This window comes from Streptomyces sp. NPDC090994 (genome assembly GCF_044768905.1).
Lineage (GTDB): Bacteria > Actinomycetota > Actinomycetes > Streptomycetales > Streptomycetaceae > Streptomyces.
The window spans coordinates 1-54696 of record NZ_JBIVWS010000023.1; the positions used below are offsets into that span (position 1 = coordinate 1).

52 protein-coding genes, 1 tRNA gene and 5 pseudogenes (1 of these 58 only partly in view) are annotated in these 54696 nt (G+C 71.8%); 25 read left to right on the top strand and 33 right to left on the bottom strand.

Annotated features, from left to right (window positions below):
- A partial coding sequence (locus ACIQR3_RS31700; protein ID WP_403544094.1) for a DUF475 domain-containing protein occupies positions 1 to 198 on the top strand: 198 nt, incomplete at its 5' end.
- A gap of 3 nt (positions 199 to 201) precedes the next feature.
- On the opposite strand, the gene ACIQR3_RS31705 is transcribed toward ACIQR3_RS31700, so the two are convergent.
- Entirely contained in the window at positions 202 to 618 is a 417-nt protein-coding gene (locus tag ACIQR3_RS31705; RefSeq protein ID WP_403544096.1) for a MarR family winged helix-turn-helix transcriptional regulator, read from the bottom strand.
- A gap of 114 nt (positions 619 to 732) precedes the next feature.
- Between ACIQR3_RS31705 and ACIQR3_RS31710 the strand changes: the two genes are divergently transcribed.
- Positions 733 to 1647, top strand: coding sequence for an alpha/beta hydrolase (locus tag ACIQR3_RS31710; protein ID WP_403544097.1), 915 nt, complete (start codon positions 733 to 735; stop codon positions 1645 to 1647).
- A gap of 18 nt (positions 1648 to 1665) precedes the next feature.
- On the opposite strand, the gene ACIQR3_RS31715 is transcribed toward ACIQR3_RS31710, so the two are convergent.
- The 3 genes from ACIQR3_RS31715 to ACIQR3_RS31725 all read right to left on the bottom strand — a co-directional run bounded on the left by ACIQR3_RS31715 (position 1666) and on the right by ACIQR3_RS31725 (position 6231).
- On the bottom strand, positions 1666 to 2454 hold the full coding sequence (locus ACIQR3_RS31715) for an OBAP family protein (protein ID WP_403544099.1): 789 nt from the start codon (positions 2452 to 2454) through the stop codon (positions 1666 to 1668).
- Between the two features lie 77 nt (positions 2455 to 2531).
- Positions 2532 to 4091, bottom strand: a complete 1560-nt coding sequence (locus tag ACIQR3_RS31720) for a glycosyl hydrolase 53 family protein (protein WP_403544261.1) — start codon at positions 4089 to 4091, stop codon at positions 2532 to 2534.
- Positions 4092 to 4209: 118 nt separating this feature from the next.
- Positions 4210 to 6231, bottom strand: coding sequence for a beta-galactosidase (locus ACIQR3_RS31725; protein WP_403544101.1), 2022 nt, complete (start codon positions 6229 to 6231; stop codon positions 4210 to 4212).
- Positions 6232 to 6415: 184 nt separating this feature from the next.
- Between ACIQR3_RS31725 and ACIQR3_RS31730 the strand changes: the two genes are divergently transcribed.
- From ACIQR3_RS31730 to ACIQR3_RS31745, 4 genes are read left to right on the top strand one after another with little or no spacing between them, the layout of a single operon-like run.
- Entirely contained in the window at positions 6416 to 7729 is a 1314-nt protein-coding gene (locus ACIQR3_RS31730; protein WP_403544103.1) for an ABC transporter substrate-binding protein, read from the top strand.
- The gene (locus tag ACIQR3_RS31735) at positions 7726 to 8652 is read left to right on the top strand and encodes a carbohydrate ABC transporter permease (protein ID WP_403544105.1); all 927 of its coding nucleotides are present in this window, start codon (positions 7726 to 7728) and stop codon (positions 8650 to 8652) included. The genes ACIQR3_RS31730 and ACIQR3_RS31735 overlap by 4 nt, the downstream gene beginning before the upstream one ends.
- On the top strand, positions 8649 to 9554 hold the full coding sequence (locus ACIQR3_RS31740) for a carbohydrate ABC transporter permease (protein ID WP_403544107.1): 906 nt from the start codon (positions 8649 to 8651) through the stop codon (positions 9552 to 9554). Before ACIQR3_RS31735 ends, ACIQR3_RS31740 begins: the two co-directional genes overlap by 4 nt.
- Complete coding sequence (locus ACIQR3_RS31745) at positions 9551 to 10582, top strand: LacI family DNA-binding transcriptional regulator (RefSeq protein WP_215166741.1); 1032 nt, start codon at positions 9551 to 9553, stop codon at positions 10580 to 10582. The genes ACIQR3_RS31740 and ACIQR3_RS31745 overlap by 4 nt, the downstream gene beginning before the upstream one ends.
- An 828-nt stretch (positions 10583 to 11410) precedes the next feature.
- Here the strand turns inward: ACIQR3_RS31745 and ACIQR3_RS31750 are convergent.
- The 3 genes from ACIQR3_RS31750 to ACIQR3_RS31760 form a co-directional block, all read right to left on the bottom strand.
- Complete coding sequence (locus tag ACIQR3_RS31750) at positions 11411 to 11803, bottom strand: VOC family protein (RefSeq protein WP_403544109.1); 393 nt, start codon at positions 11801 to 11803, stop codon at positions 11411 to 11413.
- Positions 11800 to 12135: an ArsR/SmtB family transcription factor gene (locus ACIQR3_RS31755; protein ID WP_403544263.1), complete on the bottom strand. Its 336-nt coding sequence runs from the start codon at positions 12133 to 12135 to the stop codon at positions 11800 to 11802. The genes ACIQR3_RS31750 and ACIQR3_RS31755 overlap by 4 nt, the downstream gene beginning before the upstream one ends.
- A 93-nt stretch (positions 12136 to 12228) precedes the next feature.
- Complete coding sequence (locus tag ACIQR3_RS31760; protein ID WP_403544111.1) at positions 12229 to 13176, bottom strand: SDR family NAD(P)-dependent oxidoreductase; 948 nt, start codon at positions 13174 to 13176, stop codon at positions 12229 to 12231.
- Between the two features lie 107 nt (positions 13177 to 13283).
- Between ACIQR3_RS31760 and ACIQR3_RS31765 the strand changes: the two genes are divergently transcribed.
- Complete coding sequence (locus ACIQR3_RS31765) at positions 13284 to 13949, top strand: TetR/AcrR family transcriptional regulator (protein WP_403544113.1); 666 nt, start codon at positions 13284 to 13286, stop codon at positions 13947 to 13949.
- A gap of 56 nt (positions 13950 to 14005) precedes the next feature.
- On the opposite strand, the gene ACIQR3_RS31770 is transcribed toward ACIQR3_RS31765, so the two are convergent.
- Entirely contained in the window at positions 14006 to 14755 is a 750-nt protein-coding gene (locus ACIQR3_RS31770; RefSeq protein WP_403544116.1) for an SDR family NAD(P)-dependent oxidoreductase, read from the bottom strand.
- Positions 14756 to 14896: 141 nt separating this feature from the next.
- On the opposite strand from ACIQR3_RS31770, the gene ACIQR3_RS31775 reads away from it, so the two are divergent.
- From ACIQR3_RS31775 to ACIQR3_RS31790, 4 genes are all read left to right on the top strand, one after another.
- Complete coding sequence (locus ACIQR3_RS31775) at positions 14897 to 15331, top strand: Rrf2 family transcriptional regulator (protein ID WP_403544118.1); 435 nt, start codon at positions 14897 to 14899, stop codon at positions 15329 to 15331.
- Positions 15332 to 15427: 96 nt separating this feature from the next.
- Positions 15428 to 16030: an XdhC family protein gene (locus tag ACIQR3_RS31780; RefSeq protein WP_403544120.1), complete on the top strand. Its 603-nt coding sequence runs from the start codon at positions 15428 to 15430 to the stop codon at positions 16028 to 16030.
- A gap of 94 nt (positions 16031 to 16124) precedes the next feature.
- On the top strand, positions 16125 to 16358 hold the full coding sequence (locus ACIQR3_RS31785) for an XdhC family protein (RefSeq protein ID WP_403544265.1): 234 nt from the start codon (positions 16125 to 16127) through the stop codon (positions 16356 to 16358).
- A gap of 261 nt (positions 16359 to 16619) precedes the next feature.
- Positions 16620 to 17201, top strand: a complete 582-nt coding sequence (locus tag ACIQR3_RS31790; RefSeq protein WP_403544122.1) for a phosphotransferase — start codon at positions 16620 to 16622, stop codon at positions 17199 to 17201.
- A gap of 169 nt (positions 17202 to 17370) precedes the next feature.
- Here ACIQR3_RS31790 and ACIQR3_RS31795 read toward each other — a convergent pair whose 3' ends face one another.
- The 4 genes and pseudogenes from ACIQR3_RS31795 to ACIQR3_RS31810 form a co-directional block, all read right to left on the bottom strand.
- Positions 17371 to 17532 carry a hypothetical protein gene (locus tag ACIQR3_RS31795; RefSeq protein WP_403544124.1) on the bottom strand — a complete coding sequence of 54 codons (162 nt, stop codon included), beginning with the start codon at positions 17530 to 17532 and terminating at the stop codon, positions 17371 to 17373.
- Positions 17533 to 17742: 210 nt separating this feature from the next.
- Entirely contained in the window at positions 17743 to 18633 is an 891-nt protein-coding gene (locus tag ACIQR3_RS31800; protein WP_403544126.1) for an NmrA/HSCARG family protein, read from the bottom strand.
- An 83-nt stretch (positions 18634 to 18716) separates the two neighbouring features.
- Entirely contained in the window at positions 18717 to 19157 is a 441-nt protein-coding gene (locus tag ACIQR3_RS31805) for a MarR family winged helix-turn-helix transcriptional regulator (RefSeq protein ID WP_403544128.1), read from the bottom strand.
- Positions 19158 to 19563: 406 nt separating this feature from the next.
- Positions 19564 to 19782: pseudogene (locus ACIQR3_RS31810) on the bottom strand (TrmO family methyltransferase); the annotation flags it as partial.
- A gap of 164 nt (positions 19783 to 19946) precedes the next feature.
- Between ACIQR3_RS31810 and ACIQR3_RS31815 the strand changes: the two are divergent.
- Positions 19947 to 20114: pseudogene (locus ACIQR3_RS31815) on the top strand (trehalase-like domain-containing protein); the annotation flags it as partial.
- 177 nt (positions 20115 to 20291) lie between these two features.
- Here the strand turns inward: ACIQR3_RS31815 and ACIQR3_RS31820 are convergent.
- Positions 20292 to 20453, bottom strand: a pseudogene (locus ACIQR3_RS31820) (LysR family transcriptional regulator); the annotation flags it as partial.
- A gap of 197 nt (positions 20454 to 20650) precedes the next feature.
- On the opposite strand from ACIQR3_RS31820, the gene ACIQR3_RS31825 reads away from it, so the two are divergent.
- The 3 genes from ACIQR3_RS31825 to ACIQR3_RS31835 are packed head-to-tail and all read left to right on the top strand — an operon-like array spanning position 20651 to position 23417.
- Positions 20651 to 21307, top strand: coding sequence for a UbiX family flavin prenyltransferase (locus ACIQR3_RS31825; protein WP_403544129.1), 657 nt, complete (start codon positions 20651 to 20653; stop codon positions 21305 to 21307).
- Positions 21304 to 21897 carry a non-oxidative hydroxyarylic acid decarboxylases subunit B gene (locus ACIQR3_RS31830; RefSeq protein ID WP_403544131.1) on the top strand — a complete coding sequence of 198 codons (594 nt, stop codon included), beginning with the start codon at positions 21304 to 21306 and terminating at the stop codon, positions 21895 to 21897. The genes ACIQR3_RS31825 and ACIQR3_RS31830 overlap by 4 nt, the downstream gene beginning before the upstream one ends.
- Before the next feature lie 35 nt (positions 21898 to 21932).
- Positions 21933 to 23417: a UbiD family decarboxylase gene (locus tag ACIQR3_RS31835; RefSeq protein ID WP_403544133.1), complete on the top strand. Its 1485-nt coding sequence runs from the start codon at positions 21933 to 21935 to the stop codon at positions 23415 to 23417.
- Between the two features lie 241 nt (positions 23418 to 23658).
- Here ACIQR3_RS31835 and ACIQR3_RS31840 read toward each other — a convergent pair whose 3' ends face one another.
- The 3 genes from ACIQR3_RS31840 to ACIQR3_RS31850 form a co-directional block, all read right to left on the bottom strand.
- The gene (locus ACIQR3_RS31840) at positions 23659 to 24333 is read right to left on the bottom strand and encodes an ROK family protein (RefSeq protein WP_403544135.1); all 675 of its coding nucleotides are present in this window, start codon (positions 24331 to 24333) and stop codon (positions 23659 to 23661) included.
- A 153-nt stretch (positions 24334 to 24486) separates the two neighbouring features.
- Positions 24487 to 25785, bottom strand: a complete 1299-nt coding sequence (locus ACIQR3_RS31845; RefSeq protein ID WP_403544137.1) for an MFS transporter — start codon at positions 25783 to 25785, stop codon at positions 24487 to 24489.
- A gap of 80 nt (positions 25786 to 25865) precedes the next feature.
- Entirely contained in the window at positions 25866 to 28601 is a 2736-nt protein-coding gene (locus ACIQR3_RS31850; RefSeq protein ID WP_403544139.1) for a family 78 glycoside hydrolase catalytic domain, read from the bottom strand.
- A 111-nt stretch (positions 28602 to 28712) separates the two neighbouring features.
- Here ACIQR3_RS31850 and ACIQR3_RS31855 point away from each other — a divergent pair, with 111 nt between their 5' ends.
- From ACIQR3_RS31855 to ACIQR3_RS31870, 4 genes and pseudogenes are all read left to right on the top strand, one after another.
- The gene (locus tag ACIQR3_RS31855; RefSeq protein WP_403544141.1) at positions 28713 to 29348 is read left to right on the top strand and encodes a TetR/AcrR family transcriptional regulator; all 636 of its coding nucleotides are present in this window, start codon (positions 28713 to 28715) and stop codon (positions 29346 to 29348) included.
- Between the two features lie 131 nt (positions 29349 to 29479).
- Positions 29480 to 29653: pseudogene (locus ACIQR3_RS31860) on the top strand (acyl-CoA dehydrogenase family protein); the annotation flags it as partial.
- A 27-nt stretch (positions 29654 to 29680) separates the two neighbouring features.
- Entirely contained in the window at positions 29681 to 30310 is a 630-nt protein-coding gene (locus ACIQR3_RS31865; RefSeq protein ID WP_403544142.1) for a cation:proton antiporter, read from the top strand.
- A gap of 8 nt (positions 30311 to 30318) precedes the next feature.
- Positions 30319 to 31005: a cation:proton antiporter gene (locus ACIQR3_RS31870; protein WP_403544144.1), complete on the top strand. Its 687-nt coding sequence runs from the start codon at positions 30319 to 30321 to the stop codon at positions 31003 to 31005.
- On the opposite strand, the gene ACIQR3_RS31875 is transcribed toward ACIQR3_RS31870, so the two are convergent.
- Positions 30919 to 32256, bottom strand: coding sequence for a PLP-dependent aminotransferase family protein (locus ACIQR3_RS31875; protein WP_403544145.1), 1338 nt, complete (start codon positions 32254 to 32256; stop codon positions 30919 to 30921). The two genes, ACIQR3_RS31870 and ACIQR3_RS31875, sit on opposite strands and share 87 nt — an antisense overlap.
- Before the next feature lie 177 nt (positions 32257 to 32433).
- Between ACIQR3_RS31875 and ACIQR3_RS31880 the strand changes: the two genes are divergently transcribed.
- From ACIQR3_RS31880 to ACIQR3_RS31890, 3 genes and pseudogenes are all read left to right on the top strand, one after another.
- Positions 32434 to 32895, top strand: a complete 462-nt coding sequence (locus ACIQR3_RS31880; protein ID WP_403544147.1) for a hypothetical protein — start codon at positions 32434 to 32436, stop codon at positions 32893 to 32895.
- A 111-nt stretch (positions 32896 to 33006) separates the two neighbouring features.
- Positions 33007 to 33606, top strand: a complete 600-nt coding sequence (locus tag ACIQR3_RS31885) for a LysE family translocator (protein WP_403544267.1) — start codon at positions 33007 to 33009, stop codon at positions 33604 to 33606.
- A gap of 265 nt (positions 33607 to 33871) precedes the next feature.
- Positions 33872 to 34289, top strand: a pseudogene (locus ACIQR3_RS31890) (SDR family NAD(P)-dependent oxidoreductase).
- A gap of 339 nt (positions 34290 to 34628) precedes the next feature.
- Here ACIQR3_RS31890 and ACIQR3_RS31895 read toward each other — a convergent pair.
- The 6 genes from ACIQR3_RS31895 to ACIQR3_RS31920 all read right to left on the bottom strand — a co-directional run bounded on the left by ACIQR3_RS31895 (position 34629) and on the right by ACIQR3_RS31920 (position 41321).
- Positions 34629 to 34702, bottom strand: a tRNA-Pro gene (locus tag ACIQR3_RS31895).
- 95 nt (positions 34703 to 34797) lie between these two features.
- Positions 34798 to 35877: an Ldh family oxidoreductase gene (locus ACIQR3_RS31900; protein WP_403544149.1), complete on the bottom strand. Its 1080-nt coding sequence runs from the start codon at positions 35875 to 35877 to the stop codon at positions 34798 to 34800.
- A 23-nt stretch (positions 35878 to 35900) separates the two neighbouring features.
- Positions 35901 to 37631 carry a thiamine pyrophosphate-dependent enzyme gene (locus ACIQR3_RS31905; protein WP_403544151.1) on the bottom strand — a complete coding sequence of 577 codons (1731 nt, stop codon included), beginning with the start codon at positions 37629 to 37631 and terminating at the stop codon, positions 35901 to 35903.
- Between the two features lie 13 nt (positions 37632 to 37644).
- Positions 37645 to 38505, bottom strand: coding sequence for an amidohydrolase family protein (locus ACIQR3_RS31910; RefSeq protein WP_403544153.1), 861 nt, complete (start codon positions 38503 to 38505; stop codon positions 37645 to 37647).
- A gap of 140 nt (positions 38506 to 38645) precedes the next feature.
- Positions 38646 to 39845: an L-2-hydroxyglutarate oxidase gene (gene lhgO / locus ACIQR3_RS31915; protein WP_403544155.1), complete on the bottom strand. Its 1200-nt coding sequence runs from the start codon at positions 39843 to 39845 to the stop codon at positions 38646 to 38648.
- Between the two features lie 27 nt (positions 39846 to 39872).
- Positions 39873 to 41321, bottom strand: a complete 1449-nt coding sequence (locus ACIQR3_RS31920; RefSeq protein ID WP_403544157.1) for an aldehyde dehydrogenase family protein — start codon at positions 41319 to 41321, stop codon at positions 39873 to 39875.
- 232 nt (positions 41322 to 41553) lie between these two features.
- Here ACIQR3_RS31920 and ACIQR3_RS31925 point away from each other — a divergent pair, with 232 nt between their 5' ends.
- The 3 genes from ACIQR3_RS31925 (at position 41554) to ACIQR3_RS31935 (ending at position 45768) form a co-directional block, all read left to right on the top strand.
- On the top strand, positions 41554 to 41841 hold the full coding sequence (locus ACIQR3_RS31925; RefSeq protein WP_403544159.1) for a putative quinol monooxygenase: 288 nt from the start codon (positions 41554 to 41556) through the stop codon (positions 41839 to 41841).
- A gap of 110 nt (positions 41842 to 41951) precedes the next feature.
- Positions 41952 to 44132: a hypothetical protein gene (locus ACIQR3_RS31930; RefSeq protein ID WP_403544160.1), complete on the top strand. Its 2181-nt coding sequence runs from the start codon at positions 41952 to 41954 to the stop codon at positions 44130 to 44132.
- A 1-nt stretch (position 44133) separates the two neighbouring features.
- Positions 44134 to 45768, top strand: coding sequence for an ABC transporter substrate-binding protein (locus ACIQR3_RS31935; RefSeq protein ID WP_403544162.1), 1635 nt, complete (start codon positions 44134 to 44136; stop codon positions 45766 to 45768).
- Positions 45769 to 45791: 23 nt separating this feature from the next.
- Here ACIQR3_RS31935 and ACIQR3_RS31940 read toward each other — a convergent pair whose 3' ends face one another.
- The 10 genes from ACIQR3_RS31940 to ACIQR3_RS31985 all read right to left on the bottom strand — a co-directional run.
- A complete protein-coding gene (locus ACIQR3_RS31940; protein WP_403544163.1) occupies positions 45792 to 46796 on the bottom strand; it encodes a methionine synthase II (cobalamin-independent)-like protein in 1005 nt (334 codons plus the stop codon).
- A gap of 3 nt (positions 46797 to 46799) precedes the next feature.
- Positions 46800 to 47264, bottom strand: coding sequence for a heme-binding protein (locus tag ACIQR3_RS31945; RefSeq protein WP_403544164.1), 465 nt, complete (start codon positions 47262 to 47264; stop codon positions 46800 to 46802).
- On the bottom strand, positions 47261 to 48049 hold the full coding sequence (locus ACIQR3_RS31950; RefSeq protein ID WP_403544166.1) for an alpha/beta fold hydrolase: 789 nt from the start codon (positions 48047 to 48049) through the stop codon (positions 47261 to 47263). The genes ACIQR3_RS31945 and ACIQR3_RS31950 overlap by 4 nt, the downstream gene beginning before the upstream one ends.
- 26 nt (positions 48050 to 48075) lie before the next feature.
- Positions 48076 to 48447, bottom strand: a complete 372-nt coding sequence (locus ACIQR3_RS31955; protein WP_403544168.1) for a VOC family protein — start codon at positions 48445 to 48447, stop codon at positions 48076 to 48078.
- The gene (locus ACIQR3_RS31960; RefSeq protein WP_403544170.1) at positions 48444 to 49217 is read right to left on the bottom strand and encodes a fumarylacetoacetate hydrolase family protein; all 774 of its coding nucleotides are present in this window, start codon (positions 49215 to 49217) and stop codon (positions 48444 to 48446) included. The genes ACIQR3_RS31955 and ACIQR3_RS31960 overlap by 4 nt, the downstream gene beginning before the upstream one ends.
- Positions 49214 to 50662, bottom strand: a complete 1449-nt coding sequence (locus ACIQR3_RS31965) for an NAD-dependent succinate-semialdehyde dehydrogenase (RefSeq protein WP_403544172.1) — start codon at positions 50660 to 50662, stop codon at positions 49214 to 49216. The genes ACIQR3_RS31960 and ACIQR3_RS31965 overlap by 4 nt, the downstream gene beginning before the upstream one ends.
- Before the next feature lie 25 nt (positions 50663 to 50687).
- Complete coding sequence (locus tag ACIQR3_RS31970; RefSeq protein ID WP_403544174.1) at positions 50688 to 51605, bottom strand: VOC family protein; 918 nt, start codon at positions 51603 to 51605, stop codon at positions 50688 to 50690.
- Between the two features lie 137 nt (positions 51606 to 51742).
- Complete coding sequence (locus ACIQR3_RS31975; protein WP_215171255.1) at positions 51743 to 52654, bottom strand: LysR family transcriptional regulator; 912 nt, start codon at positions 52652 to 52654, stop codon at positions 51743 to 51745.
- A 214-nt stretch (positions 52655 to 52868) separates the two neighbouring features.
- A complete protein-coding gene (locus tag ACIQR3_RS31980) occupies positions 52869 to 53828 on the bottom strand; it encodes a sugar ABC transporter substrate-binding protein (protein ID WP_403544175.1) in 960 nt (319 codons plus the stop codon).
- A gap of 248 nt (positions 53829 to 54076) precedes the next feature.
- Positions 54077 to 54696, bottom strand: the 3' portion of a protein-coding gene (locus ACIQR3_RS31985; protein WP_403544177.1) for an ABC transporter permease. Its footprint extends 400 nt past the window's final position; 620 of the gene's 1020 nt are visible here — the last part of the coding sequence; its start codon lies beyond the right edge, outside the window; it ends in the stop codon at positions 54077 to 54079.

A 54696-nucleotide genomic window follows, 5' to 3' on the forward strand; every position in this document is an offset into this window, starting at 1 on the left:
GCCCACTACGCCATCGGCGCCCTCGCCGTCATCCTGCTGATCACCATCCAGTACCAGATCAGCGAGCTGATCACCGGCCTCATCGGCGTGGTCCTAATCGGCGCCTCCTTCTGGTCCTCCGTACGCCGCAACAAGCGGCTCGCCGAGGCCGAGGGACCAGGAAACAGCGAGAAGGCGGAAGTCTCCTCCGCAGTGTGAGTCTCAGGCGGGCGGGGCGAGCAGGTCCTGGAGGATGCGCCGCAGCTCGGCGCGGTCCTGCGGAGTGATCCTCGCCAGCCTGCGGTCGTACTCCGCCGCGAGGGCGGCGAGCGCCCGGTCCCGTGCCTCGGCGCCCTCACCGGTCAGGACGAGCCGGTGACGCCGCAGGTCCTCGTCATCGATCTCGCGCCGGACGAACCCCTTGGCGACAAGGTTGCGGACATAGACCGTGACGCTCGCCTTGGGCAGCAGCAGTGCCGTGGCGATCTCGGCCGGGTACCGCGACGCTTCCACCTCGGCCAGCACGAAGAACTCCTTCGTCTCCAGCCCCAGTTCGGCCAGTTCCGGCGTGCAGGCGTCCATCACGACGCTCAGCAGCCGCTGGTTCAGCGTCCACAGCTGCGCCCCGTCGACCGGCATGCGGTCCCCCATCAAGAATCGAGGTGGTACGGTCTCGTACTAGTTCCGAACTGTACCAGTAGAGGTTCTGTACTGGACGACGACGGAACGACCACCTCACGAAGGGGGACCGCCATGCTCCAGCACCTCACGATCCCGCGAGGGCCGATCCACCTCGCGGCCGACCTCCACCTGCCCGACGACGCCGACAGCTCCACGCCGCTGCGCGCCGTGGTGCTTTCCACACCCGGCAGCAGCGTGAAGGAACAGATCGGCGCGAACTACGCCTCGCGCCTCGCCGCCCGCGGCATCGCGGCGCTCGTCTTCGACCCCGCCCACCAGGGGCAGAGCGGTGGCGAACCCCGCGACCTGGAAGACCCCTACCGCCGAGGCGAGGACATCTCCTACGCCCTCGACGCGCTGACCACGATCCCCGGTATCGACCCGCATCGCGTCGGCGTCCTCGGCATCTGCGCCGGCGGCGGCTACGCCGTGCACACCGCCCGCACCGACCACCGCATCAAGGCCGTCGGCACAGTCGTCCCCGCCGACATCGGCACCGCGTTCCGCGGTTTCCAGCCCGACGGCCCGGCCACCGCACTCGACGCCCTCGCCGACGCGCGCACGGAGGACATCCGCTCCGGCGAGCCGACCCGGGTGAACTGGCTGCCCGACACCCTGGAGGACGCCGCGGCGGCCGGGCTGACCGACATCGACACCACCCAGGCGATCACCTACTACCGCACCGAACGGGGCATCGCCGAGCACACCACCAACCGCCGCCTCGCGCGCGGCGACTCCCTCCTGCTGGGCTACGACGCGTTCCACCTGGTCGACCCACTCATGACCCAGCCACTGCAGGTCGTTCTCGCCGGACGCGTCGGCACCACCGGCTCCTACGACGCCGGCATGCGGCTGTGGAAGACGGCCCCCCATCCCGTCGACCTCATGGTGATCGACGGCGCCGGACACTACGAGATGTACGACGAGCCCGAGTACGTCGACGCCGCAGTCGAACGGCTCGCGCGCTTCTACGTCACCCACCTGTGAGGCGTCCGGCCGCGGCAGCTACCGCTTGACGTCCACCTCCTTGAGGCGGGTCCGTACGGTCCGGCCGCTCTCCCACGCGTTGGCGCCCGGTGCCACGTCCGGGACCGGGATGTCCGCCCGGCCGCGCCGCTTGCGGGACGTCGAGACGCCGAGCCGCTCGTCCCGGGCCCGGACCAGGTCCGGCGCGAGCTGCCCGTCCTCGGTGAAGCCCATCATCAGCTGCGGGATGCCGTAGGGGAAGTCGTCGCGGTCGTACTGCCAGGTGTGGAACGTCTTGCCGTAGGTCGTCACGAGGTCCTCGAAGTAGGCGTGCTCGGCCATGTCGGGGATGCCCGGGGCGGTGAGGGTGCCGGACTTCACCTCGTAGTGGTGGCTGTGCCACAGCCGTTTCTCGTCCTCGGGCAGGGCGCGGAACCGCTCCTCGCTGATGATGTACTCGATGCCGATCAGACGGGCGTCGGGCGCGTTGCGGTCGAAGATCACGCACTGGTGCAGGTCGTGCTGGAGATGGATGCAGAAGTGCGTGGCTTCCACCTGCCGGCCCATGTCGTCGGCGTACATGTGGAAGCCGTCGAGGTAGGTGCTCATCGCGTCGAGCGGGTGTTTCGGCTGCATGGCGCCGGCCGCGAGGTCCAGCGCGCGGTGCTTGAGCGGGTGTCCCTTGCCGGTCTTGCTGATCGTGGCGGCCTTGCGGCCGAACAGCAGACCGGCAGCAGCCGTCACACCCGCCGCGACACCGATGCCGATGCTCGCGGCCGGTCCCCGGCCGGAGCCGTGAGTGCGGGATGTGCCGTGTGTGAGTGCCATGGGCGGCGAGTACCCCCCGGACGCGGTGCGTCGCATCCGGTACGGAGAAATCCGCCGGGGACCGGGGGTGGGACGGGTCAGCGGTGGCTGAACCAGCTCATCGCCGGCAGGGCCCGGTCGTCGTAGCCGAAGAGGGCCTGGTTCTCCCAGCCGTTGCCTGAGGCGGGGTCGGCGGGGTCCCAGCCGTTGCCGGTGACGGCGGTCCAGGTGGCCTCCCAGTAGAAGACGCCCAGGCCGCGGCCGTTCGGTACGGCCTCCACGATGCTCGCGATGTCGTTCATCCACCTCGTCTGCCCGGCGGTGGTGGCCGGGTAGCCGGGGACGAGTTCCGCGTCGAGGTCGATGATGTTCTCTTGCGCGTCCTCGCTGTCGAGGCGGAAGGGGTAGGCCGTCTCGGCGACGAAGACCGGCTTGCCGTAGCGGGCGGCGGCGTCGTCCAGGGTGGTCTGGAAGTCGGCCAGCGCCCCGTGCCAGTACCCGTAGTACGACAGGCCGATGGCGTCGAACCGCACGCCGTTCGCCACGGCCGAGTCGAACCACCAGCGGGTGCCCTCCAGGTCACCGCCCTCGGCCAGGTGCAGCGCCACGGTCGTGGCGGGGCTGACCGCCTTGGCCGCGTCGTAGCCGGAGTCGAGCAGTCCGGCGAGCTGCGGCCAGTTGCCGGTGGAGCCCTCGTCCCACAGCATGCCGCCGTTGATCTCGTTGCCGATCTGGACCATGTCGGCGGTGGTGCCCTGGGCCTTCAGCGCGTTCAGCACGTCGTACGTGTGGCTGTACACGTCCGTCTTCAGCTGGGCGTAGGAGTGCGAGGCCCAGGCGGCCGGCTTGGTCTGCTTGCCGGGGTCGGCCCAGGAGTCCGAGTAGTGGAAGTCGACGAGGAGCTTCATGCCCTGGGCCTTGATCCGTTTGGCCAGGGCGAGGACGTGGGCCTTGTCGTTGTAGCCGTCGGCCGGGTCCACCCAGACCTTCAGGCGGGCGTAGTTCATGCCGGCCGACCGCAGGACGGTGAGCGGGTCGGCGGTGGCGCCGGAGGCGGTGCGGTAGGTCCCGCCCTCTGCCTCGCTCTTGGCGAGGGAGGAGATGTCGGCGCCGTGCACGGTGGTGCCGCCGGTGCCGGGGGCGAAGGTCAGGTCGTCGACGTTGATCCAGTTGCCCGCGTTGGCGTCGCTGTTGATGCTGACGGTGCACTGGCGGGTGGTGACGGTGACCGGCACGACGATCCGGATCCAGCCGCTCGCGGAGACCGGGAGGCCGGTGCGCTGTTCGGTGCCGCCGCAGTTCTTGAGCGCTATGTACGCGGAGTTCTGGCCGCCGCCGGAGCGGACCCAGGCGGTGAGCCGGTAGTCGCCGTTGGCGAGGCCGGACAGGTGCTGGTAGGTCTCGGCCTGGTAGGCGGTGGACGCCCAGTGGCTCAGCCGGTAGCCGCCGCCGTGGCCGCCCGCCTCGACGTAGGAGGCGCCGGCCGAGCCGTGCTCCGACCAGCCGGCGGGGGTGGCCGCGCCGGTGCCGTCGGCTTCGAAGCCGCCGTTGGTGAGGGTGCTCGCCGCCTGGGCGGCGGGCGCGGGTACCAGGGTGAGGGCGAGCCCCGCGGTGAGCGGAAGCAGCAGGGCTCTGAGCGTGCGTCCGGGATGGAACATCATCGTCCGTCGTCCCTTCGACGTAGGGGAAGGTACCGGGCGGAGGACGGCCGGCCCTCCGCCCGGGGGTGGTGCGGGCGGTCCCCGGCCCGCGGAACGTGCGCCGGGGACCGTTCGTTCAGCCGTCGAGCCGGACGACCCGTACGGCCCCCGCGGGGACCTCGATGCGGCCCGCGGCGCTCTCGCCCGTCAGCAGTTCGGTGCCGGGCGTGTCCAGGGGCACCTTGGCGTCGGTGCCGGTGTGGTTGATCGCGAAGAGGTAGCTGCCCGACTCGCCGGTGCGCCGCACCACCTCGACGTCGCGGGGGAGGTCGGGGCGGGCCGGGACGCGCGCGTCCTCGCCGGCCCGGGCCAGCACCGCGTCCAGGCCGTCGGCGCCGAGGCGGGTGGAGACGTACCAGGCGGTGCCCTCGCCGAGGCGGTGCCGGGTGACGGCGGGACGGCCGGCGGCCGGGCCGTCCGCGTACGTCCACACGGTCTCGGCGCCGCGCGGGACCACGAACTCGGTCCAGACGTCGGCGGCCAGGCCGGTGCCGTCGGGGCCGGTGACCCGGACCGTGCCGCCCTCCAGCAGCGGTGCGAACTCCTCGACGGTCAGGCCGAGCACGTCCCGCAGCGCGCCGGGGCAGGCGCCCTCGTGGACGGCGTCGTGCTGGTCGACGATGCCGCAGAAGTACGACACCAGCAGCGTGCCGCCGCCCTCCACGTACCGGGTGAGGTTGCGGCCGGCCGCCTCGGTCATCAGGTACAGCGCGGGCACCACGACCAGGGGGTAGGCCGACACGTCGGCCTCCGGGTGGGCGAAGTCGACCGTGAGGTGACGGTCGTAGAGCGCCTCGTAGAAGGCGTCGGCGCGTTCGCGGGCGTCATGGTCCTCGCTGGGCCGCCACTCCAGGTTCTGCGCCCACCAGGAGTGCCAGTCCCACAGGACGGCCACGTCGGCGACCGTGCGGGTGGAGCGGATCTCGCGCAGTGCGTCGAGTGACGCGCCGAGCCCGACCACCTCGCGCCAGACGCGGGTGTCGGTGCCGCCGTGCGGCAGCATCGCGGAGTGGAACTTCTCGGCGCCGCGCCGGGACTGCCGCCACTGGAAGAACATCGCGCCCTCGGAGCCGCGGGCCACGTGGGCGAGGGAGTTGCGGGCCATCTGTCCGGGGGTCTTGGCGGGGTTGCGCGGCTGCCAGTTGACGCCCGAGGTGGAGTGCTCCAGGAGCAGCCAGGGGGCGCCGCCCGCCACCGAGCGGGTCAGGTCGGCGGCCATGGCGAGGTTGACGTGGGTGCGGCGGCCGTCCGTGATCAGGTAGTGGTCGTTGGTGACCAGGTCGACCTCGCGGCCCCAGGCCCAGTAGTCGATCGAGTCGCACTGGCTGAGGGCGGTCATGAAGTTGGTGGTGACCGGGACGCCGGGTGAGAGGCGGTGCAGGATGTCGCGTTCCGCGCGGAAGTTCTCGCGGATGGTGGCGTCGGCGAACCGCTTGTAGTCCAGCGCCTGGGCCGGGTTGCCGACCGTGGGGGTCAGGCGCGGCGGGTTGATCTCGTCGAAGCCGCCGTAGCGCTGGCCCCAGAAGGCGGTGCCCCACGCCTCGTTGACCGCGTCGACCGTGCCGTACTCCGCCGCCAGCCAGCGGCGGAAGTGGGCGGCGCAGGAGTCGCAGTAGCAGGCGGAGACGGGGACGCCGTACTCGTTGTGCACGTGCCACAGGGCGAGCGCGGGGTGGTCGCCGTAGCGTTCGGCGAGCCGGGTGGTGATGTCCGCGGCGGCGGCCCGGTAGTCGGCGTTGCTGTGGCAGATGGCGCCGCGGGAGCCGAACTCGTAGCGCCTGCCGTCGGCGGTGACGGGCAGCGCCTCGGGGTGGGCCCGGAAGAACCAGACCGGGGGGACCACGGTGGGGGTGCCCAGGTCGACGCGGATGCCGTTCGCGTGCAGCAGGTCCAGCACCCGGTCGAGCCAGCCGAAGTCGTACGTCCCCGGCGCGGGTTCCAGCAGCGCCCAGGAGAAGATCCCCACGCTCACCATGGAGACGCCGGCCTCCCGCATCAGCCGGACGTCCTCGGTCCAGACGCTTTCCGGCCACTGCTCGGGGTTGTAGTCCCCGCCGAAGGCGAGCCCGGTGAGGCCCTTGGGGGTGGTCTCCGGCATGTAAGTCTCCCGGTCGATCGATCATTTGGGAACGTGCACACACATGGTGGGCGGTGCGGGCCCACCATAACCGCACAGCAACAACCATTGACAAGTGTCCGGGACGTTTCTCTACTGTGAACGCTCACAGACGCATGGCAGGTCCTCGTGACATGCGAGGACCCTGTTTTCAGGGGAGATATCCATGCCGCACACGAAGCACCGTCGCCTCGTGGCCACCGCCGTCGCCGTCGCGCTCGGCGCCACCGCGCTCGCCGCCTGCGGATCGGAGGACGACGAGGCCGGCTCGGGTCCCGTTTCGCTCACGTACTGGACCTGGACGCCCGGCATGGACAAGGTCGTCGACCTGTGGAACAAGGGGCCGGGCAAGAAGGAACGGATCAGCGTCACGGTGAAGAAGCAGGCGTCCGGCGACACGCTGGTCACCAAGATCCTCACCGCGCACAAGGCCGGCGAGGCCCCCGACCTGGTCCAGGCCGAGTACCAGGCGCTGCCCACGCTGGTCAGCAATGACGCGCTGGCCGACATATCCGGCGAGGTCGGCGACGCGGAGGCCGCGTTCGCCGAGGGCGTCTGGCAGCAGACCACGCTGGGCACCGACGCGGTCTACGCGGTGCCGCAGGACATCGGGCCGATGATGTTCTACTACCGCGCGGACCTGTTCGAGAAGTACGGCCTCGAAGTCCCCGCCACCTGGGACGAGTTCGCCGAGACCGCCCGGGCGCTGAAGAAGAAGGCCCCGGAGGTGGACCTCACCACCTTCTCCGCCAACGACTCCGGCCTCTTCGCCGGCCTCGCCCAGCAGGCCGGCGCCAAGTGGTGGACCACCGAGGGCGAGAAGTGGAAGGTCGGCATCGACGACGCGGCGACCAGGAAGGTCGCCGAGTTCTGGGGCGGACTCGTGAAGGAGGGCGCCATCGACAACCAGCCGATGTACACCCCGGCCTGGAACAAGGCGCTCAACACCGGCAAGCAGATCGCCTGGGTCAGCGCCGTGTGGGCCCCGGGCACCCTGACCACCGCCGCGCCCGACACCGCCGGCAAGTGGGCCATGGCGCCGCTCCCCCAGTGGTCCGGCGGCGAGAACGTCACCGGCAGCTGGGGCGGATCCTCCACCGGCGTCACCACGGACTCCGACGACAAGGAGGCCGCCGCGAAGTTCGCCACCTGGCTGAACACCGACGGCGAGGCCCTGAACGCGCTCGCCGAGGAGAGCGGCATCTACCCGGCCGCCACCGCCGCCCAGACCAGCGGCGCCTTCGCCGAGCCGCCGGAGTACTTCTCCGGCCAGGAGGACTTCTGGAGCGAGGCCGCCGAGATCGCGGGGACCACCGCGCCGTCCGCCTGGGGCCCGAACGTCAACGTCGCCTACACGACGTTCAAGGACGCCTTCGGCGCCGCCGCCAAGAACAAGTCGGACTTCACCGCCGCCCTCACCGCCATGCAGGACGCCACCGTCGCCGACCTGGAGAAGCAGGGCTTCGAGGTCGCCCGGTGACCAGCACGGCACGCCGCAGGCCGTACGGGGTGCGGACCGCCCCGTACGCCTTCCTCCTCCCCGCGACGCTCCTGTTCGCCCTGTTCTTCGCGTTGCCCATCGGCTACGCGGTCTGGCTCAGCTTCCGCAAGGTGCGGGTCTCCGGCCTCGGCCTGGGCTCGGGCGCCCGCACCGAGGTCTGGGCCGGCCTGGAGAACTACACCGCCGCCCTCACCGACAGCGAGCTGTTCGACGGCGCCCTGCGCGTGCTCGGCTACGGCGTGATCGTCGTCCCCGTGATGCTGGGCCTGGCGCTGCTGTTCGCGCTGATGCTCGACTCCGAGCGGGTACGGCTCGCCCCGTTCACCCGGCTTGCGATCTTCCTGCCGTACGCCGTCCCCGGTGTGGTCGCGGCGCTGCTGTGGGGCTTCCTGTACCTGCCGGACGTCAGCCCGTTCTACTTCGTGCTCGACGGACTGGGGCTGCCGCAGCCGGACCTGCTGGACGGCGGTCCGCTCTACCTCGCCCTGTCGAACATCGCGGTGTGGGGCGGCACCGGCTTCAACATGATCGTCATCTACACCTCGCTGCGGTCGATCCCGGCCGAGGTGTACGAGGCGGCGAAGCTGGACGGCGCCGGCCCGCTCCAGATCGCGCTGCGCATCAAGATCCCGATGGTGGCCCCCTCCCTGGTGCTGACCTTCTTCTTCTCGATCATCGCCACGCTCCAGGTGTTCAACGAGCCCACCACCCTCAAACCCCTCACCAACTCCGTGTCCACCACCTGGAGTCCGCTGATGAAGGTGTACCAGGACGCCTTCGGCAAGGGCGACATCTACGCCGCCGCGGCCCAGGCCACCCTCATCGCGCTGGTCACGCTGCTGCTGTCCTTCGGCTTCCTGCGGGCCGCGAACCGTCGTCAGAAGCAGGAGGCGGCCCGATGAGTTCCCTCGCCCTGCGCGAGTCCGCGCCCGCCGCGGGCACCACCCCCGACGCCGCCCAGAAGCCCCCGCGGCGCCGGCGGATCGCCCTGCTCCCGACCGTGACGCTGCTGCTCGGCGCGGTCTACTGCCTGCTGCCCGTGGCCTGGGTGGTGATCGCCTCCACCAAGTCGGGCAGCGAACTGTTCTCCACCTTCACCTTCCTGCCGGGCAGCGGGTTCACCGAGAACCTGTCCGACCTCAGCGCCTACCGCGACGGCGTGTACTGGCAGTGGATGGGCAACTCCGCCCTGTACGCCGTGGCCGGCGCCCTGCTCTCCGCGGCCGTGTCGGCGTGTGCCGGGTACGCGCTGGCGGTCTACCGCTTCCGCGGCCGGGAGGCGATGTTCAACGTGCTGCTGGCCGGGGTGCTGATGCCGCCGGTGATCCTCGCCGTCCCGCAGTACCTGCTGCTGGCCCAGGCCGACCTGACGGACTCCTACCTGTCCGTGCTGCTGCCGCAGATCCTCTCCCCGTACGGCGTCTACCTGGCCCGGGTCTACGCCGCCGCGGCCGTCCCGGCGGACGTGGTCGAGGCCGGACGGATGGACGGCGCGAGCGAGTGGCGGATCTTCACCCGGATCGCGCTGCCGATGATGGTGCCGGGCCTGGTGACGGTCTTCCTGTTCCAGTTCGTGGCGATCTGGAACAACTTCCTGCTGCCGTACATCATGCTCAGCGACGACGAGAAGTTCCCGATCACGCTCGGCCTGTACACGCTGCTGGAGCAGGGGGCGAACACCCCCGCCCTGTACACGCTGGTGGTCACCGGCGCCTTCCTCGCGGTGTTCCCGCTGGTGGCGCTGTTCCTGGTGGTCCAGCGGTTCTGGAGTCTGGACCTGCTGTCCGGGGCCGTAAAGTCATGACCATGAGCAAGGCAGGGGGCCGGCCCAGACCACCGACCATCCACGACGTGGCGCGCGAGGCGGGTGTCTCGCGCGGCACCGTCTCGCGCGTCCTCAACGGCGGGCACTACGTGAGCCCGGCGGCACAGGAGGCGGTCAACGCCGCGATCCGCAGGACCGGGTACGTGGTGAACCGGCACGCGCGCTCGCTGATCACCGGCCGGTCGGACTCGGTGGGCTTCCTGCTGACGGAACCCCAGGAACGCTTCTTCGAGGACCCCAACTTCAACGTCCTGCTGCGCGGCTGCACCCAGGCGCTGGCCGCACACGACATCCCGCTGCTGCTGATGCTGGCGGGAACGGACGACGAACGGCGGCGCATCACGCGGTACATCACCGCGGGGCACGTCGACGGAGTGCTCCTGGTCTCCAGCCACTCCGGCGATCCGGTGGCGCAGGAACTGCTGGAGGCGGGGGTGCCGCTGGTCGCCTGCGGCAAGCCGATCGGGCTGGGGTCCAAGGTGAGTTACGTGGCCGCGGACGACCGCGACGGCGCCCGCGACATGGTCCGGCATCTGCTCTCGCTCGGCCGCCGCCGCATCGGCATGGTCACCGGTCCGCTGGACACACCCGGCGGTGTGGAACGGCTCGCCGGCTACCAGGAGGAGCTGACCGGGGCGGGTCTTCCGGTCGACGACCGGCTCATCGCCTCCGGTGACTACAGCCGGGCCAGCGGCGAGGCGGGCGCCGAACTGCTGCTCGCCCGGGCGCCCGACCTGGACGCCGTGTTCGTCGCCTCGGACCTCATGGCGCAGGGCGTGCTCGCGGCGCTGCGGCGGGCCGGGCGGCGGGTGCCGCAGGACGTGTCCGTCGGCGGCTTCGACGACTCCCCCGCCGCGCCCGCGGCGAGCCCGGCGCTGACGACCATCCGGCAGCCGTGGGACCGGATCAGCTCGGAGATGGTACGGGTGCTGCTCGCCCAGGTCGGCGGCGAGGACCCGGCGGCGGTGATCCTGCCGACGGAGCTGGTGGTGCGGGAGTCCGCCTGAGCCGCTGTCCGGCCGGCCGCGGGCCGCCGGCCGACCTGCCCGGGACACCGGCCGGCTCGCCCGCGGGAAGGGTCTGAGCGGCCTTCCGCGGTCCGTGGTGGTCAGGCCGGTACACCGGCGCGCGGCGCGGGGCCATCAGGCGTAGCGTCGGGTACGGACCTCCGGGGGAGGCCGCCCGCACGCACGCGGCCTGGTGTGTCTTCCACACGCGCCCCACGGCGTACCGATGACCGGGCTTCCGGACGACGTGACGCCCACCGCTGCGCCCCTCCCTGTGCGCACGCGCGACCCGCCGGCTCCGTCCGCCTCCGCGGCCCGGCAGCGTCCCTGGAAGACGGCAGAACGTCATGACCACGAAGAGCGCCGTCACCCACGTCCGGACCGCGTTCGGCTGGGTCGATCCGACCTTCGACCACCTGGAGGTCTTCGCCTGCGGAACCGACGGCACCCTCCAGCACACCTGGCAGACGGCCCCGGGCGATGCCATGAACTGGGACGGGCGGCTGGTCCTCATGGGCTCCGACGGCCGGCTCGAAGCGTGCTGCCGGGGCAACTACAGCCCGGCGGGCTCCACCTACGACATGCTGCACGCCTACCAGCGTCCCCACGTCAACGGCTGGGGCACGCTGGAGACGACCAGTGACCCGGCGGTCGCCACGGACGCCGAAGGCCGTCTCCAGGTCTTCGCTCTCTTCGGGGAACACACCCTGCGAACACCTTGCGGTACATCCGGCAGAACGTGCCCGACGACCACACCGACTGGTCCCCCTGGCAGTCGCTGGGCGTCCCCCAGAGCTGACGTCACGGCTGCGGGTGAGCCCCGTCCGCCTACTGGGGCTGGGTCGCGATCTGGATCAGGTTGCCGCAGGTGTCGTCGAAGACGGCGGTGGTGACGGGGCCCGCTTCCAGGGGCTCCTGGGTGAAGCGGACGCCGAGGCCGCGCAGGCGCTCGTACTCCGCCGTCACATCGTCGACGGCGAACTGGGCGAGCGGGATGCCGTCCTCGACGAGCGCGTCGCGGTAGGGCCTGACGGCCGGGTGGCCGGAGGGCTCCAGGAGGAGTTCGATGCCGTCGGGCGCGTCGGGCGAGACGACGGTCAGCCACCGGTCCTCGCCGCCCAGCGGGACGTCGTGCTTCTTCACGAAGCCGAGGACCCGGGTGTAGAAGTCCAGGGCCTTGGCCTGGTCGTCGACGAAGATGCTGGTCAGCTGGATCTTCATGGCGTGCTTTCCTTCGGTGCGGAGGTGTCGGGCGCGGGCCATCGCTCGGCTATCTGCCGCAGCGGGGCCGTGTTCAGGTCGTGGAACTTGTAGCGGCCCTCCCGCCTGGTCTCGACGAGCCCGGCCGCCTCCAGCACGGCGAGGTGCTGGGAGACCGCCTGGCGCGAGATGTCGAGCCGGTGCCGCATGCTCAGCCGCGAGCAGATCTCGAACAGCGTCTGCCCGGACCTCTCCGCGACGACGTCGAGGATGGTGCGGCGGGTGGGGTCGGCCAAGGCTTTGAAGATGTCGTCGGCCCCCTCGACTTGATAGGCAAGTGATGACTTGCCTATCAAGTCGAGGGGGCACCCCGCGGAGAACACCGGGCCACGTCCCCGCGCGCCGAAGAGGACCGCCCCCGTGGTCCCGGCGCCGGCCGGCACGGGCTACCTGGCGGTGGCCGAGCCGGAGGGGAACAGGCCCTGCCGGGACTCGGCGAGAGGGAACCGCACCCCGGTGAGGTCTTCGGACACGGCCCACAGCCGCTGCTGCACGGCCGCCTCGTAGGACTGCGGGCTGGAGGCGACCGGCCGGGGGTGGCCCTTGACCTCGAAGCGTCCGCCGGGGCCGTAGTACTGGCCGCCGAGCACGGCGGGGTCGGTGGCGGCGCGCAGCGTCGGCAGCGCGCCCATCGCCGGCGTCTGGGTGATCAGCGGCGCGAGCCAGGTGACGGGCAGGCGGAGCGCGGCGGGGGTGTTGCGGATCAGCTCGGTGTTGGACACGCCGGGATGGGCGGCGACCGCGACGGTGGTGCCGTGCGCGGCGAGCCGGCGCTGCAGCTCGTACGTGAACATCAGGTTGGCCAGCTTGGACTGGCCGTAGGCGCCGGTCCGGCTGTACGACCGCTCCCAGTGCGGGTCGTCGAAGTGGATCGCGGCCCGGATGCGGTGGCCGGTGCTGCTGACCGTCACCACGCGCGAGCCGGGCACCGGCAGCATCAGGTCCAGCAGCAGCCCGGTGAGCGCGAAGTGGCCGAGGTGGTTGGTGCCGAACTGCATCTCGAAGCCGTCGGCGGTGGTCTGCTTCGGGGTGTACATCACGCCGGCGTTGTTGATCAGCAGGTCGAGCCGGTCGAGCCGGGACCGCAGCGCCGCCGCCGCGGTCCGGACGGAGTCGAGCGAGGACAGGTCCAGCGCCTGCACGGTCACGTCGCCGGACATGCGGGCCGCGGCGCGCTCGCCCTTCTCCACGTCGCGCACGGCGAGCACCACGGAGGCACCGCGCCCGGCGAGCGCCTTGGCGGTCTCGTACCCCAGGCCGGTGTTGGCGCCGGTCACCACGGCCACCCGTCCACGCTGGTCCGGGATGTCCGCCGTCGTCCACTTGCCACTCATGCCGAGCTCCCCACTGCTTAAGTACCGGAGGTATCTTGCGCGTCGACACTAAAGTACCCCCGGTACGCTGTCAACGTACCGGGGGTACTTAAGTTAGGATGGTGATCGTGACTTTTCAGCGGGCGCGCACCGAGGAGCAGCGGGAGATCCGCCGGCGGGCGATCCTCGACACGGCGTCGGCGATGCTCGACGAGATGCCTGTGGCCGAGGTCACCCTGAACGAGCTGAGCCGCCGCGTGGGACTGGCGAAGCCGAACGTGCTGCGCTACTTCGAGTCGCGCGAGGCGGTGCTGCTGGAGTTGCTGGACCGCCTCCTGCGGGAGTGGCTGACGGACCTGGCGGACGAGTTGGCCGCGGGCGTCGACGAGGACCTGCCCATGGCGGAGCGGGCGGCGGCGGTGGCCGACGTCCTCAGTCGCTCCCTCTCCGGCCGGGTGGTGCTGTGCGACCTCTTCGGCGCGCAGAGCAGCGTCCTGGAACGCAACGTCTCCGTCGAGGTCGTCACACGCTACAAGCGCGCTTCCCTGGACCGCCTGGCCACCATGACCGCCCTGCTCCTGAAGTACCTGCCGGAGCTGGGCGAGAACGCGACGCTGTTCAGCCTGCAGACCATGCTCACGGCCGGTGCGCTGCCGGCGTACGCCACACCCCCGCCCAGCCTGGAGGCGGCCTACCAGGCCGAGCCCGACCTGGCCCGCTTCCACCTGGAGCTGGAGGACGCCTTGAAGCTGGGCCTGACCGCCACCCTGCTGGGCGTGCTCCCCCGCACCTGATCCACGGCGCGCTGGAACCGGCCGCCTCCAGCGGGGTGCGCGGCAGGGATGCGGGGTCAGGCGTTGTAGCCGCCGTGGGCGTCCAGCACCGCGCCCGTGACGTACGACGCGGCGGGGCCCGCCAGGAAGGCGATCGCCGCGGCGATTTCGTCGGGGTGCCCCATACGCTGGAGGGACAGCGAGCCGAGCAGGGCCTTGAGGGTCTCGGGGTCCGGCGGCTGCATGCCGCCCTCCATCAGTCCGGCTTCCACGACGTTGGCCGTGATGTTCCGGGGCCCGAGGTCGCGTGCGACGCCCATGGTGTACCTCTCGATCCCGGACTTGGTCGCCGCGTAGTCGGCGAGACCGGGGGCGCCGACCCGGGAGCCGAGTCCGGAACTCACCGTGATGACGCGGCCGCCCGTGCGCAGCACTCGGGAGGCGGCCCGGATGACGGCGATCACGCCGAGGTAGTTGGTGGCGTGCATCCGGTCCAGTGCGGCGGTGTCGGCGTCCGGGTCGTCCACCGTGCCGGCCACGGAGATCGCCGCGTTGTTGACGAGGATGTCCAGGCCGCCGAAGTACGCGATCACGTCGTCGATCAGCGCCGGCGCCCGGCCCGTGTCCGCCTGGTCGGACTGGAAGGCGACGGCCTTGGCTCCCTTGCCGTGCACCTCGTGGACGACGGCCTGCGCCTGCTCCTCGGAGCTGACGTAGGTGAAGGCGACATCGGCGCCCTGCTCGGCCAGCAGCCGTACGGTCGCGGCCCCCAGTCCGCGCGATCCCCCGGTCACCAGGGCGACCTTGCCCATGAGTGGCTTGTTCATTCTTCTCACCTCGTTGATTGGCCCTTTCGGCAGTCGAAACACTAATTGTTACGACAGAAGGATGCAACCTTTGTTGTTACGACTACGCTGCCGCTGTCGCGCTGTCGTAACATGAAGCGTTGCGGCCGACAGGAGGAGTCCATGAGCGCCAACAGCAGGCTCACGATCGCCGCCCACGCGCTGGCCTGGATCGGCCTCTACCAGCGCCAGGGCCATGAGGTCGCCACCTCCGAGCAGATCGCGACCAGCGCGAACACCAACCCGGTGGTGATCAGACGGCTGCTCGGCGAGCTGCGCAGGGCCGGGCTCGTGGAGTCCCGGCGGGGCGTGGGCGCGGGCTGGTCGCTGGCACGTGAGCTGGAGTCCATCACCCTGCTCGACGTGTACGAGGCGGTGGAACCCGGCCCGCTGTTCGCCATGCACCGCGCCGCCCCGGACCAGGAATGCGTCGTGGGTCACGGCATCCAGCCGGCCATGCGGAACATCTACGAGGGCATCGAGCAGACCCTGAGGCGCGAGCTGGCCCGCGTCACGCTCGAGGACGTCCTCCGGGACGTACTCGCGGCACCTCGCTAGTGCTCTGACCGCATGCCCCCGCCGGAGTGAGCGTGCGCGTGGCGCCGACGCGGAAGGCGCCTCAGCGCGCGTGCTGTTCAGGGACACCAGCAGCGTGTGGTCCCCAAAGGGTCCCCAGAAAAGACAGCTGCCCCCGGCGTTTGGTCCGGCCCGGTCCACGGTTCATCGGCACGTTCCCGATGGGCACCACCGAGTTCGTCATCGCCGGACTGCTGCCCGAGAAGCCGCAACGGCAGATGTTGCCGCTCATCCACTCGGCGCTCCTCTGGCCCATGCCCGTGCCCCCTGCGGTGCACGCCGAATTGTCCGGCAGACAGCCGGTCAGACGCACCGCCTGCCGGATCACCGGGCCGCCACCCGTCCCCCGTCGAACGGCGGCGGCCCACCTACCCCGCCCGATCACCGCGATTCACCCACTGGTGCTGCGAACACCGCCCCTTCGCCCCGGCCGCGATCGTCAGCGTCACCGGTAGCGCGCCTCTGCCGGTCGGTAGCTCGCTCGCGGTCGACGAAGACGGCACCGCCGTGGGCAGCGTGTCCGGCAGATCCGCAAAGCATCCGCTTCTGAAGACCCCCCCCTCACAGAGGCAGCGAACGGCCGGACCGCCGCTGTGGCGCAGGTCGTGGACGGACCAGCGCACCTCCTCGGCGGCCTCCTCACCTTGGACGAGGACGGCCGCCTGTGCGGCACTGACCTGAGCGCAGACACGAGCCGCGCCGTCACGGGGCACACTCGGGCGCTCCTCCGGGCCGGACGAACGGCACGCAGCGTCCTCGGCGGTGACACCGCCACCTGCCCCGAGCAGCTGACCCTCCTGGTGCACGTGACCGCCACGAACGGACCACCGTCGACGCCCGCACCGTCAGCTGCGTCCTCACCCACGACGCCGGATTCGACATCCCCCTCCTGCACCTGGCCCTCACCCTGCCCGTCGGCTGCGTCGGCGTCATGGGCTCACGCCGCATCCACGACGAGCGCATGCACTACCTGGACGAGGCCGGACTCACAGAGTCTCCGCCAACCTGAAGACGCAGGTCTGCGGAGTAGATCATCTGACGGAGTTGTGCCGCGGGATCAAACGGCAGGACAAGTGAATGGCAGTTCGAGGTAACGATCGGGCAGGGTGGACGGATGCCTGAGTCGTCCTTGCCCGGAGGTTTCGTCAATGCGGTCGTGCGTGTCGGGGACACGGTGCGCCGTCCTGCCTCGGCTCGCACGAGGTTCGTAGGTGATCTGCTGAGGTTGCTTGAAGCCCGTGGCTGGAGTGGTGCTCCGCAGTATCTCGGTGTGGACGACGAGGGCCGTGAAGTTCTCAGTTACCTCGAGGGGCATGTGGCGTGGGAGCCGCGTCAGCCTGCTGCTGTCTCATCCGACGAGAGTCTCGCGACGGTCGCCCGGCTCGTGCGTGAGTTCCACGACCTGACGGCCGGCACCCCGCTGGCCGGCGACCAAGAGGTCGTGTGCCACAACGACCTGTCGCCCAAGAACACGGTCTATCAGCTGTCCGGTGGGGAGCTTCGACCAGCGGCATTCATCGACTGGGACCTCGCGGCGCCGGGCGCGCGGATCCATGACATCGCTCATGTCTGCTGGCAGTACCTCGGTCTGGGTCCTTCGGTCACCGATGTCGAGGAGGCTGCCCGGCGGTTGAGGCTGATTGTTGACAGCTACGAGTTGGGGGACCGGCAACATCTCGTGTCTACGATCTTGTGGTGGCAGGACCGGTGCCGGCGGGGCATCGAGTCCCAGGCTGATGCCGGTGATGTCGCCATGGCCCGGCTCCGTGACGCAGGGGCGGTTCGGCACGTCCGGGCGGCCTACCAGTGGGTTTCCGATCATCGGGGTGCACTGGAACGCTCAGTGCGGTGAGCACATGAGTAACGTTCGCGGTGGGTTCGCTGGTTCCTTCCCGTGGCGGTCGGACGACCTTCCACGATCCGACGCATGCTGGATTCGCCGAACGTGTCCTTGACCGGGTGAGTGAGCAGCTCGCCGAGGAGCGCGCCTCGGCCGCCCCGGCGCCGGGGCAGGTGGGCGGTCAAGCGGTGATGCTGATCCCGTACCGCACGCCGGATGCGGAGGAGACCGTGCTCCCGCCGGACTGCCGGCGCATCCTCGCCGCCGTGCGCCAGGCCGCCGGACCGGTCATGGCGCGCCAGATCGGCGAGGTGGTGGGGATGGATGTCAGCGTGCGCTCCAAGCTGGAACCGCTCCGTAGCAAGCTGGTCACCGCCGGACCACTGGCCAGGACAAGGTGGCCCGACCTTCTGGCAACCGCTCCGCCACCCGCACCCACGTCACACCCCAGAGCACGCCACCACGGCGGCGCCCGTTCTCGACGCGGAGCGACAAGTGATGTCAGCTTCCAGACGCACCACTCGTTGACACGCTGTCATCCGCGGCCGGAGGCTCAGGAACCAGCCACGTTCGTGGGCGCGGTCCAGCCGGTAGCTCGGATCCACTCGACCAGGTCCAGGGTGGCCGGCTCGATCGAGCGCACCACCGCGAGGTCCGAAGGGGGTTCCGCCGCTTCCGCGAACTGGCGGAACATCGCCTTGTCGAGGTCATTGGGAAGCACGCTCAACGGGAGGGCCTCGTACCGTGCCGGGAGCCCGGCGCGCGCGCCGAACGCCGCGGCGATCTGGGGGCCCGTCAGCTCGTCGCCGACGAGTTCGACGGTTCCGCCGGGCGCCTCCGCGGCGTCGAGCAGGAGCGCGGCGGCGACCCGGCCGATGTCCCTGACCGAGATCATCTTCAGGGCGACGTCCTCCGGCAGCGGCAGCCTCAGCACGATCTCCCCGTGCTCCAGGCTCGGCGCCATCACGCTCGCGAAGTTCTCCATGAAGGCGGTCGCGCGAACCATCGTGGCCCTCAGGCCGGACTTCCTCAGGTGCTCCTCGATCCAGTGCTTCGAGTCATGGTGCGGCACACCCGACTCCCGGTCCGCTCCGAAGACCGAGTTGAACACGACGTGCGGTACGCCCGCCTCGGCCGCCGCGTCGACGAGCGCGGTACCGACGCGGATCTCCGCCTCGACCTCTTCGAGGCTGTTCGCCTCCGGGGTCATGAAGTAGAACCCCTGGACCGTCGCCAGCGCGGCGGCCAGCGACGCCGGGTCGTCGGCCCGGATGGCCGCCAGTTCGACGCCGCGGGCGGCCAGCGCCTGAGCCCGGTCGGACTGCGGGTTGCGGACCAAAGCCCGCACCCGCGCCTTGTGGTCCAGCAGCGCGTCGACCACCGCCCCGCCCTGTTGCCCCGTCGCACCGAAGACTGCGATCGTGCCGGTCGTCTGTGTATTCATCGCTGCCACCCTTCACTAGTTCATGGCGTGAACGAAACTAGTTCACGGCATGAACTACGTCAAGGCGCGGGTGCAGCGGGACCTCACGGTGTGATGGGTTGGTTCGAGGTGGGCGAAGAGAGGTCCGAGGTGTCCACGATGGCGGTGGCCACGCGCTCGAAGTCGCGCTGGTCGTCGGCGTCGAGGTTCCTCGCGATCTCGGGCAGGCGCCTGGCGACCTCGTCGTAAACGGCCTCGGCGAGCACCTTCCCTGTGGGCGTCACACTGAGCATGACGACCCGTCGGTCCTGCGCCGAGCTCGCCCGGCCGACCAACTCACGTCGCGCGGTGCGATCGACCAGCTGGCTCAATGCGTTCTTGGTCATACCCAACGACGCTGCGAGGTCAGCCATCTGCCGCGGCTCGTCCCTGACTGCACAGAGCAGCGTGGCTTGCGAGGGGGTCAGGTCGAACTCTGCGCAGATCTGCGCGTACTTGCGTTGAATCACAACCGAGAGCCAGAAGAGCTTGTCGCCATAGTCCACGTCGGCCTCCTCCGTCCGATGACGAACGATCAGCCTACTCGTCGCGGGCCGGCACACCCCGCCACTCACCAGGAGATACACACCCCTGCGAAACCGGCCCGACACTCCTGCCCCAACCACTTTGATCGACCCACCTACGGCAGAGGGCCCGCCGGATTGCTCCGGCGGGCCCTCTGACCTGCGACTGTCTCCAGTCGGGACGACAGGCTGTGAACCTGCGCCCCCTTGACCCCCAGGAGTGAGAGCCACGGGAAATATCTGCGCATATCGGCCAGACAGAGGATGCAGGAGGTGCCTCCGCGCGCGTGCTGTTCAGGGTCCCGAGCACCGTGTGGGCTCCGTCGCCTCTCATCGACGAGCTCGGTGCCCGTGGTGCGCAGAACTGGTAGCGCTGTGCAATCGACCTGGCGAGCATCTCGCCCGGCCAGACCGGCTGACGAACGACTCCTCGGAGCCCCATCTGCTGAAAGTACGGGGCCAAGTCCACGACCGGCGCCCCCTCGACCGCGTCGAAATCTGTCACCAGGAGGACGCGGCCTTCCACGCTGACCAACTTCGGGTAGCCGACAGCCAGTTGATTGGGGCGCCGGTGATTCCGGTGAACGAAGGTTCCGGTCGCCGGCCAGTGTCAGATGGGAGAACTCCTCGATGGAGCGGCTTTCGTGCCGAGGCTTGAGCAGGCGTCCCTCGGCTTCGGTAGCTGCCGAGCGTCCCCTCACAGCCGTTCCCAGCCGCTGCAGTGACCCAGAAACTATCCCCGGATCCCGGGGACCTACGGAGACCCACACGATGAAGCGCCTTCCGCGTATCGAGCAGTACGGCCTGATCGGCGACATGCAGACCAGCGCTCACGTCTGCGATGTCGGTTCGATCGACTGGCTGTGCCTGCCTCGCTTCGACTCCCCCGCCGTCCTGGCCGGCCTGCTAGGCACGCAACAGCACGGCACTTGGCAGGTAGAACTCCTCACGAAATGCGGTGCGCGACAGTCGGGTGTGTCAGCGGTGACCGGATTTCTTGCGTGCCCGGCGCGCACGTCACAGCACCACAGTCCCAGGTCCAGAGCGCATGCATACGAGCCCGATCGCATAGGCCACGCCGCATCCCCCGCTGCTCATCGACCGTCCTCGCGATCTCTTACGGTACGCGGCCTGGAACAGGGCCGTCCCGAGATCACGCTCCAGGCCACGCACCGCCTGGGACCACGACGGCTGCGACGCGTACAGCGCCGACGCCGCCCGGTCGAAGCCGCCACGGTCGACGACCGCCAGGAAGTACTCCAACTGCCGGACGTCCATACCGCTCCGCTCTCACCCGTCACGCGTTCCTTCCCGCATACAGCCAGCACCCTGGTGCGACGCGCACGGCCGACAGGGCGGCACCCCTGTCCGGGATGCCGCTTTCGCCCGGTAACGGAATACTTCTGCGCGGTAGCGCAGTATTCGTGATCCCCGCACAGATGTTGTTCCCACACAGGGGAAGAAGAGAGGCTGACATGGCGGAGCAGCGCAGTATCACCCTGGCCGTCACCGGCGCCGGCGGTACCCGCATGGCCCGCTATGTGCTGGCCGCGCTGGAGCGCGACGAGCGGGTCGCCCACGTGGACCTGCTCGTCTCACCCAACGGTCGCAAGCTCGTCGCGCACGAGTTCGGCAGTGCCGAGGACGGTGACATGGCCCAGGTGCTGCTGGGCCGGACCTCGCCCAAGGTGTCGGCGTGGGACGCGGGCGGCTGGGACGGTCCGCACACCTCGGGCAGCTACCCCAGCTGGGGCATGATCGTCGTGCCGTGCTCACTCGGCACCGTCAGCCGGGTCGCGCAGGGGCAGTCGTCCTCGCTGATCGAAAGGGCCGCCGATGTCTGCCTGAAGGAGCGCCGCCCGCTGGTGCTGTGCGTGCGCGAGACCCCGTTCAACCTGGTCCACCTGCGCAACATGACGCAGGCCACCGAGGCCGGTGCGGTCGTCTACCCGATGATCCCGACGTACTACAACCTGCCAGGCACGGTGGGGGAGATGTTCGAGGAGTTCACCGCCCGGCTGCTGGGCTTCGCCGGCCTGGACCAGACCGACTATTACGCGTGGCAGGAGGGCGGCAGCCCGGCCGCCAATGAGCGGGCCGCCGCCCGTACGGCGACGGGGGCGGGCGCGTGACCGGGCGGCTCGTCGTCGGCATGACCGGGGCCAGCGGCGCGCCGGTCGGGGTCCGGCTGCTGGAGGTGCTGCGCGGCATCGACGGTGTGGAGACTCACCTGGTGCTGTCCCGCTGGGCCCGCACCACCATCGAGCTGGAGACCCCCTACAGCGCCCGGGAGGTCGCCAAGCTCGCCGATGTCGTGTACGGACCCGGTGACCAGGCGGCCGCGATCTCCTCCGGCTCGTTCCCGACCGACGGCATGGTGATCGCGCCGTGCAGCATGAAGACCGTCGCGGGCATCCGTACCGGGTACGCCGACGGGCTGATCGGACGGGCCGCGGACGTGACACTGAAGGAGCGGCGCCGACTGGTCCTCGTACCGCGTGAGACCCCGCTGAGCGAGGTCCACCTGGAGAACCTGCTCGCCCTGTCCCGGATGGGCGCGGTGGTGGTGCCGCCGGTGCCCGCCTTCTACAACCGGCCGACCGGCCTCGACGACATCGTCGACCACCTGGTGGCGCGGGTTCTGGACCAGCTGGGCATCGTCACCGACCACCCGGGCCGCTGGACCGGCCTGGCCGCGGCCCGCGAGCAACCGGGTCTCTGATCCCCCTCTGCTCCCGTCCCCTCTGGAGATCCGCCATGTCCGACCAGCCCGCCTCCGTCAACGATCTGCGTTCCGCGCTGGCCCTGCTCAAGGATCACCCGGGGCAGCTGCACACCACCGACCACCCCGTCGATCCGTACGGCGAACTGGCCGGTGTCTACAAGCGCGTCGGGGCCGGCGGCACCGTCCAGCGGCCGACCAGGGTGGGCCCGGCGATGCTGTTCGAGAAGGTCAAGGGCTACGACGGCGCCCGCATCCTGGTCGGACTGCTGGCCAGCCGCGACCGGGTCGGGCTGCTCATGGGCTGCTCCCCGCGCGAGCTGACCGGGCGGATGACCGACGCGGTGCGCAACCCCGTCGAGCCGGTCTTCGTCGGCGCCGACCAGGCCCCCTGCCAGGAGGTCGTGCACCGCGCCGACCAGGACGGCTTCGACCTGCGCACCCTGCTGCCCGCCCCGACCAACACCGACCAGGACGCCGGGCCGTACTTCTGCGAGGCCCTGGTCCTCGGCTCGGACCCCGACACCGGGCACACCGACGTCACCATCCACCGGCTGTGCGTCCAGAGCGCGGACGAGATCTCCATCTTCTTCGCGCCCGGCCGGCACATCGACGCCTTCCGCAAGAAGGCCGAGGAACGCGGCGAGGCACTGCCGGTCTCCATCAACATCGGCCTCGACCCGGCGGTCTACCTCGGCACCTCCTTCGAGGCGCCCACCACCCCGCTCGGCTTCGACGAGCTGACCATCGGCGGCGCGCTGCGCGGCGAAGGCGTCCAGCTCGTCGACTGTCTCACCGTGGACCAGAAGGCCATCGCCCGCGCCGAGATCGTCATCGAGGGCGAGATCCTCCCGAAGGTCCGGATCGCCGAGGACAAGAACACGAACACCGGGCACGCGATGCCCGAGTTCCCCGGCTACGACGGGCCCGCCGCCCCCGCACTGCCGGTGATCAAGGTCAAGGCCGTCACCACCCGCGAGAACGCCATCGTGCAGACCCTGGTCGGCCCCGGCGAGGAACACGTCTCCCTGGCCGGCATCCCCACCGAGGCCGCCGTGATGCGGATGTGTGAGGACGAGTATCCCGGCTTCGTCCAGCAGACGTACGCGCACCCCTCCGGCGGCGGCAAGTTCCTCCAGATCATCCAGGTCAAGAAGACCGCCGCGTTCGACGACGGCCGGGCCCGGCAGGTCGGCGTCGTCGCCCTGGGCGTCTACACCGAGCTGAAGCACGTCGTGCTGGTCGACGAGGACGTCGACCCGTTCGACACCGAGGACGTGCTGTGGGCCATGACCACCCGCTTCCAGGCCGACCGGGACCTGATCGTGCTCCCCGGTGTCGCCGGGCACGTCCTGGACCCCTCCCAGACCCCCCAGTACAACCCGGACCTCGGCACCAAGGGCATCACCGCCAAGATGATCTACGACGCCACCCGGCCCTACGACCTGCGGGACATGTTCACCCGCGCGCAGTTCCGCGACGTCGACCCCAGGCCCTGGTACCCCGACTACCAGGAGTGACGCCCTGCCCGGTCACACACAGCCCTCTCGCCGACAGCTTCTTGTGACCCACGGGGTCATGAACCGACCTGCGGAGACACCGGCACCGGTACGACGGTGGGCGCCGCCAGCACATGTTCCCTGCCTACGTGGACGACACCCCTGAGTGTGGCGTCAGGACCGAGGACACCGGTGGAGACCGCGAACCCCACGTACTCGATGGCGGTGTTCCGGCCGGCGAGCCGGGTGTCGATGCCCGGCGTCAACCACGGAGCCCAGTCGGCGAGATGGCCGCCGAGGATGGCCTCTCCCGCGTCGGTGACGCTGGCGACGGCCAGCAGGGCGGCGCCCAGGGCGTGTCCGGCGGTGTCGAGTGCCGCGCGGGCCCGCTGTCACCGGCGCGCAGCCGGCGGTCCAGCTCGGCCCGCGCCGCGGCGGGTCCCGGCCCTCCCGTCCCTTCGGGGATACCGGCGGCCCGGGTCAGTGCCCGCAGGTGAAGGCAGGTGTTCAGGCAGCCGCGTGCCCCGCAGCGGCAGGGCGGGCCGTCCAGGGACACCGGCACGTGTCCGATCTCCCCTGCCATGCCGTGGCTGCCCAGGTGGACACGTCCGCCGATGAGCAGGCAGCCGCCCACTCCGGCGTGGGCGGGCGTGTAGACGACGGTGCCGGGGTGCTCGACGCCCTGCGCGGCGAGCGCGTGGTACTCCGCGAGTGCAGTCGTGTTGGCCTCGTTCACGACCTCGACCGGGCAGTCGATGTGCGGCAGGTGCGCGGCGACCAAGGCCGCCAGGTCGGTCGTACGCCATCCCAGGCCGATCGCGTGGCCGATCTTGCCGTCGATCACCGCTCCCGGCACGGCGATGACCACGATGCCGAGATGCGCGCCACCGGCTCGTTCCGCCGTCTTCGCGACCACCTGGGCGATTCCGCCTGCCACGGGCTCCGGATCTCCGAAGGCAGCCGCGTGCCGTATGTCGTCGCCGTCGTACGACGAACCGGCCGCGACGCTGGTCCCCGAACGGGTGCCGGCCTTCCTCGACCGCGTCGGCCGGCCCGGCGGCGGCGCCCACCGCTGACCCGTGCCGCCGTGTCAGCGCACGCCGCGCAGAGGGACGACGGCCAGCGCGCCGATGACGGCGGCCGCCGCTCCGGTGCCGAACAGGACGGTGAAGTTCTGCGGGACGGCGGCCGTGGCGCCGACGGCGAGCAGGGTGGGGGCGATCGCCGGTACCACCGAGGACGGCAGGGACATGGCCAGGTTCATGATGCCGAGGTCCTTCGCGGTGTCATCCGGGTCGGGCAGCACCTCGGTGATCAGGGCGAAGTCCACCGCGAAGTACACGCTCTGGCCCAGCCCGGTGACGGCGACGGCGAGCAGGAAGCCGGTGAAGTCGGTGGCGAGCGCGGTCAGCACCAGGCCGGCCGCGAACAGCACCGCCGAGGCGATCACGAACGGCTTGCGCCGGCCCACCTTGTCGGACAGCTTCCCGGCGAGCGGGGAGAAGACGAGGGCCGTGCCGGTGCCCACCAGGGACGCGGTGAGCACGCTGGTGCCGACCGTCGCCGGGTCCACGTGCTGCACCGCGATCAAGTAGAACGCCTGGTAGGAGTTGACGCAGGAGACGCCGAAGAAGATGCAGAACCGGCTGATCCAGGCGAACCCGAACGCGGGGTGCCGGAGCGGGTTGACCCAGAAGGTGGACACGAAGGTGGAGAGGAAGGCGCGCGGGGACAGCGGGGGGCGGTCGGAGAGGCCGGTCGGCCGGTCGGTCACGAACACCGCGAGGAACAGGGCGCAGGCGACGCCCAGCGCGGTCGGGTAGAGGACCATCAGCCCGAGGTCGGGCTGGCCCAGCTGGGCCAGGAAGATACCGACCACGGCACCGATCGGGGCGCCCAGGCCGATGGCCGCCGAGGCCGGGCCGCGCCGGTCGGCGGGCAGCTGGTCGGGGACGATCGCGTTGCACGCCACCAGGGCTGAGACCGCGCCCACGGACAGGGTGACGTAGGCCAGCGCCAGGACCGCGGTCGAAGCGGCGGCCACCTCCAGCGCGCCGCCGGCCGCCATCACCACGGCCCCCGCGATCAGGTACGGCCGGCGGCGGCCCAGGCGCCCGGTGGTGCGGTCGCTGAGCTTGCCGATCAGCGGGTAGCAGACCAGCTGGGCCGCGCCGCCCGCCGTGACCACCACCGAGAGCACGGTGGTGGCGCGGGCGCTGTCGATGGCGGTGGCCGCGAGCGACAGGGTGAGGACCGCCGCGGCCAGGAGGACGCCGTTGAGGGAACCGACGGTGACCGCGAGGACGGGGACGAAACCGCGGCGCGGCCGCGGGTGCGGGCCCGGGTCCGCGGCGGCCGGGGTGCGCAGGGGAAGAGCTTTTGCGGTCATCGGGAACTCCCTTGTTCGAGGTATGACCGTGAAAGGGCCTCAGTGGCGGCGGATCAGTGGCGGCGGTCGGTGCCCGCGGATCAGCGGCGAGGGCTGTCGGGTTCGCGGGCCGGGCGCGGGACGCGCAGGTCGTGGGTGCCGGGGGCGAGGGCGGTGGAGCGGCCGGCCGCGACCAGGACGGCGTCCACGCCGTGCGGCACGTCGACGTGGACCACCGCCGTGCCGTCGGCCACGCTCCAGTCGACGCGCAGCGGACCGTACGGCGTCCCCACCTCGGCCGCGCACCGGTCGAGCGGACCGGCCAGGTCGGGTTCGACGGTGACCGACCGGTAGCCCGGCGCGGTCGGCCGGATGCCCGCGATCCGCCGGTAGAGGAAGTCGTCGACGCAGCCGAAGGCGTAGTGGTTGAAGGAGACCGCGCGGACCGTGCCGTCCGGCGCGATCGCGTCCCAGGACTCCCAGACGGTGGTCGCGCCGCGGTCCACCTCGTACAGCCAGGACGGGCACCGGTCCTGCCACAGCAGCCGCCGCGCCAGATCGGCGTGCCCGGCCTCCCAGAGCACGTCGAGCAGGTACGGCACGGAGAGGAAGCCGGTGTCCAGGCGGTCACCGCGCTCGGTGATCAGGCGGACGAGGTGGCCGACGAGCGCCGGGCGCAGCGCCGCCGGGACCATGTCGAAGGCGAGGGCCAGCACGTAGGGGCCCTGAAGGTCGACCGGCAGGCGTCCGTCGGGGCCGACGTACTCGGCGGTGAACGCGGCGCGCACCTCGGCCGCCTCGGCGCGCAGCCGCCCGGCGAGGGCGCTGTGGCCGAGGACGGCGGCGGAGCGGGCGGTGATCGTGAGCGTGCGGGCCTGGAACATCGGCGCGACCAGCTCGGCGGTCAGCCGCGGTGCGATGCCGATGGCTTCGTGCAGCGGTCGTCCCTCCAGGGTGCTGGGGGTGAGCCAGTCGCCGAAGTGCTCGCCCGCGTTGTACAGCAGCGCCTGCCGGCGCCGGCGTTCCGGGTCGAGCGGGATGTCCCGCAGCCGGTCGGGCAGGTCGGCGGCGCGGGCCCGTTGGTGGCCGATCCACCGCAGGGCGGCGTCCAGGTTGTCGCGCAGCACGCGCCGGTCGCCGTACCGCTCGTAGAGCGTCCAGGGCACCAGGGCGATGGCGTCGCTCCACCCGGCGCACGCCTTGATCGACGCGAACCCTTCGGCGGCTTCGGCGAGTTGGTCGTCGTAGGCCGAGCGCGGCGAGACGATGGGGACGCGGCCCTCGGCGTCCTGGTCGGTGCGCAGGTTGTCCAGCCAGCGGGTCAGGAAGGGGGCGACGAGGGCGTTGTTGGTGGCGGCGGGGGCGAAGACCTGGATGTCGCCGGTCCAGCCGGCCCGCTCGCGCTGCGGGCAGTCGGTGGGAACGGAGAGGAAGTTGGCCCGCTGGCTCCACACGACGTTGCGGTGCAGGCGGTCCAGACGCGGGTCGGACAGCCGTAGCGTGCCGGTCTGCCGCAGGTCGCTGGAGAGCACGACCGCCCGCAGGTCGTCCGGGGCGGGCGGGGCGGACAGGCCGCGCAGCCGCACATAGCGGAAGCCGTGGTAGGTGAAGGACGGTTCCCACTCCTCGACGGGCCGGCCGGCCGCGATGTAGGTGTCGCACTGCTCCTTGTTGATGCCCTCGATGTTCTGGAACCAGCGGCCGTCCGCGTCCAGCGTCTCGGTGTGCTCCAGGGTGACGGACGTGCCCTCGCCCGGCGCGCGCAGCGTGAGCCTCACCCGGCCGGCCACGACCTGCCCGAAGTCGGCGATCCACCCGCCGCCGGGGTCGGCGACGACCGACACGGCCGGCAGTTCGCCGACGCGGCGCACCGGTTCCCCGGCGAACGGCACCAGGACGCCCGGGTCGGCCGGGGCGGTTTCCACCGGGGTCCAGGCGGTGTCGTCGTAGCCCGGTGTACTCCACGCCGGATCGTGCCGGCGGGCGTCGAAGCACTCGCCGATGAACAGGTCCGCGTACGGCCACGGGCCCTCGGCCGCGACCACGTCGGAGCCGGAGACCACCCGGTGCCGCCGCCCGTCGGCGGTCTCGACGTGCAGTTGCCACAGGGCGCCGGTGCGCTCCCCGAACTGGGCGCTCGACCCGGTCAGCCCGATCCGCCCGGCCCACCAGCCGTCCGCCAGCGCCACCCCCAGCGCGTTGGCGCCGCGGCCGACCAGCTCCGTCACGTCGTAGCACTGCACGGAGAGCCGGGAGGCGTAGCTGTCCGAGCCCGGGGCCAGCACCTCGTCGCCGACGGCGGTGCCGTTCAGCTCCGCGAGGTAGACGCCCCGGGCGGTCAGGAACAGGCGGGCGCGCACCACCGGGGCGTCCAGGGTGAACCGCTGCCGCAGCAGCCGCACCGGCACCAGCCGCTCGGTCACCTCCCGCTCGGGGCGGCGGCCCTCGATCCAGTCCCGCAGCGTCCACCGCTCGGTCTCGGTGGGGCGGGCCCTGGGCAGCGCCCACTCGGCCGTCCAGTCCGCCGCGGCCAGCAGCGCGGTGCCGAACCGGGCGGTGGCCCAGTCGCTCACGGTGCCCGTCTCGTCCCACACCCGCACCCGCCACGCGTAGTCGGTGTCGGAGCGCAGTCGCAGACCGGGCACCTCCACCAGATGGCACTCCCGGCCGGGCACCCGCCCGGTGCCCACGACCCGCGCAGCACCGGCGAAGACCTCGATCTCGTACGCCGCCTGCGGCCGCCCGGGCACCCAGGACAGCCGGGGCCGCGGCACCGCGACCGCGAGGGCGCGGGGCTGGTACTCGACGGTCAGATCGGTGACGGGCGTAGCGGACACCAGGCGCTCCTTCGCGGCACTGCCCCGTCGGGCGGGGAGAACGAAAACCGAAAGTACTCGGGTTTCGCTGAAAAGCCAATGGGTTCGTTTTTCGGCGGTAACCTGGCGTTCATGAGCGTGAGCGAGCCGAAACGTCGTGGCAGCTACGCCGTCGGGCGCAAGCGGCGCGACCGCATCGTGGCGGTGGCCAGCGAGCAGTTCGCGACGGCGGGGTACGCGCACACCTCCATGACGCGTGTCGCGAAGGAGGCCGGGATCACGGCGACCGGCCTGCTGCACCACTTCCCGTCCAAGCAGCACCTGCTGCTCGCCGTCGCCGAGCACCGCTTCGACGTGGCGGCGGCCGTGGTGGACGCCGCCGCCGACGCGGAGGACGACGGCGACGCGCTGATCGAGGCCCTGCTCGCGGTCACCCGCCGGTTCGTCGCCGAGCCGGGGCTCATCGAACTGTTCGTGACCCTGAGCGCCGAGGCCGCCGACCCCTCCAGCGCCGCCCACGAACTCTTCGCGGCCCGCTACGAACGCACCGTCAGCGAACTCGCCGCCCGCTTCCGCGCCTGCGCCCGCAGCGGCTCCTTCCGCGCCGACGCCGACTACGAGGCCGTCGCGCGCGAGTGCGTGGCCGTCTCCGACGGCCTCCAGCTCCAGTGGCTCCTCTCCGGCCGCCGCACCGACCTGCTGGCAGGCATCACCGGCCACCTGAGCCGGCTCCGCGAGACACTGCGCCCGGCGCGGGGCCGCTCCTGACGTCCGCCGCGGTGGCGGCACGCCCTCGGGTGCTGGTCGGCCACGGTCTCAGACGTTGCCGCCGAAGTCGGCGGCGATGCCGGCCGGGCCGGAGGCGTCACCCTGGCCGACCGAGTCCACCGTGGACGGGGTGTACCGAGATGCAGGGCCGCGTCGTGGACCGGTGCGTGCAACTGCACGGCGGATACGGATACCTCGCCGAGACCGGGATAGCACGGTCCTGGACCGACGCCCGGGTGAACCGGATCTTCGGCGGCTCCAGCGAGATCATGAAGGCGATCATCGCCGATTCGCTCGACCTCTGAACACCCGCTCCCGATCGGGGACCCGCGATGACCTCACATCAGTTCACGCTGCTCTTCGCCGGCCTGGCACTGATCGTGTTCCTCGCGGGTCTGCTGGGCCGGGTGTGCCGCAGGATCGGGCAGCCCCGGTCCTCGGGGAGATCCTGGCCGGCGTCCTGCTGGGCCCGACCCTGTTCGGTGACGGCGTGGCCGGCACGCTGTTCCCGCCCGACATCCGCCCGTCCCTGCATTCCCTGGGGCACAGGGCACACGGGGCTCGCCCTGCTCATGTTCGTGGTCGGCATGGAACTCGACGGCCGGCTGCTGCGGGCCCAGCGGCAGCGCGTCGGCGGGCTGGTCCTGGGATCGATCGCGGTGCCGTTCGCCCTCGGAGCAATAGTCGGAGCATTCCTGCTGCGCGGCCACGCGCCGCCCGAACGGACCGCGTTCGTGCTGTTCTTCGCGGTGGCCGTCTCGGTGACCGCCTTCCCCGTGCTGGCACGGATCCTGACCGACCTCGGTCTGCACCGGACCGAGCTGGGCGCCCTGGCCCTGACGGCCGCCGCGGTGGGCGACGTGGTGTGCTGGGCGATGCTCACCGTGCCCGTCGCCCTCACCGGCGGCGCGGCCGAGGACCGCCCTGGCGGCAGTTGCTGCTCCTGCCGTTCGGAGCGGTGATGTGCACCGTGGTCAGGCCCCTGCTGCGGCGGCTCGCCGCGGCCGGCGGACCGGCGGGCGGACCGGCCGGCGACGCTGGGCGCACGCACCGGACGGCGTCGCCGGGGGCCGTGGCCGTGGTCCTCGGCGGGCTGCTGGCCTCCTGCGCGCTGTCGGAGTGGACCGGATTCCACTGCATCTTCGGGGCGTTCCTCTTCGGGGCGGCCATGCGCCGCCAGGGCCGGCTGCGCGACCGGGCGCTCACGCTGACCTCGGGGGTCGGCTCGGCCGTGCTGCTGCCGGCGTACTTCGTGACGGCCGGGCTCCGCGTCGACCTGTGCTCCGTCGGCGGCGGCGATTTCCTGGTACTGCTGCTGGTCCTGCCGGCCGCGGTCGTGGGCAAGGTGTCGGGCGGCTTCCTGGGGGCCTGGTCGCAGGGGCTCGGCCGCCGCGAGGCGACCGCCCTCGGAGTGCTGATGAACACCCGGGGGCTGACCGGGATCGTCGTGCTCGGGGTGGGCCTGGAGATCGGCCTGCTGGACGCCGGACTCTTCTCCGTGATGGTGCTGATGGCCGTGGTGACCACCGCCATGACGGGGCCGCTGATGAAACGGCTGCTGTCGCGGCCGTCAGTCGGTGACGAGGTCGTCCGGAACCGAACGGGCCAGCTCGGCGAGGGTGGCCAGAGCCCGCGAGAGGACATCGAGCTGCGGTGACGCCAGGCCGATCCGGATCGCGTTCGGCGAGCGGGAGAGGCCCACGGAGAACGCCGCGGCGGGGGTCACCGCGATGCCCTGCCGCGCGGCGGCGGCGACGAACATGTCGGCGCGCCAGGCGGGCGGCAGCTGCCACCAGCAGAAGTACGACCGCGGATCGGTGCGCACCGTGAAATCGCCCAGGTGCCGCTCGGCGACCTCCTGCCGCGCCAGCGCGGCACGCTGCTTGGCCCGTACGACGGCGCTCACGGCCCCGTCCGCCTGCCACTGGGCCGCCGCTTCCAGCGCGAACCGCGAGGGCGTCCACCCCCGGGAGTGCAGGGCCGCCGTCATGCCGGTGACGATCGGGCCGGGCACCGCGGCGAACCCGGCGGTCAGACCCGGTGCGATCCGCTTGGAGAGGCTGTCGACGACCACCGTGTGCTCGGGCGCGAGAGCCGCGAGCGGTGGCAGATCGTCGTACAGGAAGGCCCAGATGATGTCCTCGACGGCGTAGATCCCCCACCGGGTGAGCACCTCGGCGAGTTCGGTCCGGCGTTCCCACGGCATGGTGAGGGAGAGCGGGTTGTGCAGGGTCGGCTGCACGTAGACGGCGTGCAGCGGAGCGCTGCGGTGGGCGGCCGCCACGGCTTCGGGGATCACCCCCGCTCCGTCCATCGCCAGCGGCACCACGGTGATGCCGAGGTGGCCGGCGATGGCGTTGAGCGCCGGGTAGGTGAGTTCCTCGGCGCCCAGCCGGGCGCCCGGGGGGACCAGCGCGGTGATGGCGGCGGAGATGGCCTGCCGGCCGTTCCCGGCGAACAGTACCCGGGCCGGGTCGGGACGCCAGCCGCCGCGCGCGAGCAGCTCAGCCGCGGCCCGGCGCAGGGCCGGGGTGCCGGCCGCGCCGACGGGCCGCAGGACGGAGTCCATGACGTCGGGGCGCAGCAGCTTGTCGAGCCCCGCCGCCAGCAGTCCGGCCTGCTCGGGCACGGTCGGGTAGTTGAGCGCCAGGTTGATCCCGTGGTCCGTCGGCTCGCCGGGGGCGGGTCCGGCCACTCGGCCGACGGCCCGCACGAAGGTGCCGCGGCCGACCTCGCCGACCGTCAGACCGCGATGGGAGAGTTCCTTGTAGACGCGGGCGGCCGTGGAGTTGGCGATGCCCTGCTGACGGGCGAAGTCCCGCTGCGGCGGGAGACGGTCGCCCGGTCTGAGGCGGCCCGTCGCGATGTCCGCGGCCACCGCGTCCGCGACTTGCTGGTAGTCCCTCACGACGCCTTCCTCTCCCGTGCCTGTCCGTAGGTCGAATCTAAGCGGAAGATTGCACCGAGTGCAATATTGGCGATTGCATCAATCTGATCGAATCAATACACTCCGGATTGCCCCGCTCATGGCACGGACATCGCTCCGAAGGGCGTGGCGGTCCACCGAGCGAGGAAGGGACATCCCATGGTGACGTCGCGCGGCATCCCGGTGGCGCCGCCCCGGTGCGGATTCGCGTTCCACCCGTTCGACCGGCACACGGCCCCCGCCGTGCTCCGCGCGTGGTCTCCCCTGGAGTACGGATGCCACACGCGTGACATGAGCGAACTCTTCCACGAACGGCTCGTGAAAATGCTGGGGGTCGGTCCGGCACGACCGCTCCGTATCGCCCCGGACCCCTGGAGCGGAGCGGAGTTCCTCCGGCCCTACCGCGAGGAGGACCCGCGGCGGGTGGCACCGGGGTTACGGCGCGCCGCCGAGGACCTGGCCCGCCGGTTCGAGGACCTGTCGCAGGCCGGCTGGGACCACCCGGACCCGGCGGCGGACCCCCGGCTCAGCGTCGAGTTCTTCACCAGCCACTTCCTTCATGACGTCGGCCACGACCTGCACGAGGTGTCGCGGCTGCGGGGTCCGGAGGCGGCGGGGTGACCGGGACGAGCGGTGCCACGGAGCGGCGACGACAGGTCAGGCAGCAGAGAAAGAGAGCACGTCGTGTTTGACATCAGCTCGATCCTGGGCGTCGTGGTGGTGGCGCTCGGCATGGTGCTCACCCCCGGACCCAACATGATCTACCTGGTCTCGCGCTCCATCACCCAGGGCCGCCGTGCCGGGATCATCTCCCTGGGCGGTGTCGCCCTCGGCTTCCTCGTCTACCTGGTCGCCACCAACCTGGGCCTGTCGGTCGTCTTCCTGGCCGCCCCCGAGTTGTACGTGGCCATCAAGCTGGCCGGCGCCGCCTACCTCGCCTGGCTCGCGTACAAGGCGCTCAAGCCCGGTGGCATCTCCGTCTTCACCCCGGAGGACGTCCCGCACGACTCCCCGCGCCGGCTGTTCACGATGGGCCTGATGACCAACCTGCTCAACCCGAAGATCGCCATCATGTACCTCTCGCTCATCCCTCAGTTCGTGGACGTCGACGCGGGACACGTCCTGTTCCAGGGGCTCGTGCTCGGCGCGATACAAATCGTCGTGAGTGTCGGGGTGAACCTGACCATCGTCCTCGCGGCCGGCGCGATCGCGGTCTTCCTCGCCCGCCGGCCCTCGTGGCTGCGCGCCCAGCGCTACCTGATGGGCGCCGTGCTGGCCACACTGGCCATCACCCTGGCCCTCGACACCTCGCTCCCGACGACGCCGGCCTGACCGGCCACCTCACCCGATCGCCCATACGTCGATGGACGCACGACGTATGGGCGATCTGTTCCCCCGTCGGGATCCCGCAATGCGTGATCACGACTGTTCGCATTGGTTCCGCCACCCCGCCGTCCGAGAAATGATTCAGGTGCGCACCGCGGCAGGGCCGGAACAAAAAACTCCCTTACCCAAGCGGCGTGGAATTCAGGCGATCCCGCATTCTTCGGCGCCTGTCCATCAGCATGTGCTGAATCAAGAAGGGGGGTGGTGTCCGGTGCCCGGCACGGCAGTGGTAACCGGTGCGAGCAGCGGAATCGGCGCGGCGGCCGTCCGCCGGCTGGCGGAAGACGGGTTCGACGTCGTGGCGGTGGCCCGGCGCCCGGACCGCCTGCGAGCGCTGGCACAGGAGACGGGCGCGCGGGTCCACCGTGTGGACATCACGGACGGCACGGCGGTCAGCCGGTTCGCCGGTGAAGTGGACTCCTGCGACGAACCGGATGCGGGGCGACGCCGAGCGGGCCGCCGCCGTGTACGAGGGCGTCGACCGGCCGCTGACCACGGACGACGTCGCGGAGTGCCTGGCCCTGGCCGTCGGCCTGCCGCAGCACGTCGACGTCGACCGGCTCGTCATACGCCCCCTGGCGCAGGCGGCCCAGCACAAGCTGCACCGCGGGCTGTTGTTCCACGGCTGACGCGCCTGCCCGACCATCCCTTCCGAGGAGCAAGCACTCGTGAGACTCCACCGCGACGAACTGACTCCGCAACACCAGGAATACGCGAGGTTCGACGACCGGGGCGAGGCACGCTGTCTGCCGTACCTCATGTACTTCCACCGGGCCGGCTACCGGTCACCCACGATCAACACGGACCGGTCCGGATTCCGGATCTCGCACGGCCCGGACGGCGCCACGGCGTCGGCCGCCGGCGTCGTGCCCGGGGGACCCGTACGCCTGATCGCCGGAAGCTTAGACATGCGGCAGAGGGCCCGCCGGATTGCTCCGGCGGACCCTCTGACCTGCGACTCTCTCAAGTCGGGACGACAGGATTTGAACCTGCGACCCCTTGACCCCCAGTCAAGTGCGCTACCAAGCTGCGCCACGTCCCGTGAACTCGCAGGTCAAGCCTACCGTATGCCCGGAGTGGGGGAAGTCGCCGGCCGTCCCCCCTTGAGTGCGGCCGGCGACGTACGGGGCCCCCGGGTCAGGTGGCGTCGGGGGGTGTGATGCCGAACTTCTCGGCGGTTCGGGTCAGTTCGCGCCACACCTTGGGGGCCACCGGTACGCCGTTCGCGCCGCGCTCGGCCGCCACGGCGGCGCTGCGCTCGCCGGGGTAGTACACGCCGGACGCGCCTTCCGCAGCCGGCAGGCCCTTGAGGGTGTCCAGCGTGGTGTCGACGGCGCCGGTGAACTCCTCCGCGCTGCCGCCGAAGGCCGCCGGGTCGACGGCGATGAGCAGGGCGTTCTGGCGGTGCCGGCGGCCGGCCGGGTCGGCCGAGTGGAAGGAGGAGAGGATCGGCGCGCCGACCAGGACGCCGGTGAGGAGTTCGAAGGCGAGGGACATGCCCGAGCCCTTGGCGCCGCCCAGCGGCAGCGGCATGACCGCCAGGGACGGGTCGGTGGTGGGGGTGCCGTCCTCGGTGGCGGCGGCGTTCTCGGGGAGCGGGGTGCCGTCGGCCCTGGCCTGGCGGATCCTGCCGAGCGCGATGGTGGCCGTCGCCATGTCGAGGAGGAACGGGGCGTGGCCGGCGGCCGGGACCGCGATCGCCAGGGGGCTGGTGGCGACGGCCGCGCCCTTGACGCCGGTGAAGCCCATGTTGGGCATGCCGGCGACGAAGCCGAGGCCGACCAGGCCCTGGTCGGCGATCCTGGAGACGTAGTAGCCGATGGCGCCGGTGTGCACGGTGCGGCGTACGCCGACGGAGGCGATGCCGAAGGCGCGGGCCCGTTCGACCGCCTCGTCGGCGGCGGCGGTCAGGGCGACCGGGCCGGGGGCGCGGTCGGCGTCGATGACGGCGGCGGCGGGGGTGGCCGACTCGACCTTGAGGTCGGGGGTCGCGTTGGCCACGCCCTCGGCGAGCAGGTCGAGATAGGCGGGGACGCGGGCCACGCCGTGCGACTCGACGCCGCGCCGGGCCGCCCAGACGAAGACGTCGGCGGTGGTGGCGGCGTGCTCGGGGCTCAGGCCCCCTTTCTCCAGGAGGGCGGCGGCGAAGGCGCGCAGGTCGTCGGCGGGGACGCGGACCTTGCCCGGCTTCGGGGCCGGGGTCGGGGTGTCGGTCATGGTGCGTAGGTCTCCTGGGTCGGTCAGCGGGTGACGAGGACGTCCACGACGGCGGTGGTGCCCTCCGCCACGGCCTTCAGGGCGCGCTCCAGGGCGGGCGCGAGGGCGTCGGTGGTGTCGACGGTCTCGGTGTGCATGCCGAAGGGTTCGGCGAAGGCCGCGAGGCGGGGCAGGCGGTGCAGGTCGGTGCCGAGCCACTCGCCGGTCCCGGCGGCGGCGCCCTCGGGGTAGAAACGGCGGTGGTTGAGGTTCATCGACTTGTAGACGCGGTTGTTGAAGACCACGATCAGCAGCGGCAGGCCGTAGCTCCTGGCCGCGTCGTACGACGGGATCACCGGGTTGTAGGCGAAGGCGCCGTCGCCGACGGTGAGGACCACGGGCCGCTGCCGCGCGGCGAGTCTGACGCCGAGGGCGACCGCGATGCCCTGGCCGAGGCCGCCCTGGACGTAGAAGTACGAGTCGGGGGCGTCCGTGCGCAGGTGGCGTCTGACGGTCCTGCTGTGGGTGATGGTCTCGTCGACGACGATGCCGTCCCGGCCGGACAGCAGCCGCCGTAGCGTGGCGGCGACCAGGACCGGGTCCACGCCCCGCGACCGCTCGGCGGCGGCCTCGGCGGCGGCGATCGCCTCGCGTTCGGCGGTGTGGCGTGTCTCCTGGGCCGCCCGGCGTGCGGTCACCGCGGTCTCGTCCAGGTCTTTCGCCCGCTTGGTGAGCTGGCGCAGGGTGTGCGTGACGTCGCCCTCCAGGTAGGCGTCCGCGAACAGCACCTGGTAGGCGATGTGCGGGCGCTGCGGCACCTGGTCGATGACGACGACCCTGGCCTTCGACGGCCGGCGGCTCGGCGGGTAGAACGGGGCCCGGCAGTTGACCAGGAGGATCAGGTCCGCCTCGGTCATCCACGGTCCGATGTCGCTGCCGGCGTGCAGGGGGTGGGTGCGGGGGAAGTTGGCGCACACCGCCGAGTCCGGTTCGACGACCGGGATGTCCCAGGCCTCGGCGAAGGCCACGAGGGCCTCGAAGCCGCCCGCCTCGCGGCCGGCCGTCTCGGTGACGACGACCGGGTTCTCCGCCTCGCGGATCAGCTGGGCCACCCGGTCGGCCTCTTCGGGCGAGGAGTGGGTGGAGCCGGGTGGCACGACGGGCTTGGCCTCGCGGCCGTCCCACTCCTCCAGCAGGGTCTCCAGCGGGATGTTGAGGTAGGCGGGGCCGGCCGGGGCCCGCCGGGCCAGTTCCGCCGCCCGGGTGATCATCGTGGGCAGGGTGGAGATGTGCGCGGCCTCGTTGGCCCACTTGGTGAACGGCTGGGCCACCTGGTGCGGGCCGCCCACGACGGACAGGTTGCGGTACCACTGGCCGCCCGGGTCCTGGCCGGGGCCGTCGCCGTACGTGGTGGACTCCGAGGAGGCCACCACCATGGGCACCCCCGCCAGCAGCGCCCCGTGCACGGCCATGGAGCCCTGGAGCAGACCGGGGGCGGCGTGCAGGAGCACGCCCTGGGGACGGCGCCGGAGCAGTCCGTAGCCGGTGGCCATGCCGACCGCCACCGTCTCGTGGGTCAGGTCCAGGTACCCGGGGGCCGGCTCGCCGTCGCGGTGGCGGCGGGCCAGGGACTCCCACACCGGGGCCCACTCGGAGCCCGAGGAGCAGAAGAGGTAGTCGGCGCCGGCGGCGGTGAAGGCGGATACGAAGGCGTCACCGCCGTCACCGCCGTCCCCGGCGGCGGCGCCCGGTTCGTTCTGGGGGGTGTCCGTCATCTCGTCCGGTCCCTCAACCCTCGTACGGCCAGTTCAGGACCTCGGAGATACCGCGGCCCATGATCCATTCGAGTTCCTCGGGGGTGAAGTCCCAGTGCTTGGTGAACTGCTCGATGGTGTCGGTGTAGGTGATGCCGTGGCCGAGCAGGCGGGTGATGTCGGTGCCGTAGAAGCAGCGCCGCGGGCCCATCCTGTCGACCATCTCGCGGACGTACTTCTGGATGTTGTTGTTCGGGAACGGCTGCGTGGAGTAGCCGGGCAGCGCCGAGACCTTGACGTAGATGTTGGGGTGCGGGGCGAGGTCGGCGGTCTCCTGGACCCAGTAGCCGATGGCGTCGTCGACGCAGCGGGCCATGATGCCCATGTGGTCGATGATGATCTTCAGCTCGGGGTGCTTGGCGGCGATCTCGCCCAGTTCACGCTTCCAGATGGGAGCGTGGACCATGGTCGGGACGCGGAGCTGCTCGGCGACCGGCCAGTACCAGTCGTTGGTGCCGTCGATCATCCAGTTGCGGTCCTGCGGGCGGTGGAAGGTGAGCCGGGTGCCCTTGATGTGCGGGTTCTGGGCGAAGTCCTTGAGCATCGCGGTGCCCTCGGCCTCGTTGTCCTGCGGGACGCGGGCCATGATGCCGAAGCGGTCGGGGTGGGCCTCGCACGCCTCCAGGGCGTAGTCGATGCGGTTGCCCTCCCAGGACGGCGGGAGGATGAGGGCCCGGTTGACGCCGGCCTCGTCCATCAGCTCCAGGGCCTCCTGGTAGGAGAAGGGTTCCTCGCGGTGGCCGTTGAGGCGGATGCGCTCGCGGGCGCCCGGGACCCAGGGGCGGTCCGGGGTCTCTTCCTTCCAGATGTGGATCTGGGTGTCGACGACGAACATGTCGTGACTCGCTTTCTCGTCGGGGACGCTGCGGTGGTGTGGAAGGAACGCTAGGTGGGTGCCGGGGCCTTGCCGAGAGCCCGGGACGCAAGCTGTTGTTGCGGGAAAACGCGCGGTACGCAGGGCGTTCGCGGATCGCGTCAGGCGTCGTCGAAGACGGCGCCGGCGATGTGTTCGGCGATCGCCATGGAGGCGGTGGCGGCCGGTGAGGGCGCGTTGCGCACGGCGGTGATCCGGCCGGCCCGGTGGATGCGGAAGTCGTCCACGAGGGTGCCGTCCCGGTCCAGGGCCTGGGCGCGGACGCCCGCTCCGCCGCGCACCACGTCCTCGGCGCCGACCCCGGGGACGTAGCGTCCCGCGTCGCGCATGTACGCCGCGGTGGACAGCGAGCCGCGGTACTCCTTGACGCCGGTACGCCAGTGCCGGGCCGCCATCCGCCAGGCGCCGGGGTAGGCGGCGAGGCCGAGCAGGTCGCGCGGGGAGACCGTGGTGAGCCGGTAGCCCTCCCTGGCGAGGGCGAGGACGGCGTTGGGGCCGACCTCCACCGTGCCGTCGACGCGCGGGGTGAAGTGCACGCCGAGGAAGGGGTAGCGGGGGTCGGGGACCGGGTAGAGCAGGCCGCGCACCAGGTGGGTGCGGTCGGGCTTGAGCAGCATGTACTCGCCGCGGAACGGGACGATCCTGGGTTCTGGCCGGTCCCGGGCGAGCCTGGCGACCGTGTCCGAGTGGAGGCCGGCACAGAGGATCAGCCGGTCCGTCCTCACGCGCCGCTCGCCGGAGGCCACCTCGATGCCGCCGGGGACCTCCGTGATGCCGGTGACGGGGAAGCCCAGCTTCACCTCGCCGCCGGAGGCGGTGATGTCCTCGGCGAACTCCCGGGCGATCGCCGGGTAGTCGGTGATCGCGGTGCGCGGGGAGTGCAGGGCGGCGATGCCGCCGGCGTGAGGTTCCAGCTCCTTGATCTCGTCCCGGGAGACCTTTCTGAGGTCGGGCACGTGGTTGTCCTTGGCCCGCCGGTAGAGGTTCTCCATGCGGCCCAGTTCGTCCTCGCGGACGGCCATGACCAGCTTGCCGGTCTCCCGGTAGGGCAGGCCGCGGTCCTGGCAGTACTCGCGCAGCAACGCCACGCCGCGGACGGTCAGGTCCGCTTTCAGACTGCCGGGCGGGTAGTAGATGCCGGCGTGTACGACGCCCGAGTTGTGGCCGGTCTGGTGCAGGGCGACCCGCGGTTCCTTCTCGAAGACCACGACCCGGGTGCCGGGCCGGCGGAGCGCGATCTCGCGGCCCAGGGCCAGGCCCACGATGCCGGCGCCGACGATGCCGATCGTCTCGTCAGCCATCGGCGTCCTCCTTCGTCGAAAGCTCGTTCACGCGCCGAAGTGGACGGCGACCGTCTTGACCCGCGTGGAGAAGCGCAGGACCTCGTCGCCCTGCTCCTTGTAGCCGGTACCGGAGTCGTGGAAGCCGCCGAAGGGCAGGTGCACGTCCCAGCCGGGGGTGGGGTGGTTGACGGCGATCTGGCCGCACTCGGCCTCGTCGGCGAAGCGGTACGCGGCGCCGATGTCGCGGGTGAAGACGGCGGCGGCCAGGCCGTACACGGAGTCGTTGACCGCCTCGACGGCCCGCGCGAAGTCGTCGACGGCGCGGACCGCGAGGACCGGCCCGAAGACCTCGTCCCGCCAGACGGCCATCTCGGGGGTGACGTCACCGAGCACGGTGGGCCGCACGTAGCAGCCGTGCGCGCGGTCGCCCTCGGTGTCGGCGCCGCCGCCGGTGAGGACCCGGGCCCCCTCCTCGACCGCCCTGGCCAGCGCGGCGAGGACGCTGTCGCGCTGCCGGGGACCGGACAGCGGGCACATCGTCGTCGCCGGGTCGCTGCCCGGACCGACCCTCAGCTTCTCCGCCTCCGCGACCAGCAGCCGGGTGAACTCCTCGTACACCGGACGTTCGACGACGACCCGGCTGGTGGCGGTGCAGCGCTGGCCGGCCTGGCCGAAAGCGGCGGCGACGACGGCCCGCGCGGCGGCCGGCAGGTCGGCGTCCCTCAGCACGACGGAGGCGTTCTTGCCGCCCAGTTCGCCCTGGAAGCGGACGTTGCGGCCGGCGAGGCGGCGGCGGATTGCGTTGCCGACCTCGTTCGAGCCGGTGAAGGTGACACCGGCGATCCGCGGGTCGTCCAGCAGCGCTCCCTCGATCTCCGGCGTCCGGCCGGTCACCACGTTCAGCACCCCGGCCGGCAGGCCCGCCTCGTGCAGGGCGCGGGCGAAGCGCAGGCCGGACAGCGGGGTGCCGGTGGCCGGCTTGAAGACAGCCGCGTTGCCGGTGGCGAGCAGCGGGGCGAGCTTGCGGGCCGGGGTGATCAGCGGGTCGTTCCAGGGGCTGATGACCAGGAGCACGCCGACGGGCTCGCGCTGGGTGTGCGTACGGGTGTCGGGGCGGGCGTCGTGCAGGAGGGTGCCGTAGCCCTGGCGGGCGAGGCCGGCGTAGTAGTCGAGGAAGTCGGCGGCCTTGCCGGCCTCGCCGCGGGCCTCGGCCAGGGTCTTGCCGTTCTCGGCGGTGACGTCGGCGGCGATCTCGTCGAGGCGTTCGCGGATCAGCCGGGCGGCGCCGGTGAGGACGCGGGCCCGCTCGAAGGGGCTGGTGCGCTTCCAGCCGGCGAAACCCCGCTCGGCGTGGTCGTAGGCGCGGGTGACGTCCTTGGCGGAGAGGGCCGGGACCCGGGCCACGGGGGTGCGGACGTCGGCCGGGTCGTGGACGTCGATCCACTCGCCGGTCGTCACCCACTCCCCGCCCAGGAGCGTTTCCAGGGTGCGCATCAGATCACTTCCTTCGTCGGCCGCGGCACAGGGGGCGCGGTCAGCGGGTCGGCCGTGCGGGGCCGGAAGCGACGACACACCATGCCGGGACCGGCCCACCAGCCCCGCGGCGGCAGGCATTGCTTGCGCCGCGCGCGGGCCGGGCGGGGGACGGTCCGCGCACGATCCGTGCTGGAATCTGCCGTCGGGACGGTGCGCCCGGACACCGTCCCGAGCCGAGGAGGGACCGCTCATGGCCTACGCAGTCGTCGCCCACTACCGCTGCGCGCCCGCCGACGCGGACGCGGTGCGCGCCGCGCTGCTGAGGGCGCGGGAGGCGACCCGCGCCGAGCCGGCGAACCTCGCCTACGACGTGCACGCGGTGGCGGACGAACCCGGCGGCTTCCTGCTGTACGAGCGGTACGAGGACGCCGCCGGGTTCGAGGCGCACAAGGCGGCCCCGCACTTCGAGGAGCAGATCGTCCGGGCCGTGTGGCCGCTGCTGACGGACCGGTCGGTGACCTTCTCCGAGGTGCTGTGACAGACGGAGATCTCAGGTAGGTACCAACTTCCCTGCCGCCCTGTGGTGTTGCAGGTGTCCGTGCTAAGTTCCCGGCCATCCCTGGCGACCGCACACCCACGGGGGCGTGGATGGCGAACGGTGAACTCCACGGGTACGGGCCGCTGCTGGACACCTTCGTGCCGCGGGCGGTCGGCCTGGACGCGCGGGGCAAGGGCACCCGGCCCGGCTGGCCCGGCGGCGCCCCGGTCATCAGGATCTACGGAGGGCGCGGGACGGGCCGGACGGCGGTGTGCCAGGCCCTGCACGACCGGTACGTCAACCGGCTGCACGTCGCCAAGTGGCCCGCGACCGACCGGGCCGTCCCGGCCGTGGCACCGCCGGCGGACGGCGCGGGCCTGCTCGCCTCCCGCCCGCTGGCGGCCCTCGCCTGGCTGGTCCACGAGCTGAACGCCGGCGTGCCGAGGTTCGGGCGCATCGCGTTCCCCCGGTTCACCTGTGCCGTACTGGCCGTCGTCACCCTGGAGGAGTCGGCGCCGCGGGCCGACCCGGACGGTCCGAGCCCGGCCGAGCTGGCGACGTTCCAGCGGCAGCGGCAGGACCTGGAGCAGGCGCTGGAGGACTCGGCCGGCGAGCCCGCCGTACGGGAGCGCTTCGGTGCCCTGGTCGACGCGACGGTCCCGCTGCTGCGGTGGATCCCGGTGCTGGCGCCGCTGGAGGACCTGGTGCGGGAGCTGCTGCGCCAGGCCCGTCGGGGCCGCGGCGGCCAGGGGCTGGACGCGGCGGCGCTGCGGTGGTGGGACGAGCGGCCGCTCGGCGTCCCGGGCACCGGGATCGAGAAGCTGCTGCGGTACGCGCAGCACCTGGGCTTCGAGCTTCCGGCCCCCGCCCGCGACGACCTGGAACGGCGGCTGGCCGCGGCGTTCTTCGCCGACATCGACGCCTACTACCGGGCCTGGCACTTCTTCACCCGCCCTCTGCCCCTGGTCGTGCTGGACGACACGCACACCCCCACCGGCGAGCGCCTGTTCGACCTGCTGCTGACCGCGTACGCCGAGGCTGCGGGGCCGGACCCCGGCCGGGGCGCGGACGTCAGCCGTCCCGTGCTCGTCAGCACCCGGCTCGGCGCGGGCCCCGGCGGGGTCCCGGGCCGGGACCGGCACCCGGTCGACGTGACGAGGATCGGCACGCTCGCCTGGGAGAGCCCGCGGGGGCGGTCACCCGACGCCTGGCAGCTGTGGCTCAGGGCGCCGGCGCTGCGGACCGCGGACATCGCGGCCGCCCTCGGCACGGGCTGCCCCCGGGGGCTGCCCGATGTGACCGGGCAGATCAGCGCCGGCCGCGCGGGCCTGGCCCGGCCGCTGATCGACGCCGCCCGGCAGGACCTGCGGCGCGGCCGGGACAGTGTGCTGCGCCGGTGCGCGACCGAGGGCCTGGGCCGGGCGCTGCTCGGCCTCCCACCGGCGGGCCCGGCCGAGGAGGCGAGCGTCGCGGACGTACTGCTGCACTACCTGGTGCCCGAGCGGTCGCTGATCGAGCCCCTGCTGCCCTGGGCCGTGGCACTGCGCCTCGACGACGTACGGCGGCTGCCGGGGCCCGGGGACGGCGAGGAGCCGGCCGGGGACCGGGTGCGGGCCTTCCTGCGGGCCGGGCACTGGGACCGGTCCCCCTGGGCGGGCGAGGCGGGCTTCGTGCCGCCGGTCGGCGACCGCACCCTGCGCGAACTGCTGCTGCACCGGCTGCGGGCCGAGTGCACCCCCGCCCGCCGGGGGCCCGACGGCTTCGCGTACTGGACGCGGCTGCACTCGGCCGCCGCCGCCCACTACGGCCGGGCCGCCGACGACGACCGGGACGCGCTGATCGCCCGGCTCCACCACACCCTGGCCCTGGGCCGCCGCGAGGAGGCCGTGGCCGGACTGCACCAGTTGTTCGGCACCGCCGACCGGCGCTCCTGGCTGGCCGCCGTGCAGTTCGTCTGCGCGGCCCCCCGGCCGCCGGACGGTTACGCGGAGCAGCACCCGGAGGGGCCCGGCTACTGCCCGGCCTGTCCCGGGCCGCGTCCCGACGGCCGGCACCGGGCCGTCGCGGCGCTGGTGACCCGCCTCCAGGACCTGTCCACGCTCTCCTCCCTCTACACGGACGACCCGGACAGCCCGGACAACCGGCTGCGCCAATTGCTCAGCGGCTTCGACATCGCCTACGACGACCAGGACATCGCCACCGTGGAGGCCGCCCGGCTCTGGCCGGCACTGCTCGCCCAGGGGCGGCGCGTTCCCGAACTGCCCGTTCCGGCCGAGCGAAGGGACCACTGACATGCCGGCACCCGAGTTCTGGCCCCGATGGCTGCTGTTCGGCGGGGCGAGCGCGCTCGTCGTCGCCACGGCACTGGTCCTGTGGTGGGTGTGGCACGCCGGTGTCGACCACCGCGTCCGCCACGCCGTCGCCGCCGTCTGCGCCGTCGTCGCGGGCGGCGCGGTGGCCGTCGTCTGCTGGACGGCCGCGCTGCCGGACTACTGCCAGAGCGGCAACGGACGGCTGGTCAGGGAGGACGGCCAGTGTGTGGGGATCAGCGACGGCGGCTATGTGTTCGACGACGCCCTCGCCGCCGTGTCCGCGCGGATCGAGGAACTCAACGACCGTGTCGAGCAGGGCGACACGCCGTACGCCACCATCGCCCTGATGATCCCCATGACGCCCGGCGAGGAGAGCGCGGCGGACCGCGCCCAGGTGCTGCGCGAGGTCCAGGGTGCCTATCTCGCGCAGTACCGGGCCGACGTGGTGGCCCCGGAGGACGTGCCCGTCCGGCTCGTCCTCGCCAACCCGGGCCGGGACCTGAAGCACGGCCGGCGGGTGGCCGACTGGCTCGCCGAGCTGGCCGCCTCCGACGAGGACCGGCTGCGGGCGGTGTTCGGGTTCAACCTCAGTGTCCAGGAGAACGCCGACACCATCGGCTACCTCACCCGGGAGAAGAAGATCCCGGTGGTGGGCGGTCCCCTCACCGCCACCGGTCTCGCCGACGGCGGGAAGACACCGTACCCCGGCCTGGTGAAGGTGGTGCCGTCCAACCACGACCAGGCGCGCGCACTGCGGCACTACCTGGACGAGGACGACACGAAGTCCTTCCTCATCGAGGACATCAGCGGCACCGACCTGTACGCGAAGTCCCTGCGGGAGGCGTTCCGCGAGGTCACCAGGAACGCGGCGAGCGGACCGGAGCAGTACGACGCCCAGCGGGTGACCAACAACGACTTCCAGCAGATGGTGAACAACATCTGCGACTCCCGGGCCACCACCCTGTACTTCGCCGGACGGCCGGCCGCCCTCGCCCAGCTGATCAACGCGCTGGGCCGGCGCGGCTGCACCGACCGGCATCTGACCCTCGTCACCGTCTCCGGGGCGTCGACCATCACCCTGGAGCCGAGCCTCGACTGGAGCGCGCTCACCCGGGGCGAGGGCCTGACCGTGGAGTACGCCACCATCACCCACCCGGACGTGTGGGCGGCGGGCGGCAGTCCGGCGCCGCCCTCGACCGGCGGCTCGCCCGCGGACCTCGCGAAACTGACCGGGCTGCTGGAGCCGGACGCCGCGCACGATCCGGGGGACATCGGCGCCACCGACCTCTCCGACGGGCGCACCATCACCATGTACGACGCGGCGCTGACCGCCATCACCGGCATCGAGAACCGGGTGACCGAGAAGGGCGAGGTGCCGGATCTCGCGGCCATCGGGGAGGCGTGGCGCCGGCTGCACGGCGTGCACAAGGTGCCCGGGGCGAGCGGGTGGATCTGCCTGCGCGGCGACGGCACCCCGTACGACAAGGCGGTGGCGATCGTCCGGCTGGTGGCCGAGGGCGGCGAGGGGCCCGGCGGGCACCTCGCCTACCAGGGTGTGGCATGGCCGACGGGCCGGCCGCTGACCGCCGAGCGGTGTCTGAACACCAAGGGCTGAGCCGGTCCCCTTCCCCCGCGCCGTCAGAACTCGTTGCCCCAGCAGTAGCGCGCGATCGTCTCCACGAGCACCAGTTTGCGGCGCTGGTCCTCGGCGGTCAGCAGCGGCCGGGCCGCGACGTCCGCGAAGCCCCGGGACGGGGACACGGCCGCGTCCTCCAGGTCGGCGAACGCCTCCAGGGGGTCGATGCGGGACATCACCGTGTCGATGTCCTCCAGTGCCGGAACGGTCGCGTCGACCACGCCCAGGCAGAAGTCCCGCCCCTCGGGCAGCGCCCGCACCAGGTCCGTCTCGGCCGCGGTGCCCTGGTCGAACGGGAGCACCCAGCGGTCGGCGGGTAGGCCGGCGTACATCCGCTCGGCGCGGGCGCGGTCCACGGCGGCCGGTGCCGCCCAGCCCGGGGCCACGGCGACGCGGACGCCCTCGGGCCGCTCGGCCGGCCGTACGGCCTGCGCGTCCACGGCGAGGGCGTCCTCGAAGGACAGGGCGCCGCCGGGGGCCGGCTCGGTGCCGACCTGGCCGAGCAGGAGCGGGTTGTTGAGCTGGATCAGACGGACACCGTTGGCGATCAGCAGGGCGATCTCCGCCCGCACGATCTCCGCGAGCGCCTCGCCGAGTTCGCGGGCCGAGGAGATGCCGAGGCCGGGCCGGTACGTGGTGGCCGCGAGGTACGCCGGGGAGGGCAGGGACACCTTCGGGGCGATCAGGGTCAGCTCGCTCAGCCGGGCGGCCCGGTCGGCGAGCAGCGGGCCGTCCGCCTTCGGCAGGGACTCGGCGACCCAGCGGACCAGGCCGTCGGGGCCCGTCTCGCCGGTGCGGCGGAAGCCGGTGACGCGGTCGAGGACGGCGCTGCGGAAGTCCTCGCGGGGGAAGTCGCCGTCGGTGACGACGGTGGAGCGCAGCTTGCGCTGGTCGACGACGGCCTCGGCGACGGCGTCCGCCACCGCGTCCGGGTCGTCGCGCACCAGGCCGGCCGGGCGGACCAGGCTGCCGTGGTGGTCGATGCGGTAGTTGTACGTGTCCGCCATGCCTCAGCTCTCCCTCGGGGAGCCGGCGACACCCCAGGCCGCGAACTCCAGCTCGTAGCCGAGGGATTCGAGCACCTCGTCGGCGATGGCCTGGTCCTCGTCGGCGGTGCCGCCGGCGACGCCGAGGCCGCCGATGACCTCGCCGTCCTTCTTGACGGTGACGCTGCCGTCGGTGGCCATGATGGGCTGGGCGGCCCCGGGCAGCTGGGAGAGCTGGGAGAAGAAGACGGGCTGGCTCTCCTGCCACTTCTTCAGCATCCTGCCGGGGCGCTGCATCACGGCGGCGGTGTACGCCTTGGCGCGGGCGATGTCGGGGGTGAGCGGGCGGGCGCCGTCGGAGCGGCGGACGGCGACGACGAAGCCGCCGGCGTCGACGACGGCGACGCTCACCGCCTTGCCGACGGCCTGCCCGCGCTCGAGCGCGGCGGCGATGATCTCCTCGGCGGCTGCGAGGCTGATGGTGCTCATACGGCGGCTTCCTCCGGGGCGGTGAGGGTGCGGCGCAGCCGGGCGACGGCGGCGTTGTAGGGCTCGGGCGTCTCCCAGTACATGGAGTGCGGGGCGCCGGGGACGATCTCCAGGTGGGAGCCGGGCAGCAGTTCGTGGGCGCGGGTGACGGTCTTGACGCCGAGCACCGCGTCCTTCTCGCCGGCCAGGAAGGCGACCTTGACGCCGGACCGCCGGATCTCGTCCAGGGTCGGGCCGTCGGTGTCGAGGTTGCGCAGGTCCTGCATCCTGGCCACGTTGAAGGTGCCCATCTGCTGGAACAGGAAGGTGAGGTCGGCGCGTTCGGTCTGGAACCGTTTGGTCAGCAGCCGGTCGACGACCGGCAGCCTGACGGCCTCGGCGCGGTCGGCGGCGGCCAGTTCCCGCAGCTCGGGGTGGCTGATGCCGCCGAGCGAGTGGCCGAGGACGACGGAGGAGACCCGGTCGGGGCGGAGCAGGCCGGCGCGGAGGGCGGCGACGGAGCCGATGGACTGGCCGACCAGCATGACGTCGGTCAGGTCCTCCTTGTCGAGGACCGCGAGCACGTCGCCGGGGAAGTCCTGGCCGTCGAACTCGGGCATCGAGCTGTCGGACTTGCCGAAGCCGCGCAGGTCGAGCGTGACGACCGTGAACCGTTCGCGCAGCGCCGCGACCTGCTGCCACCAGGCGGCGTGGTGGCCGCCGCTGCCGTGCACGAACAGGATGGCCGGGCCGCTGCCGTGGCGCTCGTAGTAGACGGCGGTGCCGTCGGAGTCGGCGAAGGGCATGAGTTGCAACTCCTCAGCGACAGCGATCAGTTGGGGCGCTTGGCGTGGTGGACCAGCTCGATCATGGTGTGGTCGGGGTCGTGGATGTAGCAGAACTTGGACTGGTTCTCGGGGCGCTGAATGGGCCGGGTGTGCCGGATGCCCAGCTCCTCGAGGTGGGCGAGGAACTCGTCCCAGTCGTCGACCTCGACGGCGAAGTGGTAGGGCGCCATGCGCTCCATCTCCTCGACCGGGGTGAAGTGCAGGTCGAAGGTGCCGCGGGTCATCAGCACCACACGGGTGTTGGACTTGGGCATGATCCGCTTCATGCCGAAGACCTTGGCGTACCACTCGGCGGTGCGGTCGGGGTCGGTGGTGGGGAAGTTGACGTGGTGGATGTAGCGGGGTGCTGCGCTCATGACGCGTTCCCTTCCAGGTGTACGGGGTTGGACAGGGTGCCGATGCCGCTGATCTCGACTTCGACGGTGTCGCCGGGTTCGAGCTGGCAGACGGACTCGGCACCCATCCAGAGCACGTCGCCGGGGTGCAGGGTGATGTGCCGGGTGATCTCGACGATGTGGTCGTACGGGTCGAAGACCATGTCGCCGGTGGCGAACTCGGCGCGGACCTCGCCGTTGAGGCGGAGGGTGGTGGTCTGCGCGAGGGCGTCGACCTCGGTCTCGATCCAGGGGCCCATCGGCTTGAAGGTGTCGCTGTTCTTGCCGCGCCAGAGGGTGCGGTCCTGGTGCTGCCAGGTGCGGGCGCTGACGTCGTTGCCGACGGTCCAGCCGAAGACCGCCGCGCGGGCCTGGTCGTGGGTGGCGTGGCGCAGGGTGCGGCCGATGACGGCGACGAGTTCGGGTTCGGCCTCGAAGCGTCCGGTGACCTCGGCCGGTTTCACGATCGGCGTGAGGTGGCCGGTCAGGGCGTTGTTGGCCCGGTAGCCGACTTCGGGGCGGTCGGGCATGGGCACCCCGGCGTGGGCGATGTGCCGGGGGTAGTTCAGTCCGACGGCGTAGAAGACGGGCGGGACGACGGGCGGCAGCCAGTGGGCGCCCTCGCGGGGCACGGTGCCGATGACGTCGGTGCCGGTCCCCTGGAGCGGGGAGCCGGACAGCAGCTCGATGTCCCGCTCCCCCACGCGGCCCCAGACCGGGCGTCCGCCGACCGCGACGCGCGCGTACCTCATGGCACCAGCAGGTGGGAGACGCGCTTGGTGATCAGGTAGGCGTCGAGTGCCTCGGGGCCGCCCTCACGGCCGTAGCCGCTGTCCTTGACGCCTCCGGAGGGGGCCTCGTGGACGGAACCGCCGCAGTGGTTGATGGACAGGATGCCGGCCTCCAGTTCGGCGGAGAGCCGCTCGGCGGTGGCGGCGGAGCCGGTGAAGCCGTAGGCGGCCAGCCCGTACGGCAGGCTGTTCGCGAGCGCGAGCGCCTCGTCGAGGTCGTGGAAGGCGACGATCGGCGCGAGCGGGCCGAACGGCTCCTCGCTCAGCAGCTCCGCGTCCTCGGGTACGCCGGTGAGGACGGTCGGCGCGAAGAACCAGCCGGGGCGGTCCAGGCGTTCGCCGCCGGTGCGGATCTCGGCGCCGTGGGCGACGGCGTCGGCGGTGAGGCGCTCCATGGCCGCCAGGCGGCGCTCGTTGGCGAGCGGGCCCATGGTGGTCGACTCGTCCAGGCCGTTTCCGACGACGACCGCCTCGGCGGCCTTGACGAACGCGGCGGTGAACTCCTCGGCGAGCGACGCGTGGACGAGGAAGCGGCTGGGCGAGGTGCAGACCTGGCCGGCGTTGGCCCACTTGGCCCGGGCGGCCGTGCGGGCGGCCGTCACGGGGTCGGCGTCGGCGCAGACGATCACCGGGGCGTGGCCGCCCAGTTCCATTAGGGAGGGCTTCATGACCTGGCCGGCCCTGGCGGCGAGGAGCTTGCCGACCGGGACGGAGCCGGTGAAGGCGACCAGGCGGGTCACCGGGGAGGCGATGAGGCGCTCGGAGACCTCGGCGGGTTCACCGAAGACGAGGTTGAGGACGCCGGGCGGCAGGCCCGCGTCGGCGTAGCAGCGCACCAGTTCCATGGCGGCGGCCGGGGTCTCCTCGGACGCCTTGATGACGAGGGAGCAGCCGGCCGCGAGGGCGGAGGAGATCTTGCGGTTGGGGCCACCGACGGGGAAGTTCCACGGGACGAACGCCGCGACGGGGCCGATGGGTTCGCGGCGCACGGTGAGGAGGGTGCCGGGGTCGGTGGGGATGATGCGGCCGTAGGCGCGGCGGGCGTCGTCGGCGTGCCAGCGCAGGGTGGCGGCGGTGCGGCGGGCCTCGCCGGTGGACTCCCTGAGCGGTTTGCCCTGCTCCCGGGTGGCGGTCCGGCCGATCGCGTCGGCGCGCTCGGCGATCAGGCCGGCGGCGGCGTGCAGGATGCGGGTGCGCTCGGTGACCGGGGTCGCGCGCCACACCTGGAAGCCCTGCGCCGCCGCGTCGAGCGCGCGGTCCAGGTCGGCCGTGGTGGCCAGCGGGACGTCGCCGATCACCTCCTCGGTGGCGGGGTCGGTGATCGGGGCGGTACGTCCGCTCTCGCCCTGGCACCACTCGCCCGCGATGTACATGCGGACGGCGGGGTGGCCGTGGTCGGTGGTCATGGGTGGGTGCCCTCTCGAAAGGGTTTCAGGACGCGGGAGCGTCCTGGTCTCGGTTGGTGCGCAGGGCCCAGATGTGGTGCGGCGGCGTGGTCTCGTGCACGCGGGTCTCGTACGTGTCGTCGACCCGGTCCATGTCGGCGGCGTACTCGACGCGTCCGCCGCAGGGGGCGTGCAGGAAGCGGAAGACGTTGGAGCCGACGGTGTGCCGGCCCAGCCTGCGGGCCTCGCGCCAGCCCCGTTCGATCATGTAGTTGCCGCCCTCGATCACGTCGTCGAAGCCGGGGACCTCGTAGGCGATGTGGTTGGCGGAGACGCGGTCGGGGCGGTGGCAGAGCAGCATGGTGTGCTGGTCGTCGTCGCCGGGGGCCCGCAGGAAGACGCCCATGGGTTCGACGACGTCGGTGGGGCGGAAGCCGAGGAGGCCGGTGTAGAAGGCGACGGCCTGGTCCTTGCCCTCCTTGGCGATGTTGAGGGCGACGTGGCACATGCGCAGCGGATGGGCGCGGGTGAGCGGCTCCAGCGGCTCGTTCCAGCGGTGGACGCTGCCGTAGGTGTTGGTGCGGCGCGGTGCGACGGTGGCCTTCCTGGGCCGGGCGAGGGTGAGGCCCACCCCGAAGCCGCTCCTGTCGACGGTGTGGTGGACGCCGTCGGCGGTGGTGCGGACCCGGTGGTCGCGGGCGACGGCGGTCACCAGCCGGTCCAGTTCCTCCTGGGTGTCGATGCCCCAGACGACCTCGCGCAGGGTGGGGCCGTCCTCCACCGGGGGCGGCAGCTGGGGGCCCGGGTCGGTGTCCAGGTGGAGGGTCTGTCCGGTGAGCGTCTCGAACACCGCGTGTTCGTCGGTGCGTTCCACCAGGAAGAGACCGAAGTCCTCGAAGAACCGGACGCATGCGCCGAGGTCGTCGACGCTGTGGGTGACCGACTCGATGCGCTGGATTCCCATGGCTTCCTCGTTTCCGTCTCGCCTGGTGAGCGTAGGTTTCGCGGGGGCGGGGCCTCAATGGCCCGGGGGCCGCCGGGTGCGCAACCCTTTCTTGCGCCGCCGGCACGGTCGAAGCCGCGGCGGGCGCGGCCCGGCGCTCAGGGCCGGGCGGCGGTGATCGGGTGCCGGGAGAACCAGTCGGCGAGGAAGTCCAGGAAGACACTCACCTTGCGCGGGGTGTCCCGGCCGGGGCCGTAGATCGCGTAGAGCGGGCGGTCGGGGACGGCCAGTTCCGGCAGCAGCACCTTCAGGGCGCCGGCGGCGATGTCGTCGTGGACCGGGCGCTGGGGCAGCAGGGCGAGGCCGCGGCCGTGCACGGCGGCCTTCTGCAGGGCGATGTAGGAGTTCGACGAGAAGACGATGTTGCGGATCTTGTGCAGGGTGCTGGCGTGGCCGTGGCCGATCCGCCAGACCGGGTCGTTGACGTGTACCAGGCAGTCGTGGTGGGCGATGTCGTTGGGGTGCGTCAGGTCCCCGTGCCGCTCGATGTACTCCTCGGACGCGCACAGCACGAAGGGCAGCGAGGAGATCTTCTTCAGGCGGACGCTGGAGTCCCGCAGGTCCCGGGTGTGGAAGGCGATGTCGAATCCGCTGTCCAGGAAGTCGTAGGTGCGGTCCGACATGCCGCCCAGTTCGAAGCGGATGTGGATCTTGGGATGGGCGGCGGAGAACGCGGCGATGGCGTCGCCGAGGTCGAGACTGCCGATCCACTTGGGGCAGATGACGCTGAGGGTGCCCTCGGCACGGTCGTGCAGCTGGGCGATGCCGGCGTCCTCGGCCTCGATCTCGTCCAGGATGCGGGCGGCGAACTCCGCGTAACGGCGGCCCGGTTCGGTCAGGCTCACCGAGCGGGCGGTGCGGTTGACCAGGCGGACCCCCACCTGGCGTTCCAGCTCCGCGACGTGCCGGGAGACCAGGGAGCCCGACGACCCGAGTTTCTTGGCGGCTCCGCTGAAACTGCCGACCTGGGCGACGGTGACGAGGCTGTGCATGAGGAGCAGACGGTCCATGTTTCCCTCCGGAGGCCGCTCCCCGCCCGACCGGCGGCGCGGGGCGGGGAGCAAGGGCCCGTCGCGCCGTCGGCCCGCCCCGGTGGCGGCTCCACGGGGCAGGCCGGACGTGCGGCGGGCGGGATGTGCGCGGCTCGTGCGGTGAGGCTTGTGCGGGTGCGGCTCGTGCGGGTGGCTCGTGCGGTGAGGGGGGCGCCGGTTCCCGGTGGGGGGCCTACTTCGGGCAGTACTGCGGAGCCTCGCTCAGGTTGTCCTTCGTGACCAAGACAAGAGGAATGTCAGCGATCTTGTCAACACCTTGTGCCTTGCCGAGCAGTCCGATCGTGCTCTTCACGGCGGTCTGCCCGATGGTCATCGCCGAGTTGGCCACGGTGGCGGCCAGGCGCCCGTCCTCGACCGCGGCGATGCCGTCCTCCGTGCCGTTCACCGAGACGATCTTCACGTCCTCGGCGCCGGCGGCGTCGAACGCCTTGCGCACCGCGAACGCCATCTCCTCGTTGGCGACGAAGGCGTAGTCCAGGTCGGGATGGGCCTGGATCATGTTCTCGGCGACGTCCTGCGCCTTGGCCGGGTTGAACATGCCGGGCTGGTTGGCGACCACCTTCGCGGTCTTCGGCAGGGCGTCCTGGAACCCGCCGACCAGCAGGTCGGACGCGGCGCCCGGGGCACCGGCGACGACACCGACGGTGACGTCCTGGCCGGCCGCGTCCTTCTCGATCCACCCGGCGTCCAGCGCGCCGACCTTCTTCAGGTCGACCACCGCTGCGCCGAGCACGTCGTCCATGTCGGAGGTGGCGACCGAGGTGAGGTAGATCGGGATGCCCGCGTTCTTGGCCTTGGCTATGTCGCCCTCCAGGGCGTCGACGTTGACCGTCTGCACGATCAGGGCGTCCACGTCGCGGGAGATCATGTCCTCGATGTTGGACAGCTCGGTCCCCGCGTCCTGCTTGGAGTTGGCCGAGTAGACCGTGGCGTCCTGCGCCTCGGCCTCCTGCTCGACCGCCTTGAGCAGACAGGAGTGGAAGTGGGTGTTGGAGCCGTTGACGAACCCGAGGGAGACGGAGCCTTCGGCGGCGCCCCCGCTGTCGTCGCCGGAACCGCATCCGGCGAGCACCAGGGCGGCGGCGCCGACGAGGGAGGCCGCGACGGTGCGGCGTGAGCGGACGGAGTTCATGGGTCGAACCTTTCCTGCGTCGTCGAAGAGAAGGTGCGTGCGTGAGGGGGGCCGCGCCGGGAGCGGGGGACGCGCGTAGGTGAGGGGGTGTGCGAAGGCGGGGGGTGTGCGAGGCGAGGGAGTGCGCGAAGCGAGGAAGTGCGCTGAGGCGAGGGGTGTGCGAAGGCGAGGGAGTGCGCGGAGGCGAGGGAGTGCGCGGAGGCCAGGGGGTGTGCGGAGGCCAGGGGGTGTGCGGCCGCGACGGGCCGCTAATGCCCTGGTGCGGACCTGCGCTGGAACTCGTTGACGACGGCCGCGACCAGCAGCACCCCGCCGGTGACGACGAGCTGGTAGTTGCTGTCGACCTGGAGCAGGTTCAGCGCGTTGCCGACGACACCCAGCAGGATCACGCCGAAGACGGTGCCGACGATCGTGCCGTGGCCGCCGGCCAGCGAGGTGCCGCCGATGACCACCGCGGCGACGGCGGTCAACTGGGTCTGGAGTCCTGCGGTGTTGGGCGCCGCGGCCCCCAGCCGGGAGAGCAGCATCAGGCCGGCCAGACCGGCGAGCACCCCGGCGAGCGCGTACAGGGCGAGTTTGCGCCAGTTGACGTCGATGCCGCTGAGCCGGGCGACGTGCTCGTTGCCGCCCATCGCGAACGCGTCCCGGCCGAAGGTGGTGAACCGCATGGTGACGCCGGTCAGCGCCAGCACCAGCACGGCCACGATGGTCAGGTACGGCACACCGGCTACCTCGTCGTTGCCGAGCGCGGACATCTTGTCGCCGGTGGTGACACTCATGCCGTCCAGGACCAGCAGGGCGACACCGTCCAGCAGCATCGCCGAGGCGAGCGTGGCGACGAACGGGGCGACCCGGGTGCAGGTCACCA

What these genes read in the sequence shown, in the direction of transcription:
- ACIQR3_RS31705 (WP_403544096.1), bottom strand. Translation starts at nt 618, where the DNA reads ATGCCGGTCGACGGGGCGCAGCTGTGGACGCTGAACCAGCGGCTGCTG.
- ACIQR3_RS31710 (WP_403544097.1), top strand. Translation starts at nt 733, where the DNA reads ATGCTCCAGCACCTCACGATCCCGCGAGGGCCGATCCACCTCGCGGCC.
- ACIQR3_RS31715 (WP_403544099.1), bottom strand. Translation starts at nt 2,454, where the DNA reads ATGGCACTCACACACGGCACATCCCGCACTCACGGCTCCGGCCGGGGA.
- ACIQR3_RS31720 (WP_403544261.1), bottom strand. Translation starts at nt 4,091, where the DNA reads ATGTTCCATCCCGGACGCACGCTCAGAGCCCTGCTGCTTCCGCTCACC.
- ACIQR3_RS31725 (WP_403544101.1), bottom strand. Translation starts at nt 6,231, where the DNA reads ATGCCGGAGACCACCCCCAAGGGCCTCACCGGGCTCGCCTTCGGCGGG.
- ACIQR3_RS31730 (WP_403544103.1), top strand. Translation starts at nt 6,416, where the DNA reads ATGCCGCACACGAAGCACCGTCGCCTCGTGGCCACCGCCGTCGCCGTC.
- ACIQR3_RS31740 (WP_403544107.1), top strand. Translation starts at nt 8,649, where the DNA reads ATGAGTTCCCTCGCCCTGCGCGAGTCCGCGCCCGCCGCGGGCACCACC.
- ACIQR3_RS31745 (WP_215166741.1), top strand. Translation starts at nt 9,551, where the DNA reads ATGACCATGAGCAAGGCAGGGGGCCGGCCCAGACCACCGACCATCCAC.
- ACIQR3_RS31750 (WP_403544109.1), bottom strand. Translation starts at nt 11,803, where the DNA reads ATGAAGATCCAGCTGACCAGCATCTTCGTCGACGACCAGGCCAAGGCC.
- ACIQR3_RS31760 (WP_403544111.1), bottom strand. Translation starts at nt 13,176, where the DNA reads ATGAGTGGCAAGTGGACGACGGCGGACATCCCGGACCAGCGTGGACGG.
- ACIQR3_RS31770 (WP_403544116.1), bottom strand. Translation starts at nt 14,755, where the DNA reads ATGAACAAGCCACTCATGGGCAAGGTCGCCCTGGTGACCGGGGGATCG.
- ACIQR3_RS31775 (WP_403544118.1), top strand. Translation starts at nt 14,897, where the DNA reads ATGAGCGCCAACAGCAGGCTCACGATCGCCGCCCACGCGCTGGCCTGG.
- ACIQR3_RS31800 (WP_403544126.1), bottom strand. Translation starts at nt 18,633, where the DNA reads ATGAATACACAGACGACCGGCACGATCGCAGTCTTCGGTGCGACGGGG.
- ACIQR3_RS31825 (WP_403544129.1), top strand. Translation starts at nt 20,651, where the DNA reads ATGGCGGAGCAGCGCAGTATCACCCTGGCCGTCACCGGCGCCGGCGGT.
- ACIQR3_RS31835 (WP_403544133.1), top strand. Translation starts at nt 21,933, where the DNA reads ATGTCCGACCAGCCCGCCTCCGTCAACGATCTGCGTTCCGCGCTGGCC.
- ACIQR3_RS31845 (WP_403544137.1), bottom strand. Translation starts at nt 25,785, where the DNA reads ATGACCGCAAAAGCTCTTCCCCTGCGCACCCCGGCCGCCGCGGACCCG.
- ACIQR3_RS31855 (WP_403544141.1), top strand. Translation starts at nt 28,713, where the DNA reads ATGAGCGTGAGCGAGCCGAAACGTCGTGGCAGCTACGCCGTCGGGCGC.
- ACIQR3_RS31865 (WP_403544142.1), top strand. Translation starts at nt 29,681, where the DNA reads ATGACCTCACATCAGTTCACGCTGCTCTTCGCCGGCCTGGCACTGATC.
- ACIQR3_RS31880 (WP_403544147.1), top strand. Translation starts at nt 32,434, where the DNA reads ATGGTGACGTCGCGCGGCATCCCGGTGGCGCCGCCCCGGTGCGGATTC.
- ACIQR3_RS31885 (WP_403544267.1), top strand. Translation starts at nt 33,007, where the DNA reads ATGGTGCTCACCCCCGGACCCAACATGATCTACCTGGTCTCGCGCTCC.
- ACIQR3_RS31900 (WP_403544149.1), bottom strand. Translation starts at nt 35,877, where the DNA reads ATGACCGACACCCCGACCCCGGCCCCGAAGCCGGGCAAGGTCCGCGTC.
- ACIQR3_RS31905 (WP_403544151.1), bottom strand. Translation starts at nt 37,631, where the DNA reads ATGACGGACACCCCCCAGAACGAACCGGGCGCCGCCGCCGGGGACGGC.
- ACIQR3_RS31910 (WP_403544153.1), bottom strand. Translation starts at nt 38,505, where the DNA reads ATGTTCGTCGTCGACACCCAGATCCACATCTGGAAGGAAGAGACCCCG.
- lhgO (WP_403544155.1), bottom strand. Translation starts at nt 39,845, where the DNA reads ATGGCTGACGAGACGATCGGCATCGTCGGCGCCGGCATCGTGGGCCTG.
- ACIQR3_RS31920 (WP_403544157.1), bottom strand. Translation starts at nt 41,321, where the DNA reads ATGCGCACCCTGGAAACGCTCCTGGGCGGGGAGTGGGTGACGACCGGC.
- ACIQR3_RS31925 (WP_403544159.1), top strand. Translation starts at nt 41,554, where the DNA reads ATGGCCTACGCAGTCGTCGCCCACTACCGCTGCGCGCCCGCCGACGCG.
- ACIQR3_RS31930 (WP_403544160.1), top strand. Translation starts at nt 41,952, where the DNA reads ATGGCGAACGGTGAACTCCACGGGTACGGGCCGCTGCTGGACACCTTC.
- ACIQR3_RS31935 (WP_403544162.1), top strand. Translation starts at nt 44,134, where the DNA reads ATGCCGGCACCCGAGTTCTGGCCCCGATGGCTGCTGTTCGGCGGGGCG.
- ACIQR3_RS31940 (WP_403544163.1), bottom strand. Translation starts at nt 46,796, where the DNA reads ATGGCGGACACGTACAACTACCGCATCGACCACCACGGCAGCCTGGTC.
- ACIQR3_RS31945 (WP_403544164.1), bottom strand. Translation starts at nt 47,264, where the DNA reads ATGAGCACCATCAGCCTCGCAGCCGCCGAGGAGATCATCGCCGCCGCG.
- ACIQR3_RS31950 (WP_403544166.1), bottom strand. Translation starts at nt 48,049, where the DNA reads ATGCCCTTCGCCGACTCCGACGGCACCGCCGTCTACTACGAGCGCCAC.
- ACIQR3_RS31955 (WP_403544168.1), bottom strand. Translation starts at nt 48,447, where the DNA reads ATGAGCGCAGCACCCCGCTACATCCACCACGTCAACTTCCCCACCACC.
- ACIQR3_RS31960 (WP_403544170.1), bottom strand. Translation starts at nt 49,217, where the DNA reads ATGAGGTACGCGCGCGTCGCGGTCGGCGGACGCCCGGTCTGGGGCCGC.
- ACIQR3_RS31965 (WP_403544172.1), bottom strand. Translation starts at nt 50,662, where the DNA reads ATGACCACCGACCACGGCCACCCCGCCGTCCGCATGTACATCGCGGGC.
- ACIQR3_RS31970 (WP_403544174.1), bottom strand. Translation starts at nt 51,605, where the DNA reads ATGGGAATCCAGCGCATCGAGTCGGTCACCCACAGCGTCGACGACCTC.
- ACIQR3_RS31975 (WP_215171255.1), bottom strand. Translation starts at nt 52,654, where the DNA reads ATGGACCGTCTGCTCCTCATGCACAGCCTCGTCACCGTCGCCCAGGTC.
- ACIQR3_RS31980 (WP_403544175.1), bottom strand. Translation starts at nt 53,828, where the DNA reads ATGAACTCCGTCCGCTCACGCCGCACCGTCGCGGCCTCCCTCGTCGGC.